At 35.0% G+C, this 57671-nt stretch carries 35 protein-coding genes (2 of these 35 only partly in view); 13 read left to right on the top strand and 22 right to left on the bottom strand.

The features are described from left to right. Both AC3E9W_RS01305 and AC3E9W_RS01310 read left to right on the top strand, forming a co-directional pair. On the top strand, positions 1-289 hold the final stretch of the coding sequence (locus AC3E9W_RS01305; RefSeq protein ID WP_488766400.1) for an alpha/beta fold hydrolase. It extends 704 nt beyond the left edge of the window; 289 of the gene's 993 nt are visible here — the last part of the coding sequence; its start codon lies off the left edge, out of view; its stop codon occupies positions 287-289. A gap of 5 nt (positions 290-294) precedes the next feature. Next, a complete protein-coding gene (locus AC3E9W_RS01310) occupies positions 295-969 on the top strand; it encodes a hypothetical protein (protein WP_488766402.1) in 675 nt (224 codons plus the stop codon). A gap of 497 nt (positions 970-1466) precedes the next feature. Here AC3E9W_RS01310 and AC3E9W_RS01315 read toward each other — a convergent pair whose 3' ends face one another. From AC3E9W_RS01315 to AC3E9W_RS01365, 11 genes are all read right to left on the bottom strand, one after another. Further along, positions 1467-3869 (bottom strand): glycoside hydrolase family 95 protein, encoded by a 2403-nt coding sequence (locus AC3E9W_RS01315; RefSeq protein WP_488766404.1) that lies wholly within the window; start codon positions 3867-3869, stop codon positions 1467-1469. Positions 3870-4195: 326 nt separating this feature from the next. After that, positions 4196-6142 (bottom strand): sialate O-acetylesterase, encoded by a 1947-nt coding sequence (locus AC3E9W_RS01320; RefSeq protein ID WP_488766406.1) that lies wholly within the window; start codon positions 6140-6142, stop codon positions 4196-4198. Between the two features lie 112 nt (positions 6143-6254). Then, positions 6255-7757, bottom strand: a complete 1503-nt coding sequence (locus AC3E9W_RS01325; RefSeq protein WP_488766408.1) for a cellulase family glycosylhydrolase — start codon at positions 7755-7757, stop codon at positions 6255-6257. Between the two features lie 103 nt (positions 7758-7860). Beyond that, complete coding sequence (locus AC3E9W_RS01330) at positions 7861-10095, bottom strand: glycoside hydrolase family 3 C-terminal domain-containing protein (RefSeq protein ID WP_488766410.1); 2235 nt, start codon at positions 10093-10095, stop codon at positions 7861-7863. Positions 10096-10370: 275 nt separating this feature from the next. After that, positions 10371-11927: a GH39 family glycosyl hydrolase gene (locus AC3E9W_RS01335; RefSeq protein ID WP_488766411.1), complete on the bottom strand. Its 1557-nt coding sequence runs from the start codon at positions 11925-11927 to the stop codon at positions 10371-10373. A 225-nt stretch (positions 11928-12152) separates the two neighbouring features. After that, positions 12153-14159: a glycoside hydrolase family 97 protein gene (locus AC3E9W_RS01340; protein ID WP_488766413.1), complete on the bottom strand. Its 2007-nt coding sequence runs from the start codon at positions 14157-14159 to the stop codon at positions 12153-12155. A 256-nt stretch (positions 14160-14415) separates the two neighbouring features. Next, a complete protein-coding gene (locus tag AC3E9W_RS01345; protein WP_488766414.1) occupies positions 14416-16815 on the bottom strand; it encodes a glycoside hydrolase family 31 protein in 2400 nt (799 codons plus the stop codon). A gap of 292 nt (positions 16816-17107) precedes the next feature. Continuing rightward, a complete protein-coding gene (locus AC3E9W_RS01350; RefSeq protein ID WP_488766415.1) occupies positions 17108-19594 on the bottom strand; it encodes a glycoside hydrolase family 2 TIM barrel-domain containing protein in 2487 nt (828 codons plus the stop codon). A 136-nt stretch (positions 19595-19730) separates the two neighbouring features. Further along, positions 19731-20585: a hypothetical protein gene (locus AC3E9W_RS01355; protein WP_488766416.1), complete on the bottom strand. Its 855-nt coding sequence runs from the start codon at positions 20583-20585 to the stop codon at positions 19731-19733. A 17-nt stretch (positions 20586-20602) separates the two neighbouring features. Further along, a complete protein-coding gene (locus tag AC3E9W_RS01360; RefSeq protein WP_488766417.1) occupies positions 20603-22183 on the bottom strand; it encodes a RagB/SusD family nutrient uptake outer membrane protein in 1581 nt (526 codons plus the stop codon). Positions 22184-22195: 12 nt separating this feature from the next. After that, positions 22196-25285 carry a SusC/RagA family TonB-linked outer membrane protein gene (locus AC3E9W_RS01365; RefSeq protein WP_488766419.1) on the bottom strand — a complete coding sequence of 1030 codons (3090 nt, stop codon included), beginning with the start codon at positions 25283-25285 and terminating at the stop codon, positions 22196-22198. Between the two features lie 639 nt (positions 25286-25924). Here AC3E9W_RS01365 and AC3E9W_RS01370 point away from each other — a divergent pair. The 6 genes from AC3E9W_RS01370 to AC3E9W_RS01395 all read left to right on the top strand — a co-directional run bounded on the left by AC3E9W_RS01370 (position 25925) and on the right by AC3E9W_RS01395 (position 32795). Continuing rightward, positions 25925-26641 (top strand): NUDIX hydrolase, encoded by a 717-nt coding sequence (locus AC3E9W_RS01370; RefSeq protein WP_306153638.1) that lies wholly within the window; start codon positions 25925-25927, stop codon positions 26639-26641. A gap of 24 nt (positions 26642-26665) precedes the next feature. Continuing rightward, positions 26666-27367 carry an NUDIX hydrolase gene (locus AC3E9W_RS01375; RefSeq protein ID WP_488766421.1) on the top strand — a complete coding sequence of 234 codons (702 nt, stop codon included), beginning with the start codon at positions 26666-26668 and terminating at the stop codon, positions 27365-27367. Positions 27368-27531: 164 nt separating this feature from the next. Further along, positions 27532-29328, top strand: a complete 1797-nt coding sequence (gene lepA / locus AC3E9W_RS01380) for a translation elongation factor 4 (protein WP_488766422.1) — start codon at positions 27532-27534, stop codon at positions 29326-29328. Positions 29329-29433: 105 nt separating this feature from the next. After that, a complete protein-coding gene (locus AC3E9W_RS01385) occupies positions 29434-30900 on the top strand; it encodes a hypothetical protein (protein ID WP_488766423.1) in 1467 nt (488 codons plus the stop codon). Positions 30901-31114: 214 nt separating this feature from the next. Then, positions 31115-31729 (top strand): outer membrane beta-barrel protein, encoded by a 615-nt coding sequence (locus AC3E9W_RS01390; protein ID WP_488766425.1) that lies wholly within the window; start codon positions 31115-31117, stop codon positions 31727-31729. 109 nt (positions 31730-31838) lie between these two features. Beyond that, the gene (locus AC3E9W_RS01395; RefSeq protein ID WP_488766426.1) at positions 31839-32795 is read left to right on the top strand and encodes a helix-turn-helix transcriptional regulator; all 957 of its coding nucleotides are present in this window, start codon (positions 31839-31841) and stop codon (positions 32793-32795) included. Between the two features lie 39 nt (positions 32796-32834). On the opposite strand, the gene AC3E9W_RS01400 is transcribed toward AC3E9W_RS01395, so the two are convergent. Both AC3E9W_RS01400 and AC3E9W_RS01405 read right to left on the bottom strand, forming a co-directional pair. Continuing rightward, complete coding sequence (locus AC3E9W_RS01400; RefSeq protein WP_488766428.1) at positions 32835-33332, bottom strand: DinB family protein; 498 nt, start codon at positions 33330-33332, stop codon at positions 32835-32837. Between the two features lie 27 nt (positions 33333-33359). Then, entirely contained in the window at positions 33360-33842 is a 483-nt protein-coding gene (locus AC3E9W_RS01405) for a DinB family protein (protein WP_488766429.1), read from the bottom strand. A gap of 309 nt (positions 33843-34151) precedes the next feature. Between AC3E9W_RS01405 and thiL the strand changes: the two genes are divergently transcribed. Then, positions 34152-35201: a thiamine-phosphate kinase gene (gene thiL / locus AC3E9W_RS01410; protein WP_488766430.1), complete on the top strand. Its 1050-nt coding sequence runs from the start codon at positions 34152-34154 to the stop codon at positions 35199-35201. An 81-nt stretch (positions 35202-35282) separates the two neighbouring features. On the opposite strand, the gene AC3E9W_RS01415 is transcribed toward thiL, so the two are convergent. The 5 genes from AC3E9W_RS01415 to AC3E9W_RS01435 all read right to left on the bottom strand — a co-directional run bounded on the left by AC3E9W_RS01415 (position 35283) and on the right by AC3E9W_RS01435 (position 41159). Continuing rightward, positions 35283-35981: a response regulator gene (locus AC3E9W_RS01415; RefSeq protein WP_488766431.1), complete on the bottom strand. Its 699-nt coding sequence runs from the start codon at positions 35979-35981 to the stop codon at positions 35283-35285. Further along, on the bottom strand, positions 35971-38025 hold the full coding sequence (locus tag AC3E9W_RS01420; protein WP_488766432.1) for a tetratricopeptide repeat-containing sensor histidine kinase: 2055 nt from the start codon (positions 38023-38025) through the stop codon (positions 35971-35973). The genes AC3E9W_RS01415 and AC3E9W_RS01420 overlap by 11 nt, the downstream gene beginning before the upstream one ends. A gap of 99 nt (positions 38026-38124) precedes the next feature. Then, positions 38125-38364 (bottom strand): hypothetical protein, encoded by a 240-nt coding sequence (locus tag AC3E9W_RS01425; RefSeq protein WP_306153660.1) that lies wholly within the window; start codon positions 38362-38364, stop codon positions 38125-38127. 177 nt (positions 38365-38541) lie between these two features. Continuing rightward, positions 38542-39351, bottom strand: coding sequence for a LytR/AlgR family response regulator transcription factor (locus tag AC3E9W_RS01430; RefSeq protein WP_488766434.1), 810 nt, complete (start codon positions 39349-39351; stop codon positions 38542-38544). 266 nt (positions 39352-39617) lie between these two features. Beyond that, positions 39618-41159 (bottom strand): glycine--tRNA ligase, encoded by a 1542-nt coding sequence (locus AC3E9W_RS01435; protein WP_306153664.1) that lies wholly within the window; start codon positions 41157-41159, stop codon positions 39618-39620. Positions 41160-41257: 98 nt separating this feature from the next. On the opposite strand from AC3E9W_RS01435, the gene AC3E9W_RS01440 reads away from it, so the two are divergent. Then, positions 41258-41938, top strand: coding sequence for a ComF family protein (locus tag AC3E9W_RS01440; protein ID WP_488766435.1), 681 nt, complete (start codon positions 41258-41260; stop codon positions 41936-41938). A 19-nt stretch (positions 41939-41957) separates the two neighbouring features. Here AC3E9W_RS01440 and AC3E9W_RS01445 read toward each other — a convergent pair whose 3' ends face one another. Next, positions 41958-44630, bottom strand: coding sequence for a zinc-dependent metalloprotease (locus AC3E9W_RS01445; RefSeq protein WP_488766437.1), 2673 nt, complete (start codon positions 44628-44630; stop codon positions 41958-41960). A 192-nt stretch (positions 44631-44822) separates the two neighbouring features. On the opposite strand from AC3E9W_RS01445, the gene AC3E9W_RS01450 reads away from it, so the two are divergent. From AC3E9W_RS01450 to AC3E9W_RS01460, 3 genes are all read left to right on the top strand, one after another. After that, positions 44823-45770 carry a bifunctional riboflavin kinase/FAD synthetase gene (locus AC3E9W_RS01450; RefSeq protein ID WP_456894547.1) on the top strand — a complete coding sequence of 316 codons (948 nt, stop codon included), beginning with the start codon at positions 44823-44825 and terminating at the stop codon, positions 45768-45770. Positions 45771-45868: 98 nt separating this feature from the next. After that, complete coding sequence (locus AC3E9W_RS01455) at positions 45869-46306, top strand: hypothetical protein (protein ID WP_306153671.1); 438 nt, start codon at positions 45869-45871, stop codon at positions 46304-46306. A 163-nt stretch (positions 46307-46469) separates the two neighbouring features. Then, positions 46470-47336, top strand: a complete 867-nt coding sequence (locus AC3E9W_RS01460; protein ID WP_488766439.1) for a cupin-like domain-containing protein — start codon at positions 46470-46472, stop codon at positions 47334-47336. Positions 47337-47381: 45 nt separating this feature from the next. Here AC3E9W_RS01460 and AC3E9W_RS01465 read toward each other — a convergent pair whose 3' ends face one another. From AC3E9W_RS01465 to AC3E9W_RS01475, 3 genes are all read right to left on the bottom strand, one after another. Next, entirely contained in the window at positions 47382-51317 is a 3936-nt protein-coding gene (locus tag AC3E9W_RS01465; RefSeq protein ID WP_488766440.1) for a DUF8693 domain-containing protein, read from the bottom strand. Positions 51318-51756: 439 nt separating this feature from the next. Beyond that, positions 51757-55611, bottom strand: a complete 3855-nt coding sequence (locus AC3E9W_RS01470) for a DUF8693 domain-containing protein (RefSeq protein ID WP_488766441.1) — start codon at positions 55609-55611, stop codon at positions 51757-51759. 151 nt (positions 55612-55762) lie between these two features. Then, on the bottom strand, positions 55763-57671 hold the end of the coding sequence (locus AC3E9W_RS01475; RefSeq protein ID WP_488766443.1) for a DUF8693 domain-containing protein. 2780 nt of this gene lie beyond the right edge of the window; the window shows 1909 of its 4689 coding nt (coding positions 2781-4689); its start codon lies beyond the right edge, outside the window; it ends in the stop codon at positions 55763-55765.

The raw sequence follows: 57671 nt of genomic DNA on the forward strand, positions 1-57671 counted from the left end.
ACCTTCTCCGCTCTGGAGAATCGGAACCACGGTTTTAGAAAGTTTTATAGATATTTCAGAAAATGAAGGTTTTGATTTTACTACAAATCTCGATCAATATCAGACTAAAGTTTTGTTTTTATATGGCGAATTGAACAAGTCTTACGGATTAAATTTTGCACAAAAAGAAGCAGCTTATTTTCCTGTTTCTGAAATTGAAGAAGTAAAAGGAACAGGCCACGAAATGATTTACTTCAAATGGGAAAATGTCGAGCCTTTAGTATTGAATTATTTAAACAATCTAAAATAACTGACATGAAAGCAATACTAGCAATAATCACATTTCTTTTTTCACTTCTGTATTCTAACATTTTACAATCGCAAACCATCAACTGGGAAAATTTAAAAAGCGAAGAAAGACATATTTTGAATGCCAATGCTGGTTGGGATTATAGTTTTGTTTACGGACTAAGTTACGGTTATCATCTAAAAACCAAAATGCCAATTATTCTCGAAAGTTCGATTTCTTTTGCATCAGGCGAAGTTATTTTTGATGATTTTAAAACCAAAATCGGTGGACAAATACATATTTATCGAATTGAAAATTTCCGTTTCAACGCAGCAATTCACGGAATTTACAGAAGATACGGAAATCCGATTGTGACTTTACAAAATTTTGGTGCCGATGCTTCGATTACAATGGGCTATTATAAACCGAAATGGTTTGTCGCAGGAGAATTTGGTTTTGATAAAGCGATTGTAACGCATTTTAAACATTCTGAAATTTATAAAGATGTTTATCCAGAAGTTAAAAATGGCTGGTACGAACCCACAACGGGAGGAAATTTTAATTTCGGAATTCAAGGCGGTTATTCTTTCGGCAAAAGCGATCTCACTTTAAGAGCTGGAAAAGTAATGACACAAGATTTTAAAACCACGCCTATGATTCCGTTTTATGTGCAATTAGGATATAATTATAAATTGGATTAATTAATTGATTCGATACAAAGTTTAAACCCAACAGGTTTTAAAAACCTGTCGGGTTTACTCGACTTACAGTTAATCCTGAAGGGATTATATGTTTATAGAAAAAATTTACGCACCTAATTATTCGCCCCCTTCGGGGTCGTACGTCTAGACAATGTCACTTCTATAAATATTTGACCTTTTCAAGGTCAGAAATAATAAGAAGAAAACTCCGGAGGAGTGAAATATTTATAGAAATTAAATCATGCCATTATAAAAGAGCTCCAGCGGAGCGACATATAAATTTATTCCTAATGAATAATATGTCGCTCCGCTGGAGCTCTTTACGTTTTTGATCATTTGTTTTCTATAAATATGACGCTTCTCCGAAGCATTTTTAACAACAAATTCCAACAGGTTTTAGAAACCTGTCGGGTTTATATCGTTTTTCAGGCTGAGCGGAGTCGAAGCCACGCCCCAATTGGCACGCCCTTCGACTTCGCTCAGGGTGACAAATGTATTTAAAAAACAATCTCTTTATTCTCTCCTTTTTTTAAAATAATATCCTGTTTTTTATCGCCAAAAATCAAAGTTGTTTTTCCTCCTTTTTTAGAAGAAATAACAGCTCTCTGAAGATTCTTATTACTCCAAGTCATTTCAATTTCGAATCCGCCTCGAGCGCAAAGGCCTTTTACAAAACCCTCTTCCCAAGCGTCTGGTAAAGCTGGCAATAATCTAATTTCGTTTTCGTCTGATTGCACCAACATTTCTGCAACGGCTGCAGCGCCTCCAAAATTACCATCAATTTGAAATGGCGGATGCGCGTCGAATAAATTTGGATATGTTCCTCCGCCTCTTCTTGGCTTTTCGGTTTTCTTTCCATCTGGATCTACGTAGCGCAATAATTCGCGGAACATTTTATAAGCGCGGTTTCCGTCCCAAAGCCTTGCCCAAAGATTGATTCGCCAACCTTTTGACCAGCCTGTGGTTTCGTCGCCTTTTATTTCTAAAGTTTTCTTTGAGGCTTCAGCCAAATCTGGAGTTTTAACTGGAGTGATATGATTCCCAGGAAAAAGTCCGAACAATTGCGATTGGTGACGGTGTTTCGGGTCATTATCTTCCCAATCGAAATACCATTCTTGCAGGTTTCCTTTCTTGCCAATTTGATACGGGTGCAATTTTGCCAATGCTTTTTCTAATTTATCTCTAAAAGCTGCATCGGTATTCAATACTTTTGATGCTTTTATGGTTTTGTCAAAACATTCTCGAATCATTGCTAAATCGGCAGTTCCTCCGTAGAATGTTGCTCCTACAAATCCATCAGCCAGTTTGTATTGGTTTTCTGGCGAAGTTGAAGGCGATGTAATTAAATTTCCATTTTTGTCGGTCACTAACCAGCCTAAACAAAACTCGGCTGCGCCTTTCATTAACGGATATCCTTCTTTTTTTAAGTAATTTTGATCTTGTGTAAAAATATAATGTTCCCAAATGTGAGTACTCAGCCATGCGCCAGCCATTGGCCAGCAAGCCCACATTGGATCTTCTTTTCCAAATTGTCCAACAGGATTGGTCATTGCCCAAATATCTGAATTGTGTGCTGCCGCCCAACCTTCGTTTACCCCATAAAATGTTTTGGCTGTTACTTTTCCTGTTACCGAAAGATTTTTGATAAAGCTCAAAAGCGATTCGTGCATTTCTGAAAGATTGGTGTTTTCTGCCAGCCAGTAATTTTCTTCCAGATTAATATTCATGGTATAATTGCTGCTCCACGGCGGACTTAAATAAGGATTCCATAATCCCTGTAAATTAGCAGGAACACCCAAAGTTCTAGATGAACTAATTAGTAAATATCTTCCATAATTGAAATACAGAATTTCGAGATTTTTATCTTCTTTTCCGTCAGCGTAGCGCAATAAACGTTCGTCTGTTGGTAAATCTGGAGCCCTAGTTTTTCCTAGATTTAAATTGACACGATTATAGAATTTCTCAAAATCGGCAATGTGGCTTTGTTTTAATTTATCGAAAGATTTTAAAGTTGCTTTGTTAAGATTTTGCATTGCTATTGTAACATCATCCAAACCTTCTGTTGCAGGATTTTTATCGAAACCATTAAAACTTGTAGCAACCGAAATGTAAATAATAACTTCCGATGCATTTTTTACCGTTATTGTAGAACTGTTATTACTAACCTTTCCTTCTGTGTTTTTGATTTGAAGCAAAGTCGTAAATCTTGTCCCTCTTTCTGGTATCTGAAGGTATTTTGATGGCACATTATAACCCGCATTTTCATGAATTGGCGCGGTACCTGTCATCATCATGGTATTGTTTCGAATTTCTAAATTTGATTTTAAAAGGCTTTTCAAATTAACATCAAAATTTAAAGCGCCTTTCTGACTGCTTGTAAATTTGACAGCCATAATCTGATCTGGCGCCGAAACAAAATATTCTCGTGTATATTTTACACCGTCTAATTCGTAACTTACTTTTGTTACTGCATTCGAAATATCCAATTCTCTGTAATAATTCGTCGCTTTTCCTTTTTCTGCATTGCTTATTTCTAAGGTTGCTAAAGGTGCATACGATTCAGAGTTCTTTCCTTGAACTTTTTTGTTCAGTTCTTCAGCAAGTTTATAGTTTTCGTTTTTTAATGCTTCGCGAATTGCCGGAATGTTTTTATACGCTTCTGGATTCATGTTTGCATTTACCGGCTCACCCGACCAAAGCGTAATATCGTTCAAATAAATTTTATCTGAATTCACGCCACCAAAAACCGTTGCACCCATTTTTCCGTTTCCTAAAACCAGACTTTCTTCAAAGAATTCTGCGGGTTGTTTGTACCACAATTTTTGAGAGGATTGGGCTTTTGCGCAGAAAGATGTTATAAGTAAAATGTAAAATGTTTTTTTTATGATTTTTGAATTCATAGGCTTTGTTGTTTTGGTTTTTATTTATCGTCTCCTATTTTGTCATTCCGAGGAACGAGGAATCACACTCGTAAATCTACAAAGATTGATAATTCTCTTTGCGAAATTCCTAGTGCGATTCCTCGTTCCTCGGAATGACAAACAAAACGTCCATTAATGCTTTGCTTGCGTGAGGGATAGGAGGAAGCTACCGAAGTAGCCCGGATAGCCCGACCCTACCGAGATAAGAAGGCGTATTTTCGTAAAGTATGTTTGCCTTCTTATCTCGGTAGGGTCACGCCCAAATATTATTCATTTCTAAGAACTAAGGACTAAAAACTAAGAACTTATTTACTCACTTTATAAACCTCATTTTCTGTAACCATTTCCCAATTATCGGTTCTGAATGGCGATGCTGGGAATTTTTCTTTGTTGAACAAATTAATACTTGTATCGTCGTCTGCCCAACCGTAATGCACTGCAACTGGCTTTTGAACTTTTTCGCTCGAAACTATGATTTTGTTGTCTTTAATTATCGCTTTCGCGGAATGAAAAACTTTGTCTGCACCTGCGATTTCGAAACCTTTTAATTCATCGTTATTTGGCGTTGAAAGTCCGCTGCCGATGTTATCGAAAGTTAGGATGATTTGATTTCCTTTTATTTCCTTAGATTTATAAGTTGGTCCGCTGTGAACTTGTTTTTTACCGTAAATATTATTCATTGCGATTGACGCCAAACGTAAACCAATGTCTTGTTTGTTGGTTGGATGAATGTCTTTTGCGTTTCCGATATCGGTTGTCACGGCCATTCCGGTATTGGGCAATTTTAAAGTTTCTGATTGTGCTTCGCGAAGTTCTGCCCAACGGCTTCCTTTTTGACTGTTGCCTCCGAATTCGTCGAAAGTGGATAACTGCACAAAATAGAATGGAAAATCGCCTTGTTTGAATTTGTTTCTCCAATCGTTAATCATTAACGGAAATGCTTTTTTGTATTGTTTGGCTCTCCAAACATTGGCTTCGCCCTGATACCATAAAGCGCCCTGAATCGCATACGGAACGAGCGGATTTACCATCGCATTGTACAATAACGATGGATAGCTGTTTGGCGAAACTTCGATTCTCACTTTTATGACATTGAATTTCCAAAGTCCTTCCAACGGTAAACTAGAATCTTTAAAATCAATTTTCAAATCTTCGGGATCACCGTAGATTCCGCCACCGCCACTGTAATCTGTAATTCTAACTGCTATTACGTTTGTTCCTTCTTTCAGCACATTTGCAGGAATTTTGTAAATTCTTAGTTTGTCCCAAAGATTATTGGTTCCAACTTCTACGCCGTTTACATAGGTTTTGTCTTCGTCGTCTATTTTTGCTAAATGTAAAACGGCTTCTTTTTTAGCTTGCTCTGCAGTTAAAACAATAGTTTTACGCATCCAGACAATTCCGTCAATGTTTCCGATTTGCTGGTTTTCCCAAATTGAAGGCGCTTTTATTTCAGGCCAGTTTTTATCTTGAAAATTTGCATTTTTAAACTGCTCTTCGTTTTCCATCGAAACTTCAAAACCCTGCACTTTTTTCAAATTGTCTAAAACCGATTTTTTATACGTTTCAAAAATAGCATTGATATCTACCGTTGGAACATTGGCAATCATCGATTTGAATTCTGAGCTGTTTTCGAAAGCTTCACGGCTTGTCCACGTTTCTACATTGGTTCCTCCCCAAGAAGTATTGATGATTCCGATTGGAATTTTTAATTCTGAATATAATTTTCTGGCGAAATAATAACCAACTGCCGTAAAATTACCAACATTTACTGGATTGGCTTCTTCCCATTTTCCTTGTTTTAAATCGTCTTTTGGAGTTCCGCTTAAATCTTGCGCCACGCCAAAATGACGAATCATTGGGTAATTAGCATCTGCAATTTCTTTTTCTGAATTCATCGTTTTGAAAACCTGAAATTCCATATTCGATTGTCCGCTGCAAATCCAAACTTCTCCAACCAAAACATTTTTGATCGTGATTTTATTTTTTCCGATAATGATTAATTCAAATGGTCCGCCCGCTTTTTCTGCACTTAAATTCAGCGTCCATTTTCCGTTTTTATCGGCTGTTGTTTTTTTAATTTGTTTGTTAAAATGCACTTCGATACTTTCATTAGCATCAGCAAAACCCCAAATCGGAATTTGTTTGTTTCGTTGCAATACCATTCCGTCAGAAAACAGTAAAGGCATTCTAACATTAGCATTAGCTATAACACTAACTATCAATAAAATAAAAACAATTATTTTTTTCATTTTTCTAATTTTATGTTTTTTAAACCATATAAGTGATATAAGCTTTTTTAAATTTCAATTAGCTATTGCAATTACATTTACTTATATCACTTATATGGTTTTAAAAGATTTTTTACTGTAAACCTTCTTTTAAAGCGGTTAAAACTTTTGTATCGAAGACAGAATTATCACTTCTGTTGAAAATTCCAAAACCATTATTTCCGATGCTTCCTTCATCCCAATAAAAAGGTAAAAGTCCGTTTGATTTTGCTGTTTTGACCACCGTTTTTAAATAATATGCTCTTGAATTTAAATGTAAAGTCAAAGCGTCTCCAGTCAAAGTTGTTCTGCGAATTGCTCCAAATTCTCCTAACAAAACTGGAATTCCTTTATCTACAAATTGCGTTTTCATTAGTTTGAAATTCTTTTCTAGATCGGCTTCTTCGCCCCAAGTTGCATTTCGTTCCGTATCGGTTGTGGAGTGAAAACCAGCTCCCCAATAGTAGAACATTTTACCCCAAGTTTCGTCTTTGGTTAAACCGGCAAAATTCCAAGGAGAATAATAATGCACTTCGACCATCATTCTTCCTGTAACTTTATCAGTAGGCAATGTAGTCATTAATTTGTTTGTTTTTTCGATATCTGTTGTTGGGCCTTGAACAACCAAAACACGAGTTGCATTTTTTCCTCCGGTTGAACGAACAGCATCAATAAAAGTTTGGTGATACGAATTTAAAACCGCCATTTGTGCGGCATCTTCAACAGCAGGTTCATTGGCACTTGCAAAAAGTAAATGCTCGTCGAATCCGCGTAAGTGCGTTGCGATTTGTTCCCAGAAAGCTTTTTGTTTGGCGTTATTTTCTACTTTTTTGGCTTCGGTAATATTGTTTTCCAGCCAGCCACCGTCCCAATGAATATTCACTACAACATACATATCATTATCAACACAATACTGAACGACCTCTTTTACACGATTTAACCAATCGGTTTTGATTTTTGCTGTTGCAGCGTTTTCTAAATTCTGATTCCAAGAACACGGAATTCGAATAGCATTAAATCCGTTTGCTTTTACGGCATCGATTAAAGCTTTTGTCACTTTCGGATTTCCCCAAGCGGTTTCTCCGCCTGTTGCTTCCAAAGTATTTCCGATATTCCAACCCAGTTTCATTTTGGCCGCCAATTCAACCGCCGAACTTCCCATGCCCGAAGCGTCTGCCGCAATCGGATTGGTATTGTAACTTGGATATAAGGCTGTTGCTTCAGCCGCTGCCTGTGAAATTGAAATTGACACGGATGGAACTTGACTTCCTGTTAATGTGACCACCGCATTTCTTATCGATGCAGCTGTATTTTCTAAAGCGGTAATTTTCACGATTGTAGTTCCAGAACTTCCAGCGCTTTGGCTTAATTTTATCCAACTTACAGGACTCGTCATAGTCCATGCAATTCCATTAGAATTAACTGTTACTTCAATAGTTTTTTCTTTGCTTTCAAAATCAATTTTTTCTGTACTAGCTCCTAACGATTTTATACTTACTGGAGGATTTTCTTCCTTGTCTGAACTGCAGGCTAAAACTCCCAAAAAAGCAAAACATAAAATAAAACTCAAGAGGTAATCTTTGATGGCTTTTTTCATTTTATTTGGTTTGGTTTAAGTTAAGTTAAGTTTTTAAAATCAACGCCAGCTTTAAATAGGCTGGCGTCAATTTCATTTATAATAAAGAAGAAGAATAACTGGGTTATTTAACTGTTACTGCGATTTCTTTTTTGATGTCTCTTGAAGACGTTCCTACTTTAATAGTATATTTTCCTGGTTCTACTACCCATTTTTTTGAAGTAACATCGTAATAAGCCAATTCTTTTACAGGAACTTTAATCGTTACTGTTTCTGAACTTCCTGCATTAACTGTTGCTTTTTTGAAACCTTTCAGTTCTTTTGAAGCACGTGTCACTTTAGAATCCGATTTAGAAGTATATACTTGAACCACTTCCTTTCCGTCCGCTTTTCCTGTGTTTTTAACATCAACCGAAACTTCAATAACATCGTTTTGTGCGTAATCGGTTTTGTTTGTTTTTGCATTTTCTAAAGCAAAAGTCGTGTACGATAATCCGTAACCGAAAGGATATAATGGCGCTACATTTTTAGTATCAAACCAACGGTATCCTACCAAAAGTCCTTCAGCATAATTTACGGTTTTGTCTCCAGGGAAACTTTTTGTTGCGTGCGCTGGAGAATCCATGATGTTTTTAGGCATTGTCCAAGGTAATTTTCCTGACGGATTTACTTTTCCTAAAATAACATCTGCTAAAGCATTTCCGCCTTCAGAACCATTAAACCAACTCCAAACCAAAGCTGATGATTTTGCGCTTACTTCATTAATATCAAATGGAGCACCGGCAATCATTACCACAATAGTTTTAGGATTAGCTGCTACTACTTGTTTGATTAATTCTTCTTGTCCGAATGGCAAGTGTAAATCTCTACGGTCAGAAGCCTCCGTCTCATAATCACGGTTTGAACCTGCAAAAATGATGGCAACATCAGAATTTTTAGCTGCTTCTACTGCTTCTTTAATTTTTGCTGGATCAACTTTATCAATTGTAACAGGTCCTGTAGAAGTGATATTTCCTAAATTTCCTTTATTTTTTTCGTCGTAACGCTCTAAATATCCTTCAGCATAATTGATTTTTACTGATGAAGGAAGTCTGTTTTTTAGACCTTCAAGTGGCGTAACTTCTCTTTTTGTTTTTACACCCGCTCCAAATCCGCCAAGGGCATTTTTCTTTGTAGCGTTGTTTCCGATTACGGCAATAGATTTTACTCCATCTAATTTTAGCGGAAGCGCATTATTTTCGTTTTTCAATAAAACAATAGCTTCAGCAGCAATTTCGTAAGCGTCTTTGTAATGTGCTTCTGTTGCGATGCTTCCTTTTGCACGTGTTCCGCCGCCCATTGCTTTGATATGGAATAAACCACGTAAAATACGTTTTACATGAAGATCAATTTCTTTTTCTGAAACTTCTCCCGATTTTACTGCAGCAATTAATTTATCTGCTAACCAAAATTCGTTGAATGGTTTTGGAGTTCCCATTTCGATATCTAAACCGCTTTTAAGAGATTTTGCTGTAGAATGAACCGCAGCCCAATCCGAAACTACGACTCCTTTGAATCCCCATTCATCACGAAGGATTTTGTTTAGCATATAATCGTTCTCACATAAATATTCTCCTCTAAATTTATTGTAAGCGCCCATTATGCTGTATGCTTTTCCTTCTTTCACAGTCGCTTCAAAAGCTGGAAGGTAAATTTCGCGAAGTGTACGCTCGTCAATCTGAACGTCAACAAAATCACGATTTGTTTCTTGATTGTTTGCCGCATAATGTTTTACGCAGGCCATAACATCTTTTTCTTGTAAACCAACTACCAACGGCACCGCAATTTTTTTGTTCAAGAATGGATCTTCTGACATATATTCATACGTTCTTCCTCCAAGTGGTGTTCTCACAATATTAATTGCTGGCGAAAGCAACATGTCTTTGTCTCTTGCGCGTAATTCTTCTCCTAAACTGCTTCCGAATTTGTGAGCCATTTCTGCATTAAAAGTCGCTGCTAATGCTCCGCCTGCTGGATAATACGTTGCAAAATCGTTTGTCCATCCTGCTGGCGCCCAGTTGTCACGAGAGATTTCCTCACGAACTCCTAGCGGTCCGTCTGCCATTTTTAATTCCGGAATTCCTAAACGTTTTACGCCTGCGTTAGCAAACATACTGTTTCCGTGAAGCATTCCGATTTTTTCTTCTAAAGTCATCTGCGAAATCAATTTGTCGATTTCTGCGTCATGCTCTGTTCCGATTTCTTTCCCTACATATTCTTCGGTTTGTGCCGAATTTGAAGCTGCTGTCTGTGCATCATTTTTACAAGAAGCAAATAAGGCAAAAACAACCGCTGACAACATTATCATTTTGTTTTTCATAGATAGTTAGATGTTTTTAGATTTAAAGATTTTGATTCCGCACGCATCATCTGCAAATCCAGTTAATAATTATATTTTATAATGTTTGTGGTTTTTTGTTTAATCCCGATTAATATTTTTTTTAACACATAGAATCATAGTTTTACCATTCGAAAAAGGCGTTACACTTGTTTAAATTCACATAGCTTTTCTATGTGTGAGAAACTAGTTTCTTTCCATTTTCTTTTATTCACAAAGAAAAAAATCTATGTTTCTATGTGTTTATTTTTTTTAATTTATTGTTTTATCAAATTTAGAAAAACAACATCATTTTCATTGATTTTTAATTCTTTAGAAAAAGTTCCTTTTGCGTCGATTGTAATTTTTTCTGTTGCAATTGGGTCTCCGTTATTTTTCTTTTTCATAGCATTGACCTGTTCACGCGTCAATTGACTTGGTTTATTTAAAGCCAGATAATCGGCATACACGTCATTTACTTTATAACCTACTTTATAAATTTCTAAAGTATATTTCCCTTTCTGCAATCCGTCAACTTCTACTTTTACCGTTCCTTTTTCTTTTGATGGAAGATCTTTAACATAATACGTCTGATTCCACATTTTCTCGCCTGGATGTGTATTAGTAAAATCCCAAAGCAAAATTTGCACATCACCTTTTGCATTTTTAGTCGTCCATGAAGTTTTATCTGAATTTTGAAGTTCTGTTTCTCCTAATTTATTTAAAAACTGATACGAGAAATACGCTGGTTTTTTGATTCCTTGTGTATTCAATAATCCGAAACCGCCGTGAAAAGGTGTAAATCTTGGTCCAGGTTCTTCAAAAATATCGGTAAAAACCCAGTAGGACATGGAGTTGGCTGCATTGCCAACTTGTTTTAATTTCTGCAAAATATAAGCTGCCGAATGATAACTGTCGTGAATTGGATCTGCTGGCGTATAAGACGAACTCCATTCTGTATAATGCAATTCTAAATTGGGTTTGGCCGAATTGGTGATTTGCTTACGCGAATTGATAACGTCTCCGCTAATGCTGTTTTCGTCTGGACTCAAAACGGTTCCCGAAGTTCCGAATTCGTCCAAATAACCTTGATTTACGCCATAGGTATGTGTCGATACAAAATCCATCGGAACATTGTTTTTTTCGCAAAACTCAATAGTTTCAGGAACCCATCCTGCACCCGCCGTTGCTGGTCCGCCAACTTTATAGTCTTTGTTTACGGCTTTTACGCCACGGGCTGCATAATCGTATAATTTGAAATATTCGGCCTGAGTTCCTGACCAGAAACCTGGAGACAAGTTTGGTTCGTTCCAAACTTCAAAATACCATGTTTTTACTTCTTCAACTCCGTATCTTTCTGTAAAATGCTGGGTTAGATTTTTAATTAGATCTTCCCATTTTTTATAATCTTTTGGAGGCGTAACATTTCCTTTCCACCAAAAAATAGTTTCTTTTCCGCTTGCCAGTGCATTCGGCATAAAGCCTAATTCGACAAATGGTTTCATTTTTAAACTCAAAATATAATCGAACAAAACGTCAACGTATTGGTAATTGTATTCTGGATTTCCTTTTGAATCTTCACGGTAAACTGCCATATCATCAGACAATAAACCATGAAAACGAATGTATTTAAAATCACATTCTTTTTTTGCCAATGCCAATTGCTGCTGCCAGTCGGCGCGAAGTCCTTCGTTGGCTCTTCCCGCTCCGATGCATTCTTTAAACATGGTGTTTAATTTTCCAGCCGATTTGCTGTAATCAACTTTTATCGTTCGGTTTTGTGCCATCAAATGGACTGAACTAATTAAAACTGCTGCTATTAAAAGTTTTTTCATTTGGAAATGGTTTTTTTAACCACAAATTGCACAAATTATCACAAATTTAATTAGCGAAAATTTGTGAAATTTGCGGTTATATTTCTTACACAGAATTCAATATTAAAAAATCTGTTTGATCTGCTAAATCTGCGAGAGCATAAATCTTTTAATGATTTTTAATCTGTGGCTAAATATTTTATTGTCTAATTATATGTTAGACGCACTGCTGTGCGTCTCTACGAATTATAACTTTTTAAATCTTACTGCTCCACCGCCGGCACCGCCTAAATTCAATTGTAATTTATCTGATGCTTTTACTGTTTTCTTCGAAATGGCAACTGCTTCCGGATTATTTTTTTGATCTGTTCCTTCGGCATCTACATAAATCTGCGCCTCGTAAGTGGCGTTCGGATCTAAAAATGATAATGAAACCTCAACTTTTCTTGGTTTTTCATTAGTCAAAGTGCCTAAATACCAATCAGCACTTTTTCTGTCTTTTCTTGCTGTTGTAATGTATTCACCGATTTTTCCTTCTACAATTTTAGTGTCTTCCCAATCTGTTGGAACATCTTTTAAGAATTGTAAAGCTGGTTTTCCTTCGTAGTTTTCTGGAAGATCGGCCAACATCTGAATTGGAGAATAAAGCACTACGTACAATGCCAATTGCTGCCCAACGGTTCCTTGAATTCTTTTTCCTGGATAACCTTGTTTTACCTCAACATCAAAAATTCCAGGCGTGAAATCCATTGGTCCAGAAAGCAATCTTGTAAAAGGAATAATGCTCAAATGGTTTGGCGGATTCCCTTCGCTCCAAGCGTTATATTCTTGTCCGCGCGCTGCTTCTCTCGAAACCATGTTTGGATACGTTCTTCTTTCTCCGGTATCTTTAATAGATTCGTGGTATAAAACGGCTAAATCATATTGCGCTGCTTTCTCTAAAATGTATCTGAAATAATTCACTCCAAATTGTCCGAAGTGCATTTGTTTCATATTCAACTTCGAGCCAACGTGACCGATTTTTACGGTATGAATTCCTAGTTTTTTGTATAAAGCAAAACCTTCGTCAACTTCTTTTAAATAGTTGATTAAGTTTGAACCTGTTTCGTGGTATCCTATTAATTCTACGTTTTTGCTTTTTCCGTAAGCTACTACTTTTTCTAAGTCAAAATTATCCGCACTTTTCGTGAAGCTGAACATGTGCATGCGATTTTCGTACCAAGCTGGTGTCCAGCCTTTGTTCCAACCTTCGATTAATAAGTGATTGAAACCTTCTTTTGCTGTAAAGTCAATGTAAGTTTCGGCATTTTTAGTTGTTGCACCTTGCTTGTCACTTTCCCAGAAAGTATATTTCCCAATGTGCATTCCCCACCAAATTCCTAAATATTTGTATGGTTTGAAATAAGATGCTGTGTTTTTTAATTTGTCTGGTTCGTTCAGATTTAATATCAAATAAGACGTGATTAATTCACCTGGATTTTCTCCAATCTGAATGGTTCTCCAAGATGATGTGAACGTCTCTTTTACGCGAACTTTTACGCCATCAGCCCAAGGCACTAAATCTGATTTTAATTCTGTTCCTTTTGTATTTACCAAAGTCATACTTGCAAAATCGTACAAGTTGGCTTCGTGAAAACTTAACGCCAATCCGCTTTTGCTTTCAATTGTCAGGGGAGTCAAAACGGTATCTAAAGTACTTACCGGAGCATCTTTAAACAGATATTCGTCACGGTCTGGGCGGTTTGCTGGAATCCACCATGCTTTTCCGTCTTCTTTTAGGTTGAAAGTAGTTTTTTCATCCATAATGAAAATACTGTCTTTCACATTTTGTTTTGGATAAACATATCTAAAAGCAACTCCGTCGTCAAACGCACGGAACTGGATTTGCAATTTTCTTTTGTTTCCTGTTTTTTGCTGTAAATCGACTACTAATTGGTTGTAGTGATTTCTAATGTTTTTCTTTTCTCCCCAAGCTTGTTCCCAAGTTTCGTCAAAAGTGGAAGTTTTGGCTCCTTTGATTTCGAAGTTGGTACTTAAATCTTCATTTCCTTTTAGTAAAAATCCCATATCTGATGGCGAAATCACTTCGGTTTTTCCGTGTGAAACGCCATATTTTGGAGCATTTTTTACTAACTCAAATTTGATTTTATTCTGACCGTTTGGTGAAGCCAGTTCATAAGCATTTTTTGTTTTCTGACTGTATCCGATTGTGATCGAAAGCAGTACGGCTGGGAGAATTAGATAGTTTTTCATAATATTTTTTTAATTTTTTGCCATAGATTAAAAGGATTCGAAAGGATTTTTTTCTTTTCTCTCGCTCCCGATAGCTATCGGGATAGCAGATTGAGCAGATTTTTTTTAATCTTTTTAATCCTTTTAATCTGTGGCTATATTTTTTTTAACCACAAATTGCACAAATTATCACAAATTTTAATTAGCGGAAATTTGTGTAATTTGCGGTTATCAATTTAAATTAGTGCAATTCGTGTAATTCGTGGCGAACTAACTTTTATTTTACCCACTCCGTTTTGAAAGTGGTTTTTCCGTTTAATGGATTTGCGTTTACTTCGAAATTATTTCCGTTTTTAGTTACTTTGATTTCTTGTAACGCATCTCCGTTTGGCAGGTAAACTTTCGCGGAAGCGGCATTTGTTTTATCACTTGCAAAAACTTTCAACGTCAATTTGCTCCAATCCATATCTTTTGTAGACTGCGCTAAACCGATGTGCGGAATTGCTGTTCCGTCTTTCACCAAAACAATAATAGGAATTTCGCCCGCTTTGATTTTATGCCATCCTGACTGATACACTTTTTTAGTTTGATAATCGATCCAAGTTCCTTCTGGAAGGTAAACATCTCTTTCTTCAACCTCTTCAAAAAGCGGTGCAACTAACATGCTTGAACCGAATAAATATTGATTGTCAACTAGCCAAGCGCCCGGGTCATTTGGATATTCTACAAATAAAGCACGCATCATTGGCAATCCTTTTTCTGAACTTTCTTTAGCTTGAGCGTAGATATATGGCATTAATTCGTAACGCATATTATCTGCTTTTCTAAATCCTTCCAAGAAATCTTTGCTGTATAACCAAGGTTCGCGAGGTGGCTCTCCGTGGCTTCTTACGTGCGACGTTAACATTCCGAATGGTGTCCATCTTCTGTAAATATTCTCAGGAGATTTTGTTGCGAAACCTCCAACATCGTGACTCCAGAAACTGAATCCTGAAAGCCCTAATGAAAGTCCGCCGCGTAATTCTGCCGACATTGCACCATTTGTTGTTTCAGAATCTCCTCCCCAATGTAATGGGTAACGTTGAGAACCTGCCCAAGTGCTTCTCGCCCAGATTAAAGTATATCCTTTTTCTTTCTGAGTGATTTCGGCAACGGCTTTGTTGTAACGCAACGGATATAAATTATGCTCGTAGAAACCTGTTCTTCCAGAATGATAAATTCCGTCTGGCGGTGCAGCTTCACCAAAATCTACTTTGAAAACCGCTACGCCTTCATCAAATAATTTTTTCAATTTTCCTTGGTACCAAGAAATCGTTTCAGGGTTTGAGAAATCTAAAACAGCATCTTCGTAAGGAAGATTTCCTTTTCTGTCTCTAACTGCCAAATTCTTGTCCATGATTTCTGGAAACAATGTATTCTTTGGAGTGAAATATGGCAATTGCCAAAGACAAACTTGGAAACCGTCTTTCTTTAAATCAGACATCATTTTTGTCGCGTCTGGGAAACGAGATTTTGCAAACTCGTAATTGTTTCTCCAATCTACATCAAACCAACCTGTATCAAAGTGAATTACATCTGTTGGGATTTTGTATTTTCTTAAATCTCTGGCAACGTCACGTCCTTCTTTTTCTGAGAAATACGTAATACGGCTCATCCAGAAACCGAATGACCAAAGTGGTGGCATTGCAGCTTTTCCTGTCAAGTTTGTATATTGATCTAAAACGTCTTTTGGTTCTCCGATAAAGAAAAACAAATCGGCTTCGTCATCACCAATGTACATTTCGTTTGCACTTGAAAAGTATTTTCCAAAGTCCACTGTAATTGGGGTTGAATGATGCATGAAAACTCCATAACCACGGCTGCTCATGTAAAACGGAATCGGTTTGTACATCGTTTCATTTTGGATTCCGTTGGCATCATCCGTCCATAAAACTACTTTTTGACCGCGTTTGTTGAATTGTGTGAAGGATTCTCCACAACCAAATATTTTTTCATCTGGTTCTAAACTGAACGCTGCACCCATACTTCTGGAATAATCGCTGTTTCTGCGAACATAAGAAAACGGAAGTGTCGGCGTGTACGTATTTTTAAAATCCGTATCGTGAAGCGTACTTGTCAGCAGTTTTCCTTTTTCATCGTAGATTTTTACGTGCCAAGGTTTTGTCAAAATTTCGACTTTTCCATGTTTGCTTGTATAACTGTGACCGTCTTCGATTTTAGCATATTTCCATAATTCTGGATGATTTGGCGCTACGCCGTCAACCAGCATTAATGACTCTTTTTGTGGATGAAATTGCGGTCCAGAAGTGGTTTTGATTCTAATTGTTCTATCAGAAACAAACTGAATTTCAAAAGGCAAAACTGGAGATTCTGCGTATTCTGTTGTTGGGAATTCGTTGGCTTTTTCCACATCTGGTTTCATCATCATGTTGTTGAAAGCCTGACGCGTTTTGTAATTGTATCTCAAATATTTAATAGTTCCTTTTCCTGTTGCCGGGTCAAAAGAAGCTAGTTCATCTGCAAAATAAAAGGTGTTCAAATAGTTCTGAAAATCTTTGCTGATATCGATCGGTGCGTTTAATACGTCTGCATTCTGAATTTGTGCTGAAGCATTTGGAACGGTTAGAAGTCCAAAAGCACAAATCGAGAACAGGGTTTTTAAATGTGATTTTTTCATTTGGTTATTTTTTATTTTTTCATCCTGCAAGGTTTTCAAAACCTTGTAGGTTTAAACTTTTACTAATTTTAACACATAGAATCATAGCTTTTCTTTGCGTTAAAAAGGCATTTCATTTGTTTAAAAGCACATAGCTGTATGTGTTTTTTACCACAAATTGCGCAAATTTTCACAAATTATAATTCGCGGTAATTTGTGTAATTTGTCGTCATATATTTTTTAAAATCTATGCCTTAAATTCATACCTACAAGGTTTTTCCCGACGCTTCGGGATTGCAGGAGCGCAAACTTATTATTCTGCCGTAATTACAATCGCGGCTTGTTTTAATCCGTTTGCTTTAGCAGTTAATTCTAATCTTCCTGTTTTATTTGAAGATTGAATGATCACTAAACATTTTCCAGCCAACGCCGTGTGTTTTATTCCTTTGTACGGTTCGTGACTTACTGGATCACCGCTACAAACACCAACGATTTTTCCGTCTCCTTTTAAAGAGAAATTAATTTCGTTATTCGCATTTGGCGCTAAAGTTTCGTTAGCATCTAAAATATCAACCGTTACAAAAGACAAATCATTTCCATCAGCTTTTATTGTAGCTCTGTCTGCAGTTAATTTTAATTGTGAAGGATTTCCAGCGGTTTTGATTTCTTTTTCTAAAACTACTTTTCCGCCTTTACGAGAAATCGCTTTAAGCGTTCCTGCTTCGAAAGGTATTCTCCACATTACGTGTAAATCGTCTCCTTTTTTAGCTCTTTTTCCAACTGATTTTCCGTTTACAAAAAGTTCTACCTCATCGGCATTATTGTAATATGACCAAACATCAACCGTTTGTCCCGCTTTCCAATTCCAATGTGGAAAAATGTGAAGGACATCTTTTTTCGTCCATTCACTTTGGTACATATAATATACGTCTTTCGGGAAACCGGCTAAATCGACAATTCCGAAATACGAACTTACCGATGGCCATTCGTATGGAGTTGGTTCTCCGATATAATCGAAACCTGTCCAAACGTACATTCCTGCTAAGAAATCGTGTTTTTTAATGATTTTCCAAGTTGCTTCGTGCGTTGAACCCCAAGGTGTCTGCACTTGATCGTAAGCTGAAACGGTATTTCCAGGATTTCCTTCTGTAAATTTAAGATCCCATCTTACTGGCCATTTTTTGATGGTGTCTGAAACCGCATCATAATATCCTCTCGTCTGTAAACCCGAAGTCGTTTCAGTTGCAATGAAAGGCGTTTTTGGGAAATTTTTCAAATGATGTTCAAATGTCTGATGCGCATAATTGTAGCCAATCAAATCTAAAACTCCTGATCCTGCAAGCGGATTAATAGAAACATCTTTTTTCTCAAATTGCAAAGTCACCGCATCAATATTCATGTTTACCGGTGGATTCATTCCTGCAGTCAACGGACGTGTTTTATCGTACTCACGTGTAATGGCTGCTAATTCTTTTGCAATTTCAACACCTGTTTGGCTCCATTGTTCTGGAATTTCATTTCCAATACTCCACATAAAAATACTGGCGTGATTTCGGTCGCGCAGTAATTGATCAATTAGATCTTGTTTGTGCCATTTGTCCCAATCGTTTCCGTAATCGTATTTGGTTTTCGTTTGTTTCCACATGTCAAAAGCTTCGTCCATCACGATGAAACCCATTTTATCACAAAGTTCTAAAAGTTCTGGAGCGGGAGGATTATGAGAAGTTCTGATTCCGTTTACACCCATTTCTTTTAGGATTTCCAACTGACGTTCGATAGCGCGTGTGTTGATTGCTGAACCCAACGGACCTAAATCGTGGTGCATACAAACTCCCTTTATTTTGACTTGCTTTCCATTCAAAATAAAACCTTTGTTGATATCAAATTTAAAATCTCTGATTCCGAAAGTGGTTTTGTATTGATCGATTATTTTATCGTCAAGCGAAATTTCGGTAACTGCCGTATACAATTCCGGGTTTTCATCTGACCACAATGCAGGATTTTCAACCTCAGCCGATTGGTTTAAAGTTTGGTTTTCGCCAGCATTGATTGTTATATCTTGAGTAACCGATGTTACTTCTTTGTCTTCTTTAAAAATAGTTGTGATTACAGTTGCCTTTTTAGCTTCTTTGTATTGATTTTTAATCGTTGTTTCAATATTTACCGAAGCTTTTTCAGCTGTAATTTTTGGAGTTGTAATGTAAGTTCCCCATAATCCAACGTGCAATTTATCTGTGGTTTCGATCCAGACATTTCTAAAAATTCCTGAACCCGAATACCAGCGTGAATTAGGCTGTTTTGAATTGTCAACCTTAACAATTATTTCGTTGTTTTTTTCTCCATAATTTAAAAACTTAGAGATTTGATATTGAAAGCCAATATAGCCATTTGGACGTTTTCCTAAATAATGACCGTTTACCCAAACTTCACTGTTTCTGTAAACGCCATCAAAAGTAATTGAAGTTACTTTTGTGCTGTCTTGTGCAGCAACTTTAAATGTTTTTTTGTACCAGCCTAAACCTCCGTTAAGCGATCCTCCACCGTAACCGCCAGGACTTTTTTCATCAAATTTTCCTTCGATGCTCCAATCGTGAGGTACGTTTAAAGCTCTCCATTTGGTTGAAGTTCCGATAGTGTCTTTATCAATTATACTATCATTAAGATGAAAACTCCAATCTGCATTAAAAGAAACTTTTCTGTTTACAAATGCATCTTCTTTTTTAGCGCAAGAATTCAAGAAAAGAACTCCAGCTGCGATTGCCCATAAACGTATATTTTTTATGTTTTTTCTAATATGCATAGGTACTTTTTATTTTTTGGAATTTGAAGATAGAAATAAAAAACGATTTCATTTATTTCTTCATAAAATAATTTAAGTCTCAGTCTTAAAGCATATTAGAAACATGTTTAAAACTGAGACTTCAAAACTAACTAACTTATGATTTTGGCTTGTAGTGGAATACAATTAAGCAAACTCCTTCACCAGTTCTACTTTTGTCTCGTATAACAGCAAGTCTCATAGAAGTTGCTGTAAGCTCAACTACTTTTACACTGATCCAGTTGCTGCAGTCTCCATAATAGTCTCCACCATAAAGCATTTCTACTCCACCATTAAAAACTAATTTATTATTTGCAATATCAAATGAATAGGTTCCTTTTTTTGTTGTTTGAGTGTTGTTTGCAATCGCTGTTTGCGTAACCGATGTATTATAATTTCCATTCAAATCAAAATACATTTGTCCCCAATCTTTATTTGCCATTACCCAAGAATTGCTTGCATAGTCTGGTAGCCAGCTCCAGTTATCTCCAGATGCAGCTGGGTAATCTAAACCTGCCCATCCTACTGGATCAACGAAATCTAAAACCCAAGTTTTACCAGCAACACCATTTGTCAGCATTTCCCATTTTGGATCTCTAAAATAAGATTCATCATTTTCTGGAACATTTACTTCAACCGGGGCTGCTTCTACAGAACCTCCTCTTGTGTAAGCTGTGTAATAGATCTTATATTTTCCAGCAAAAGGTAAGATTACTTGGTCTGTGCTTTTGTTCGAATGTCCTAATTCATTTCCTGATGCATCTACATATTTCCAAAATGCAATAACAGTTGGGTCATCACTTTTAAAATTTACAAGATTTTTGTTTGTAGCATCTTGAGTGATAGAAAACTTAAGGGTTTCTGGTGTCAAAGTAACTGCTGGAAGGCTTTCGCGATCGTCAATTGCTTCACATGAAAATAACAGCGAACCAATCGTAACAGCTGCTATTAAAATATATAATATACGTTTCATAGTCATTTTGTTTTAAATTAATTCCAACCTGGATTTTGCTGAATAGTATTGTTCGAAAGTACAATCTGAGACTGTGGCAATGCAAACCATCCTAAAGTTTCTGGTCTAAAGGTTACTGCAAACTGAGAGTCTCCAGTATTGTTATCAATCGCAGCTTTCATCGCTGGCATTCCTTGTCTGATTAAGTCAAAATAACGTAATCCTTCCAATGCCAATTCTAAACGACGCTCTTCCATAATAACCGCTTTAGTTACCGGAATTCTATGTGTTGTGTTTTTGAAAGCACGATCACGAACTCTGTCTAAATCTGTTTGCGCTAATGCATCGTTTGTACCCAAATTCAATTCAGCCGCCATTAATAAAACATCTGCAAAACGAATAATTGCATAATCTTGATAGTTATCAATTTGGAAATTTCCTCCGTTTGCCTCAACAACTGCTGTTCCTGCTGCGTTGGTAATTGGACAATATTTTTTCCAAGAATATCCTGTATACTGACGCTGTTCTCTCGCTTGAGCATCAAAATTTAAATTTTCGCCTGCGTAATCAATAAACGAAGCTGCTTTTCTAGAATCTCCTGTTTCGTAAGCATTTACCAATTTAGGGTTAACCGTTGCTCCTCCCCATCCTGTTGCATATCTTCCGATTGCTCCACCACGTGGCGCAATGTTTACTTGGAAACGGTTTCCTTCATGAAGATCCCAGTTTCCTTTTCCTGATCCGTTAAAACGAACCGCCCAAACCATTTCCGTATTGTCTTCTCCAGCAAAATTTTCGAAAGAAGCCGCTAACCAAAGATTAGCAAAATCAGCAACTAAACCATGACCACTATTATTTACAGCATCATTAATATAAGTTACCACTTCTGTTTTTGAAACTACTCCAGCCAAATCTGTTTTGCTGTAAGCTCCGGTGTAGAATAAAAATGTTCTAGCCAAATAAGCTTCAGCTGCCCATTTTGTAATACGTCCGTAGTTTGCATTGCCTGCTTGCGAGTAATTTTCTGGCCCTAAATTGTCTGCAGCAAATTTTAAATCGTTTGCAATTAAAGCATAAGTAACTTCTGGTGCTTGTCTTGGCAATTCGAACTCACTTGTAGTTACAGTATGATCTAACGGAACAATATCTCCGAACATTTTTGCAGCTTGGAAATGAAAGTGTGCTCTTAAGAAACGCGCTTCAGCTTCGTAACGAGTTTTTAAAGCAGTGTCTGCTCCCCAGTTTACTTTATCCAGATTTTCTAACAAAATGTTAGCTCTGTAAATTCCAAGATAAGAGTTTGTCCACGTTAAGGCATTCATATCTTTATCTGTATTGTATTGAAAGCGATCCCATTGCAAATCTACTGTTGGATCTGCAATTCCAAATCCGCCGAAACAGTTGTCAGAAGCTTGCTCACTTACGATCAATTGCGTACCGTAAGCCTCTCTTTGCAAAATATCGTAAACCGCTACTAAGCCTTCAAAAGCGTCAGATGGAGTTTTATAAAAATTCTCCGTTACTTTATCTGTATATGGTTCATTTTCTAAAAAATCTTCCGAACAAGAACCCAAAACAAGTAAGCTTGAAAGGGCGAATAATTTTATATATGTTTTCATGATTTTCAAAATTTAAAAGTTAACATTTACACCCATCATATAGGTTCTTGGCTGCGGATAATATCCAACATCAATTCCTTTAGCCCAAGATTGGTTTACGTTTCCGAAACCAATTTCTGGATCCATTCCTTTGTACTTCGTGAAAGTATAAATGTTGTTTCCTGCCACATACAATCTGAATTTAGAGAAGAAACTTAATTTGTTTGTTAACTTCGTCAAATCGCATCCGATTGTAGCATTTTTAATTCTGAAGAAATCAGAATCCTGAATATACAAATCAGAGAATTTAGTATAGTTCCCATTATCGTCTGTTCCGTAAGTTACTCTTGGAATTCTGTTAGAAGTTCCTTCAGTTGTCCATCTGCCTAATACTTCTGTAGTATTGTTTGTGTAAGCACGAGTATAATCGTGAACTCCAAAAACGTTTTGTCCTCCAGCGATACCGTAAGTATTAATAGAGAAATCAAAAGCTTTGTATGATAATTCTAAATTAACACCGTAGTTAATATCTGGGTTCGGATCACCAATTTGTGTTTTATCGTTAGCATCGATTTTTCCGTCATTATTTAAATCTACGAAACGAACGTCTCCTGGCTGTGCATTTGGCTGAACGCCCGCTGCAACTTCAGCTGCATTTTGGAAAAGTCCATCTGTTTTTAATCCATAGAAATAACCCATTGGTTTTCCAACTTCAACACGGTTCATTTCGTCTAAACCTTGGAATAATACGTTAGATTCTCCATGAATAATTCCTTCGTTGTTTGCAATTCTCAAAACTTCATTTTGGTTACGAGAAAGGTTTGCATTTACTGCAAAATTCCAATCTTTTCCAAAACGTGTACGGTAAGACAATCCAATTTCAAAACCTTTATTGCTTACGTCACCACCATTAATGTAAGGTGCAGTTGCTCCAGCATAAGTTGGGATAGATGCCAATACTAACCAATCTTTAGTTTTCTTGTCATAGTAATCGAACGTTAAAGTAAAGTTTGTGAACAATGTAGCATCAAAACCTAAGTCTAACTGTTCAGAAGTTTCCCATCTAAGGTTACGGTTTGCTAACTGATCTGGGCTTGAACCTACTAATAAAGTTTCGTCGCCAGTTCCGAAGTGATACGTTTTGTCTGTTGAATTTACAGTAGACAAATAAGCAAATCTTCTACCAAATTGGTCGTTACCATTTTGTCCCCAGCTTGCTCTTAATTTGAAAGTATTCAACACTTTATTTTCTTTGAAGAAAGCTTCTTTATCTAAATTCCATCCCGCAGAGAACGATGGGAAAATAGCATATTTGTTGTCTGGACCAAATTCTGATGAACCGTCACGACGAACTGTTGCAGAGAATAAGTATTTATTGTTGTAATCGTACAATAAACGTCCGAAGTAAGACTGAATTGCATAATCTTTACGATTTCCTTTTACCACATTTGATGTTGGGTCTTTTGCGTTATCTAAATAAGCATGCTCAAAATCATCAAAAATCAAGTTCCTTCCTTGACCTTCCATATAATCTGAAGTGTTCTTTTTAGCAGAAGTACCAACTAAAACATCAAAATTATGAGCATCAGCAATGTTGAATTTGTATTGAAGTGTGTTTTCAAAAATCCATCCTAAAGATTTTGTAGCACTTTGCGTTACGCTAGAAACTGTATTATTATCATTTGATGAAAGAGAATAAACAGGTCTGAAAGAACGGTAGTTGCTATCTGTCATATCAACACCATAACTTGTTCTGAAAGTAAAGTTTTTTGCAAATTTCAATTCAGCAAAAATGTTACCTACATAACGATTTGTTTTAGTCTGGTTGAAGTTGTTGTAATATAAAGATCCAACAGGGTTGCTGATATCTTGAGAAATGATAGAACGAGCAAAATCTCCATTTGCGTCATACGCCTGATCAATTGGCGCAGCGTTTAAGAAGCTTCTAATTGCATTGCTGTAGATTCCGTCATCTGCAACACCGCTTGATTTGATGTTTGATAATGTAAAGTTTTCACCAATTTTCAAATAACCTTTAATTACTTCTGAAGTAGAATTTACAGAAAAAGTAACACGATCGTATTGAGATTGATTGGTAGAACCACCAATCATACCTTCCTGTCCGTAGTAAGACAAACCAGTTGCAATGGTAGATTTTTCGTCACCTCCAGTAATCAAAAGAGAGTGATTTTGTTTCATTGCACCTTCGTTAAAAAGATCTTTCTGCCAATCATGATTTGGAAATCCAGCAATTTGCTCTTTCGAATATAATGGAGCATATCCAGAATTTACACGAGCTTCGTTCATGATTGTTGTATACTCTTGTGTATTCATCAAATCCAGTTTTTTAGCAATTTGCTGAAAACCTGTGTAAGAGCTGAAAGACACATTCATTTTACCATCTTTTCCTTTTTTAGTTGTAACTAAGATAACTCCGTTTGCCGCTCTTGCTCCGTAGATAGAAGCTGCAGAAGCATCTTTCAAAACGTCAATCCTTTCAATAACAGACGGATCAAGATATCCAATTCCGTTATCTACCACTACACCATCAACCACATAAAGAGGATCGCTGTTTCCTGCTGTACCTGCTCCACGAATATTTACCACCATATTCGCTCCCGGCTGGCCAGAAGATGAAGTTACAGAAACTCCAGAAGCCTGACCTTGTAAAGCATTTACAACATCAAGACTGGCAACTTGCTGGATATCTTTTCCAGATACCAATGAAGTTGCAGCAGTATTTACTTTCTTCTTTTGAGTACCGTAACCAATTACTACGATTTCTTTAAGTTCTGCAGTTTCTGGATTCAAAACTACATTGACAACTTTTTGAGTTCCAACCGTAATATTCTGTGTTTTGAAACCCACAAAAGTGATTACCAAAACATCTCCTGTTTTAGCCTCCACTTTATATTTTCCATCAAAATCGGTAACAGTACTCGATTTTGTTCCCTGTACTTGTACAGTTGCACCTGGAACTCCAAATCCGTCTTCGGAAGAGGTGATTGTCCCACTTACAGTTTTGGATTCTTGAGCAAATCCAAACTGCATCATAAATACGCTAAGCAGCACCGCCATAAAATATGGAAGCTTTGTTGTTTTAATACAATTTTTGCTTTTCATAATAAGAATTGATTAAGTTTAAGTTATAGTTAGTAATCTTTACCCTAAGAGAAATCTGAAAAACTTCCCAAGCAGGTCATGCCAAAAAATGAGGGCCTGAATCTCATTTCTAACATTTAGTACTTGCAACGACTATAAGCAGATATTTTGAAAACTAAATCTTCATCCTATCAAAGCCGATTTTAATTTTACTTTTTGCTGTTGTTCTCAACATCCAAAAACCAATCGAAACCAACTTTTAAAAAAACAATTGTGGTAAGTTTAAGTTAAGTTTTATCTTTGCCTTTTAAACTTATAGTCAATTTGAATTTATCTTATGGTAAATTTGACTACAAGTGTAAAACAAATTTTCTATATTAACAAAATATTAGGGTTATTTTTTTTCGATTCTGATTAATCCTGATTCATTTTTATTAATGTTGTAAAATCTAAACAAGAATTGAAATAATTATTAAAGAAAAAACAACGTTTTATAAAATTGACAATCAGCCGTTTAAGAATACTCACAAACAAAGCAGTTTTTTAGCACATTTTTAAATGCTTGATTTTCAAAATTTTGTTTCGTTAAAAAAAATATAAGGCTTTCAAAAAGGTTAATAATGATTTTATTTATTTAATTTGTCAAAATTTATCTCATATATGGTTGAAAATGTAGACGACAAAACTGCTCAGAAAAATGAAAACAGCGCGATGAATGCCATCACGATTGACTGTGTAATTTTCGGTTTTGACAAAGGCAGTCTTGAAGTACTTTTGGTGCAGCATGCCGAAGGTATCAGTAAAGGAAAGTGGGGACTTCCAGGTGGATGGATTTATAAAAAAGAAAGCACAGACAATGCTGCTCATCGTTTATTGAATGAGCTTACGGGTCTTGATAATATTTATCTGGAACAGCTGAAAGCATTTGGAGATCCAGATCGTTTTCCGCTTCGACGCGTTATCACAATCGGATATTATGCTCTTGTAAAAAGAGAAGATTATAACATCAAAGCAGGTTTTACCGCTTCGGATGCGAAATGGTATAAAATCAACGAAATTCCAGATCTGATTTACGATCACAATGAAATTTTAGATTACAGCATAAAACATTTGAGAAATAAAGTTCGCCAAACTCCTATTGGTTTTAATTTATTGCCAGAGAAATTTACCTTATTGCAATTGATGCATTTGTATGGAGAAATTTTAGGAATCGAAATGGACAAACCAAACTTTAGAAGAAAAATTCTTCACATGAAACTTCTGGTGGCATTAGACGAAAAACAGCAGGATGTATCGCACAGAGCGGCACAATTGTACAAGTTTGATCCAGAAATCTATGAAAAACTAACTGAAAAAGGATTCAATTTTGAATTCTGATTTTAATAACACGACAACAACAAATTGACTGAAACAACTACTAATCATCATAAACCAGCCGTTGACGGAATCACAATTGACTGTGTTTTCTTCGGATTTAACAAAGAGAGTCTCGAGGTTCTCTTGGTTCAGCACGCTCAAGGCGAAAGTATGGGTAAATGGGGTTTGCTTGGCGGATGGCTTCAAATAGATGAAAGTGCCGACAATGCCGCACAACGTATTTTGCAGGAACTTACAGGACTTGAAGATATTTATTTGGAACAGCTGAAAGCATTTACAAATCCGCAGCGTGTTTTGGAAAGACGTGTTGTTACCATTGGTTATTATACGCTGGTAAATCGCGAAGATTATAATATCAAAGCGAGTTTAAAAGTTATCGAAGCAAAATGGTACAAAATCAATGAAATTCCGGAACTGATTTTTGACCATAACGAAATTCTAGATTTTAGTTTATTGCAATTGAGAAACCGTGTGCGCCAAGCACCAATTGGATTTAATCTTCTGCCCGAAAAATTCACTTTATTGCAGTTAATGCATTTGTACGAAGAGATTTTAGGAATCGAATTGGACAAATCTAATTTCAGAAGAAAAGTGCTTCACATGAAACTGCTTACCGCATTGGATGAAAAGCAAAAAGATGTTTCGCACAGAGCGGCCAAACTTTATAAATTTGACCCCGAAATGTACAAGAAATTAACAGAAAAAGGATTCAATTTTGAATTTTAATGCCATTTTTAATTCTTTACGCTCAACTATCCTTCAACTAGATTCCAGAATCCAAAACTTTGCGCTATCTTTGCGCCTTAATAACATGCTTAAAGCAATTGCTTTAGTCTGTTTTTGAACCCAAAAAATACTTAAAACTCGTTTTAGAGAACTGATATATACAAATGAAGAAGATACGTAATTTTTGCATTATTGCACACATTGACCACGGTAAAAGTACATTAGCAGACAGGCTTTTGGGCGCTACACAAACCGTTACAGCTCGTGAAGAAAAAGCACAATTGCTTGACAACATGGACTTGGAGCGCGAGCGTGGAATTACCATTAAGAGTCATGCCATTCAGATGGAATACAAATACAAGGGCGAAGAATATATCTTAAACTTAATTGACACTCCTGGACACGTTGACTTTTCATACGAAGTTTCAAGATCTATCGCGGCTTGCGAAGGAGCGTTATTAATTGTTGATGCTGCACAAAGTATTCAGGCACAAACGATTTCAAACTTATATTTAGCGCTTGAAAACGACTTGGAAATTATTCCAGTTTTAAATAAAGTAGACTTGCCAAGTGCTAATCCAGAAGAAGTTAGTGATGATATTATCGATTTATTAGGATGTAAATTAGAAGATATTATTCATGCTTCTGGAAAAACTGGTTTTGGTGTTGAGAACATTCTTGCTGCTATTATCGAAAAAATTCCAGCTCCAAAAGGAGATCCAGAAGAGCCGTTGCAAGCTTTGATTTTCGATTCTGTTTACAATCCATTCCGTGGAATTGAGGTTATCTTTAGAGTTGTAAACGGAGAAATCAAAAAAGGCCAGAAAATTAAATTCATGGCTACTGACAACGAATATTTTGCTGACGAAATCGGAACTTTAAAACTAAATCAAGTTCCTAAAAATGTGGTTTCTGCAGGAGACGTTGGTTACTTAATTTCTGGAATTAAAGAAGCGCGTGAAGTAAAAGTTGGTGATACAATTACCGATGCAAAAGTACCAACAACGAATATGATTACTGGTTTTGAGGATGTAAAACCAATGGTATTTGCCGGAATTTATCCTGTTGATACTGAAGATTACGAAGATTTACGTTCTTCTATGGAGAAATTACAATTGAACGATGCTTCTTTGGTTTTTGCTCCAGAAAGTTCTGCCGCTTTAGGTTTCGGTTTCCGTTGCGGATTCTTAGGAATGCTTCACATGGAAATTATCCAAGAACGTTTAGAGCGTGAGTTCGATATGACAGTTATTACTACAGTTCCTAACGTTTCTTATTTAGCTTATACTAAGAAAAATCCAGAAACACCTTTAGTAGTAAATAACCCATCAGATTTACCAGAGCCTTCAAAACTAGACAGAGTTGAAGAGCCTTTTATTAAAGCTACCATCATTACAAAAGCCGATTTCGTTGGAAACGTAATGAGTTTATGTATAGAAAAACGTGGTTTAATTACCAACCAAACCTATTTAACAACAGAACGTGTTGAGTTAAACTTCGACATGCCTTTAGCCGAAATTGTATTTGATTTTTACGATCGTCTAAAAACAGTTTCTAAAGGTTATGCTTCTTTCGATTATTCACCAATCGGAATGCGTACTTCTAAATTGGTTAAATTGGACGTTCTTTTGAATGCTCAAACAGTAGATGCACTTTCTGCTTTGATTCACGAAGACAATGCATACAACATCGGTAAAAAAATGACCGAGAAATTACGCGAATTAATTCCAAGACAGCAATTTGATATTCCGATTCAGGCTGCAATTGGAGCTAAGATTATCGCTCGTGAAACAATCAAAGCACTTCGTAAAGACGTTACCGCAAAATGTTACGGTGGAGATATTTCGCGTAAGCGTAAACTTTTGGAAAAACAGAAAAAAGGTAAAAAACGTATGCGTCAAGTAGGAAATGTTGAGATTCCTCAAGAAGCATTTATGGCTGTTTTGAAATTGAATGACTAGTTCCTTTTTTAGAAAATAGAGGAAAGAATATAGAATATAGAGGAACCCAATGACGAAAGTTGTTGGGTTTTTTGTTTAGATTTGAAAATAAAATATGACAACAAAATGGAAGAAATAAGCGGTGAAGAATTCGAAAGAATGATTAAAACTGGCAACAAATATTTTAATGATCTAGTCATTAATATTCACAAAGAAATTCTGTATAGCAAAATGTTCTTAAATGCAAATTTAGCATTTAAGAATATTGTTTTTAAAGGAAAAAAAATTGTTTTCGAAGGTATTGAAGGTGAAAAAATTAACAATGAGAGTTCGTTTGCTTTTGAAGATTGCAGTTTTTTTTGTGACATTGTATTTTCTTACTGTAATGTTAGTTCATTTACATTTGTTTCTTGTGTAATAAATAATAAGTTATTTCAAATAAGAAATTGCAACACAAACTTTATTTCGTTCCAAGAAAACAATCGCGACAGTAATAATATAAAACCAAATATCATTGAATCTGGAATAGTAAGAATTAATAGAGGAAAAATAAACTATCTTGAATTTGAAAATATTCTATTTAAAAATGGTTCCTTAAAAATTTCAGGATTAAAATCTATAGAAAGTTTTACAATGGAGAGATCTACATTAAACTCCGTTTTAATTTCAGATTGCATCTTTAGTGATTACTTTGATTATTTAGGAAATACTATCTTATCTGAATCGAGTAGTTTTTTTACTAATTGTGATTTTCCAATTTCTACTTTTTTTGAAACTAAATTCAATAATAAAACTCATTTTAACAAATGCACATTTGTTGGTAGCGCCTCTTTTCAATCTATTAATAATGAGACTGACAGCGATATTAAGTTCACAAATTGCGATTTTAAGAAATTCACTGATTTTGATAAATCAAAAATTCAAAAAATAAGATTTGAAAAAACTAAATTCGAAGACTTTGTTTCATTTCAAGAGACAAATTTTGATATTATTGAAATAGATAAAACAAACTTTGAAAAAGGAGCTTTTTTCGACGACATTCAAATTAAAAAAATTAATAATTGTGATAGAAGAACAATTCGAACAATAAAACAACAACTTCAAAAAGCAGAAAATAGAATTGATTATAATCGTTTCAGAGTTTATGAGTTCAATGCCTACAGAGATGATATTAAGAGAAAACTAAAAGAATTTGAAAAAGATAAAAATCATTTACTTCATAGAGCAAGAGAACCAATTCAATTAAGAAGAGATGGTTTCATTTTATTGATAAGCGATATAGTTTCTGAATATGGTACAGATTGGAAAAGAGCTTTGAAATTTACTCTGCTTTCTGGATTAATTCTCTATTCATTGTTTTTCATTTGCGAAAATTACGAATATAAAATAGACTTATTTAACTGGATGAATTTAAGTCGATTTATCTCAGGTTTATTTAGATTTTTTCTTGTCACAGATTTTTATAACCCTTTAGATAATGGTAGAACTTACCTAACTAGTCCATTTAGCTGGCTGATTTTTATTTTTGGAAAAATTGTAATTGCTTTCGGCATTTATGAAATGATTCAATCCTTTAGAAAATTTAAGGCTTAACAGTTACCAAATTGAGAATATATACTAACCCAATGACGAAAGTTGTTGGTTTTTTTGTTTGTTTTCCAAATTAAATTAAAAAGACAAAACCTACAAATTTATCCAAATTTTACCTTGAAAGATTCAATATTAACGCGTTCGACTAAACTTCGAGGCTTTTCGAAGCATGTATTGTATTTTTAATCTTACAAACAATTTAAAAATATGTAAGATTATGAAAACCAAATTATCAGTTATTTTAGCACTTTTTACCTTTTGTTTCGCAAATGCACAGCAAGACCAAGTTGATTCTGAAATGAACTCTGCAAAAGGTATCACTTTTAGTAACGGAGATATGTTCATTGAAGGTTCTGTGCAAATTAGTACAGGAGGAGATCGCGATTTTTATGCACTTAATCCAAAATTTGGATATTTCTTAAATGACAAATTCGCTGTCGGAGGGCAAGTTAGCTTTTCGAGTGACAAATATGAATCTACCGAAACTAAAACGGATATTTTTGGTATAGGCGCTTTTGCAAGATATTATGTATTGGAGCTAGATAAAAAACGTTTTAAAGCATATGGAGAGCTTGGTTTAGGTTATGGAAGAAATAAAACAGAAATTGAAGGAATTGAAGACACGGACAATAGTGTAACTGCTAACATTAATATTGGGTTAAACTATTTTGTAACCAAAAACATTGCTGTTACCTTTACTTTGGCAGATATTTTATCTTATAATAGTGTATCTCCTGAAAATGGTCCATCATCAAATACTTTCGAGTTAAACATCAATTTATTTGAAAATATCTTCGATCAGCCGAAATTTGGCTTATTGTATAGATTTTAATTTTTTTACAATTTAAAATCGAAAGCTGTCTCAATTTGGGACAGCTTTTTTTGTTCTATAAATACCAAACCTTAGTAACTTAGCAACTCAGAATCTTAGAACCTTAAAAATGGACGAAACCCCAAAACGATTTGACCGAATTGTTGCTATTCTCATTCAGTTGCAATCTAAAAAGATTGTGAAAGCACAGGAATTAGCCGATCGTTTTGAGTGCAGTTTAAGAACCATTTACAGAGATATTAGAACGCTTGAGGCTTCGGGAGTTCCTATTTATAGTGAAGCCGGAGTTGGTTATGCTTTGATGGAAGGTTACCGACTTCCGCCTGTTATGTTTACGCGCGAAGAAGTAAGCAGTTTTATCGCAGCAGAAAAACTGATGCAGAAATTTACTGATCCTTCTTTAGGGACACATTACGCATCGGCGATGTACAAGCTAAAATCGGTTTTGAGAAGTAACGATAAAGATTATCTTTCGAACATCGAATCGAGAATTGTAATGCAGGATGGAGAACCGATGTTTAATGATAATTCGCCGAATACTTTGGCGGTTTTGTTTGAAAGTATTGCCGAGAAAAAGCAAATTCTTTTAACGTATAAAACTTTTGATAAAGACGAAACTACTCAGCGAAATATAGAACCTGTCGGCGTTTTTCACGATCATAATAGCTGGTATTTTTTAGGATATTGCCACCTCAGAAAAGATTACCGTCAGTTTCGAACGGATAGAATTTTGGAACTTAAAAAAACAGAACTTGATTTCACGATCGAACATGATTCTCTGGAAACTTATTTAACCAAAAACGAAACGATTCCGACCACAAAGGTTCGAATTTTAGTTCAAAAAAAAATCGCACGATATCTGGTTACCGAAAGGAAATACCACGGATTTATTTCTCAAAAAGAAATAGGCGACGAAATCGAAATGACGTTTATGTCTCATAGTTTGCAAGACGGTTTTCCGCGCTGGTTTTTGATGTTTGGCGATTATGCCAAAATTCTAGAACCAGAATCTCTCAAAACGAGGGTTTTAGAATTATTAGAAATTAACAAAAAACGACTTTTATAAAAAAACTCCTGAGAAAATCTCAGGAGTTTTTTTATAGATTTATTGATGTTTTACAACATTATAAAAATTATAATCGGTGTTTGTAGCATCTGTAATTCCGATATTTCGTCCCATTGTTACAATCTGGCCTCGATGGTAAGTCCCGTGATTTATAACTTGGAGTAAATATTCAGAAATGGGCAGTTCGCACTCAAACCACGGATTTACAATTTTTACTTCTTTTTCTAAATCTTCATCCGACAATGAATTGATAAGATGTTTCAATTTTGTAGACGAATTTAATAATCCAGCAAATATTTCTTCTTTTGACAATTCGCTCTCTTCTTTCTTTTCTAATAATGAAGATTCGGAAATGACAGAAAACCAATATTCTTCAGTAGACCAGATATGATCGAGTGTTTTTATAATAGTCGAAAAACTTGACGGCATTTCGGTATAAAGCAGTTCATCTGATTTAGGCGAAAGCCAATTCACAAATTGCTGATTTACCCATAAATTATAATCTGCATAATTGGACATTATTCTTTTTAAACTCATAGTCGAAAATTTTAATTTAATTAAAAATTATGGTCTTTCCCAGAAAAATGGAGGCTCAATGTTTAAAGCTCTTAAATATAGGTAAGCTTGACCGCGATGATGCACTTCATTATCAACAAAATACAAAATATTATGGATAATAGGAAATTCATACTGACCAAATAAATTAAAAGTTTCGCTAAAATCTTCAATAGACAATTGTTCCCAGTATTTGTTGATTTCTTCTGTAGCTTGATCCCATTTTTCAAGATATTGCGCCTTAAAAATTAACTTTTCCTCCCCTTCTGTATACGGTTTGCTATCGCGGTTTACAATTCCTTTCAATGCAGGAGCCGCAATTGCTAAAAGTTCGTCAACTAGTTTTGCAAAAGGTCGCATTCCTCCAATCGAAAATTCGAAGAAATCTTTTTCTGGAAAAGCTTCAATTACACGACGTGTTAAAGCTCTATGACCTTGCCAATGTTTCAATAAATCTTCTGGTGTAATAACTTGTGCAGCTAATGTTTTCATGGTTTTAAAGTTTTAAAATTTCTATATGTCAAAATTAAAATGGGTCGGTGACAACAGTTTGTCAGCAGCAAAAAAATATTTTAAAATTATTTTTCCTCCCAATAAAACGACATGGAAATCCTGTGCGCAGACGTTATACAGACTGTGTATAAACGGCACGGACATACGGGGCGTAGACGCACTGCAGTGCGTCTCTACAGATATACAGGACGTTTATAAAATCTCAGGAGCTTAGAAACTTAAAAACTTAGAAGCTTTAAAAAAATCCTTTGTACCTTTGCAACTTAATAACTTTGGAACTTAACAGAAATGATTGAAGATAAAAATCAGCAGAGAACTAGCATAGCACAATTGGGCGAATTCGGTTTAATTGAGCATTTAACCAAAAACTTTGATGTTACTCAAGAGTCTACTTTAAAAAGTATTGGTGACGATGCAGCCGTTCTTGATTTTAAAGACAAAAAAGTAGTTGTTTCGACAGATTTACTTATTGAAGGAGTTCACTTCGATTTGGCTTATATGCCTTTAAAGCATTTAGGCTACAAAGCGGTCGTGGTAAATGTTTCTGACATTTGTGCTATGAATGCAAAACCGACTCAAATTACGGTTTCGGTTGCCGTTTCAAATCGTTTTCCGCTTGAGGCTTTAGAAGAATTGTTTGCCGGAATTACGCTTGCTGCGAAAGAATACAAAGTTGACGTTATTGGCGGTGATACAACCTCATCTCAAAAAGGATTAATCATTAGCATTACGGCAATTGGTGAAGCTGACGAAAATGAAATCGTTTACAGAAACGGAGCACAAAAAACAGATTTGTTGGTTGTAACTGGAGATCTTGGCGCTGCTTATATGGGATTACAAGTTTTGGAACGCGAGAAACAAGTTTTCCAAGTTAACCCAAACAATCAGCCAGATTTAGATCCTTATACGTATTTGGTAGAACGCCAATTGAAGCCTGAAGCGAGAAAAGACGTACGCACTTTGCTTCATGCTTTAGAAATAAAACCTACCGCGATGATTGATATTTCAGACGGATTATCTTCTGAAATTATGCATATCTGCAAACAATCTAAAGTAGGCTGTAATTTATATGAAGATAAATTGCCACTAGATCCGCAGTTTATTTCTACTTGCGAAGAATTTAATATTGACAGTACCACAGTTGCTATTAATGGCGGCGAAGATTACGAACTTCTATTTACGATTGACATTAATGATTTTGACAAAATAAAAGGAAATCCGAATTTCTCTGTTATCGGACACATGGCAGAAGAAAATGAAGGAATACATCTTGTAACCCGCGCGAATACAAAAATTGCTTTAAAAGCACGCGGATGGGATGCTTTGAGTGAAATTTAAAGAAACTCCAATAAAAAAATTCCAAATTCCAATTGGCTCAACCAACATTGGAATTTGGAATTTTTTATTTGAAATTTATATTTAAAAAAGTCCCTTACTTTTTGCTTCTTTAATCAAATCCAGATCAGAATCGTTTTTGATTTTTAATAATTCTTTCAAATGTTTTTTTCGTTTTTCGATGGCATTCAAAGAAATCGGAATGTTTTGCAACATTTCCTCAATTGAAGCTCCTTTTCCTAAATGAATCAAAATCTGCTTATCATATTGATCAATTTCGATTGCATTATGAGTGGTTTGATTGAGCATTTTTACAACCGACTGGCTGTAATATTTTTCATTTTTCATTACTTTATCAAAAGCCAAAAGCAATTCGTCAAAAGTAAGATCGTTTTTTATGATCAAACCGTTGGGCTGAATTGTCCTGATGATGGTTTTAATTTTGAGTAATTCGGTATACATCGTCAAGAGAATAATCTTGCACGAAGGCATTTTTTTCAAAAGCAATTTTGCCAGATCTTCGCCCGAAAAAATCTCTTTTTCTTCATAAGGAGGCATGCTGATATCTAAAAAAGCAATATCAAAATGAGGAGTGTTGACATCTTCAATTATATCATAACCTGACTTGCAATCATGCGCCTGAGAAATTAAAAACTCATATTGTTTTGGATTATAACGGGTTATAGCATTTTTATATCCTTCAATAATAAACGGATGATCGTCTACTATTAGAATATTCTTTTTTATAAGTGGCGGAACTGAGGCGGTTAAATCAAATGTCATTATGCAGGTTATTATTTGGGTCTATTGGGATTTTTATAATTAGGATTGTTCCTTCTCCTGGAGCAGATTTTATCGTAACTATACCCTTACATTCTTTCGCTCTATATTCAATATTATGCAAACCAATTCCGTTTTTGGTTTTACTGGTATTGAATCCAATTCCGTCATCTTCGATAGTTAAAACCAGATTATCATCTTCTTTTTGAAATTGCACCTTAATAATATCTGCCTTCGCATATTTATTACAGTTTTGAAGCCCTTCCTGAACAATTCTATACAGATTGATTTTGTTAATATTACTTATCAAATCCCATTTAATTTCAGGATGAAAAACGGTAATTAATTTCGAACTATACGTATTTCGCTGATCTTCAAACAGTTTATTTAAAATCGAAACAAAATTATTAATTAATTCTGATTTTTCTCTATTTAAATCATGCGAAATTTCTCGAATATCCTGCTCCACATTTTTGAGTTCGTTCAGGTATTTTTTTCTTTTCAAACTCGCTTCGGCTTCATCTAATTTATCCAAACTATCCAAACTTATCCTAATACCGAACATTCGTCCCAAAACTCCATCATGCAATTCTTGCGCAACATTTTTCTTTTCCTTTATTCGCGTAAGCTCAATTTCATTTTGTTGTGAAATCATCAAATTGTAGATATCTTCATTTGCAATCTGCTGCTGCTGTTTAAAAAGTAGCTCACGGTTTTTGGCTTGCTGGGTTTTATAAACATAAAAAAACAGCCCGAGCAATGTACAAATACTAAATACATAAACCAAAGTTTTATTTTTTTCCTGAAGATTGGAGTTTTGGTCTTTTATTTCGTTGGTTTCGTACTCGATACGGGAGAATTTCTCTCCCATTTTGCGTTCTGCTTTTAGCATTTTATCATTAATCTTGATATACTCTTTTGAATAAATTAAAGCGTTTTTGGGATCAACAGCAGCAGTTTGCTTAAGAGCATCTAATGTATTTGCTAATTTATCTGTACGCCTAGATAGGCTTAAAGCTTCTTTTGAAAATTGAATTGCTCTTGAAGTATCTTTTTTAAAAGCATAATATTCTGATAGATGTATTTTATTCAATACAACACCCGATTTTAATCCTAAACTATCTCTAATCTTTAAGGCGTCATAAAACAATTTTGGCAACCCTTTAGATTCTTTTAGTTTAAATTTTGAGTAAGCCAAATTATCTAATACAATAGCATACAAAGTCGTATTTTCTTCATACAAATTTTTTTGCTCTATACTTTTCTGAAAATACAGTTTAGCTTTATTATAATTATGCATCCTCAAGTAGACAAATCCAATATTATTTAATGATGTTGACTTTAGCTGATAATCTGCAGGAATCGAATTATCCGATAAAATATTCAATGCTAATTCATGAAAATCAAGAGCTTTATCAAACTCTTCTTGTTCATTATAAAGTATTCCTAATAAGTTGTAACAATCATAAAGTTGATTATTTACATTTTTTTCTTTCTTTAGAATCCGTAGAGCTTTAAAAACGCTTATTTCACTTTCAAAGTAATCTCCTTCATTATATTGCAGGTTTCCTTTGCTTACAAAAGTTTTAGCTAGATTTAGTTTATCATTAATTTGTAGATAAATTTTTTCTGCTTTAAAATAATTTAGGAAAGCACTGTCTGAGATTGATTTACTTTCATAATAATCCCCCAAATAACTATAGGCTTTTGCCATGTGCAAAGAATCTTTCGATTTTTTTGCTCTCTCTAAAATTAATTTTGTTGTTTCTTTATAAGACTTCCAGTCATTCATATTATAATATCGATTGGCAATTTTAAAAAGGTTCACTTTATTAAGTGAATCGTCTTTTTGCCTTATTATAATAAGAAATGCTTTTTGATTATATCGCTGCTTATATTTAAATGGAAGACTAATATCATTTGCTAATGATAGATAAGAAGACAGGCTATCTTTTGATAAATGCAAATCCTTATTTCCTTCGATTTTCTTGGTACAGCCAAAAAAAACAATAGATAAAAAGAATAATATTAAGTGCTTACTTTTCAATAGCTTTTTGGAGTTTCACCAAAAATACTAAAACTATTGACGAAAAAAAAAGGCTGCCAATAAATTGAACAGCCTTTCCTTAATATTTTGATTTTCTAATTAGTCTACTTTTACAGTAACTCTTGTAAATTGACGATCTGCGTTAAAACTGTTTGCGACGTTTTTTGATTGAGCAAACTCATCACCTTTACGTCTACCACTTGTACCGTGGCCAGTTCCATCTGTATCAAAAATATCTATACCTTTATCTGTTGAAGAATTAGTTGCTGTAGGATTTGCAAAAGAAGTTGCTACTGCTACTAAAGAAAATAATCCGAATGTTAAAGCTGTCTTTTTCATGATCTGAGGGTTTTAATGTTTTGTTTTAATTTTTGGAGATGACTCGCTGTTTGCTTGCGAATCAGAGTGTAAAACTAACACCAGGATCAAAAAAAATTTATACGAAAAATTGAGTTTGTGGTAGATCGTACCCAATTGATAGTCAATGGATAGCAAATTAATGTAACCGTCTAATTTTTAGACTTCTAGGTAATTTCCTGCAGAAAAATCGGCAATAATTTGCTCGACATTTGATCTGTAAGTTTTAGAAAAAGGAATCTTTTTCGTGGAGTTTTTTATGTAACAGGTTGAGTTTCCGCTATGAATTCTTGAAATGTAATTTCTATTGATTACATAACTGTTGTGAATACGGATAAAAGGATACGTTAAAACACTCTCAAAATGCTTTAACGTTTTAAATGCCGTAATCATTTCACCGGTATTTAAATAAATATCTGTCGAGTTATTATCGGCTTGAAAATAACAAATATCTTCAGCATTTAAATACCGATAATCTCCATACGATTTTATACAGATCGTTAATGGTTTCTGGATGTTTTGAGGAATTGTTCCCCTCTCAATTGTAATAGTTGCAGGTTCTTCTCTAAACGGAGCTATTTGAGTCTCTAAATTGGCTCTGTTAAGTTTTAAAACTGATTTTAAGAAATCATTTTGCGCAACTGGCTTTAAAAGGTAATCGAAAACGCCATATTGAATAGCATCAAAAGCTTTTTCTTTTTCTTTTGTGGTTACAATAATTTTAGGAATCTGATGCAAAAATCGATGAAGTTCGCTAATAAAAGTCAAAGACAAATGACTTGATAAATTATTAGGCTCGATTTCGAGAAAAATTAGATCGGGTTTATGTTCTAAAACCAAGTCTAAACCGTCCTGAAAATTTGATGCCGATCCTGCAAAAGATAATTCTGAAAAACCTGAAGCAGCTGTTTGGGTTTTCAAAATACTCTCAGCGTCATCATCAATTATAATATACGAATGCTTTTTCAATTTCGGTTCTATTGGTTTTCTCACTACGCAATCATAATCAAAAAATAGTTTTTAATTGATGTTAATGAAGAAAAAATTTGATCTTGGTGTAACACAAATTTAAAATTACGGATTTAAACTTTTTAAACACTTCATTGTTAACACATTAAAGCTGAATGTTGATACATAAAGATGAAATGCAAAAAAAGCCGATAAAATGCCTTTTTTAAAATAAAAATCCCAAACTCCTTAACGGAATTTGGGATCTATAGAATAAACGGTAAAGCTTACATTTTCATGAGCCAGTTTTTCATCGAAACTTCGTTTTCGATAATAGCTCTTAATTCCGTAATTTTTACACGATCTTGTTTCATTGTATCTCTATGACGAATGGTTACGGTTTCATCTTCAAGTGTTTGATGATCTACTGTAATACAGAATGGCGTTCCTAAAGCATCTGCTCTTCTGTAACGACGTCCTACAGCATCTTTTTCATCATAAGCAACATTGAAGTCCCATTTCAAGTCTTCGATGATTTTTTTAGCTACCTCTGGCAAACCGTCTTTTTTAACCAATGGTAAAACAGTCGCTTTAGTTGGCGCTAAAACTGCTGGCAATTTTAAAACCGTTCTTGTAGAACCATCTTCTAATGTTTCTTCTTGTAATGAAGTGGCAAAAACAGCCAAGAACATACGATCTAAACCAACAGAAGTTTCAACTACATAAGGAACATAGTTTTCGTTAAGTTCTGGATCAAAATATTGTAATTTTCTTCCAGAATATTCTTCGTGTGCTTTTAAGTCAAAATCGGTACGAGAGTGAATTCCTTCCAATTCTTTAAATCCGAATGGGAAATTAAATTCGATATCTGCTGCAGCATTTGCGTAGTGCGCTAATTTTTCGTGATCATGAAAACGGTAATTTTCTTTTCCTAATCCTAAAGATAAATGCCAGTTTAAACGAGTTGTTTTCCAGTGCTCGTACCATTGCATTTCTTCTCCCGGACGCACAAAAAACTGCATTTCCATTTGTTCAAACTCACGCATACGGAAAATAAATTGTCTTGCTACAATTTCATTTCTAAACGCTTTACCTGTTTGAGCAATTCCGAAAGGAACTTTCATACGGCCCGATTTCTGAACATTCAAAAAGTTAACAAAAATACCTTGAGCAGTCTCTGGACGCAAATATAAATCCATTGCATTTTCTGCAGATGCACCTAATTTTGTTCCGAACATCAAGTTAAATTGTTTTACCTCTGTCCAGTTTTTAGAACCCGTTTCAGGATCAGCAATTTCCAGTTCTTCGATCAAAGCTTTCACATCGGCTAAATCTCCAGCTCCTAAAGAACGTCCTAAACGCTCTCTGATTTCTTTTTCTTTAGCCAAATACTCAACTACACGAGCATTTGTCGTAACAAATTCCTGTTCGTTGAATGCATCGCCAAAACGAGCTTTTGCTTTTTCGATTTCTTTTTGAGCTTTCTGATGAATTTTTTCCGCATGGTCTTCAACCAAAACGTCAGCTCTATATCTCTTTTTAGAATCTTTATTATCAATTAATGGATCATTGAAAGCATCAACGTGACCAGAAGCTTTCCAAGTTGTTGGATGCATCAATATTGCAGCATCAAGGCCGACAATATTTTCGTTCATTTGAACCATTGATTTCCACCAATATTCACGGATATTCTTTTTTAATTCGACACCATTTTGTGCATAATCATATACAGCACTTAACCCGTCGTAAACTTCGCTTGACGGAAAAATAAATCCGTACTCTTTTGCGTGCGAAACCACATTCTTAAATAAATCTTCTTGTTTTGCCATAGTGATGCAAAAATATAAAAACTCCCTATATAAAAAAGAAAAATTATAAAGATTGAAGGATCGATTTTGTTATTTTTGTAAATAAAAACTTTCTTTTTGTGATTAATTACCTAATAAATTTGTTTTTCCCGAAAGTCTGCAGCGGATGCCGTGCTCTTTTACTTCAAAATGAAAATGTTTTCTGTACATCGTGCCGTCATGAAATGCCTCTGACTCAATATCATTTAGATTCAAAAAATGAAGCTGTAAAAAAGTTTTATGGCAAAGTTGATATTCAATTTGCATCGGCTTTTTTGTATTTTAATAAAAAGGGAATGGTTCAGGAATTAATCCATAATTTAAAATACAAAGGCCATCAGGAAATCGGCGTTGTACTGGGAAGCTGGTATGCCGAAGATTTAAAGGAAATTCAACTTGAAATTCCTTTTGATGCCGTAATTCCTGTTCCGCTTCATAAAAGAAAATTTAAAGAACGCGGTTATAATCAGGTTACGACTTTTGGAAAAGCAATCGCATCTGGTTTTAATATTCCTTTTGAGGAAAATATTTTAATTCGAAAGATCTATTCTAAAACACAATCTAAAAAGAATCTTTTAGGAAGATCTGAAAATATCGAAAATATTTTTGATGTAGAATTTACAGAAGCCAATCACAATAAACATTTCCTAATTGTTGACGACGTACTTACAACGGGTGCAACAATTGAGGCTTGTTCGCTAGCTTTATTAAAAATCCCTGGCGTAAAAATCAGTGTAATTTGTATGGCTATGGCGCATTAAGCTTTTAACGATTCTAGGTTTAATTTACCAATATCTTTTTTATTACTTTCTTTTGTCCATCAGTAACCGTTACAAAATAAAGACCTGAAGGTACATCTGGCAATTGAATATCTTGAATAAAATATCCTGAACCTTGGAAAGCTCTGTCATAAACATATTTTCCATTAATATCATTGACATAAACTTTAATTTCGCTTATTGAATCTCTTTCGAATTGTACCGTAAAACTTCCTTTGTTTGGATTTGGATAGGCAATAAATTCAGCATTTTCAAAATCATCGTTTCCTAAAGTATAGGTTTTGTTACAGATATTTACTGAAGCAGAATTTATGGTCCCTAATGCTCCCACCTTATCATCGTAAACTCTAAAAGTCCAAGTTCCTTGAGAATTTTCTCCATTAAAAGCACTTAAGGCTGTTGACGGAATCACAATTTGACTTGTAGTCGTATTGCAGTTTAAAGCAGATCCGCTATCGTCAAATTGTAAAGCAAAAGTCGAACTTGTATTATCACAATTTTTATTAAATAAAGTTACAACTGTCCCGAGCGGACTAATAATCTGCATTGTCAAATCTGAAAATCTCGCATGCGTCACATTTACCGAAACATTAACATCTGAAATAGATCCGGTAGAAGCTGGCACAGCAACTGTTTTGTTAACGTTTGCGCCATCACCCGTCGAATACCCGCCGCCAAAACTATAGGAAGAACAAGATGTAGAAACCGTATATCCCACAGCAAATGGAATACTATTTAGAGCATAATAAATATTTCCAACTGGTTCTATTAAAAGTCTGCAATTTGTAGAAACCTCAACATCCGACGGAACTAATATTGTTTCTGTTCCATCATTTGGAGTATTAGCTGCCAAAACAATTGGAAATGTCGTTCCTCCGTCAATAGATAATTTTATATTCACATTTGATGATCCTGGAAGTGTGTTTGTATTGTTGACACTCCAAGTTATTGTTTGTGCAGATCCTTGTGCCCATCCAATATTATCTTCTTTTTGCGAAGTTACTGCAAATGGTCCCGCAGAAGCACTTACTGTGACAACCATTGCATCTGTACTAGTTTGTGCTTTTCCTGAAGCTGCATTATCACGTCCTGTAAGGGTAAAATTCATTGTTTTTGCAATAGAAGAAACAGATTCCCAACTTGTAGTCAGCTGGTTATTGAGTACAGAACTTAAAGCCGGCATGTAGCGAACTGGAGAAACTGTAGGCGGAAAAGATCTAAACATTGGACCATCTGGTTTTGTTGGAGAAGCAAAACTATTTCCTGCAAAAGCCGTGGTGGCACTATCGTATTGTTCCCAAGTATAAGTTATTGAATTTCCTTCAGGATCAGAACCTGTTCCTGTTAATACAAATGGCGTACTAATTGGAATTGTATAATCTGAACCCGCATCAATAACTGGCGGATTATTATCAGCAATTGGGGTTGACACCGGACAAGTTTTTCCCGCTAAATTATTCTGTATCTGACTAATACTCGCATAAGAAAAATAGTCATCAGAATGATCTTGAACATTATAGCCTTTTGTTACTCCGGCATATCCCATAATGGTTGAGCCGCTTCCTGGTTCGTAACATGTTCCCATTCCTTCATTTGCATACGAAAAAGTATGCGATCCGCCGAGCTGATGCCCCATTTCGTGAGCAACAAAATCAATATCAAAATTATCGCCTTCTGGTTTTGCATCTGCTGGAGAAGTAAACGCACTACCTTTTCCGACAGGATCATTGGCAGTTGGGCTCACACATACGCAACCAATACAGCTTGCATTTCCTCCGCCTCCAGAACCTCCAAACAAATGACCAATATCATAATTGGCCTCACCAATAACATTGGTTAATGTAGTTTGAACTTGTTTTGGCCAAGTTCCTCCATCGACAGCTCCTTGTGAAGGAACAGAATAAGGATCTGCAGCCGCATCAGTATAAATAACATCGGTGTTATTAGCGATTAAAACTACTCTTACAGCAAGGTCTCTTTCAAAAATACCGTTTACACGAGTCAAAGTCGCGTTCATTCCTGCTAAAGCCCCCGATTTTGTTCCACCAAAATAAGCTGTATATTCTCCTGTACAGGATAATGCCAGTCGAAGCGTTTTGAATTGTTTGGCATTAGAAGTCGTTTTTGCTGTTGTTGACAATTTACTTTCAGCCAATAAATCAATAGTTTTACAATCTAAAAATTTTCTTGTCTCTGCGTTGTCTTGTGCTTTAAACAAAACGTATTCCGATTTATTATCAGGATTTTGTTCAATATATTCTGTTGGTTTTGCTGTTCTAAAAACCATTGTCTGCATTCCGATCGGCGCAACGCTAAAATGGATTATAGCATTTTTATCATCTATTCCACGGCCTTCATAAGCTTTGATTTCTGGATATTTTGCCTGTAATTCCGGATCAAAATTCGAAGATTCCCAAACTGAAAAACGTTCTAAATTTCCATCAGTATTTGGAATCGTAATTTCTGAAACTGCATTTTTTGCTGTTTTATTGGACGCTGAAACCAGCTTAGAATTAAGAAGATTGGTGTTTAATTTAAAATATAATTTGCCCGAGCTTACCCCATCTGCTTTTCGCGAAAGCGATGAAGAAGTTACTTTTTGCCACAAAACATCCTGTGCATTCACATTGGCAAAACAAAAAATTAAAAATATACAAAGTAGTTGTTTTTTCATCTTCTTAAAATATAATATCAAAATTACTTCAATTAATTTGAAATCATATTATCTATACGACAATTATTGCTTTTTAATCGACGAGTTGGCTTATTTACACAAAAAAATCTGTTATACGTTAAAATTCGATTTGGCATAGTATTAAATTTAAAAGAGAATAGTATAAATTTGCAGCATCTTAAATAATTTGTTTTGAAGCTCTTTCATTCTATAAACGATTTTCAGTCAACCAAGAAAACAATCTTAACTCTTGGTACCTTTGATGGTGTGCATATTGGTCATAAAAAAATTCTAGATCGAATTACGCAACATACTGAAAATGGGAAATACGAAAGTTTGGTTCTGACCTTTTTTCCGCATCCGCGAATGGTTCTTCAAGAAAAGTCGGAGATACGATTGCTGAATACCATTAGTGAAAAAATAAAACTTTTGGAAGCTACTGGAATTGAGAATTTAATTGTTCATCCTTTCAATGAAAGTTTCTCAAGATTAACCGCAGAAGAATTTGTTCGTACTATTTTGGTGGAAAAATTCCAGATTCAAAAAATTATTATAGGACACGATCATCGTTTTGGCCGCAATAGAACTGCAAATATTGATGATCTGATTGCTTTTGGACTCGAATACGGATTTGAAGTAGAGCAGATTTCTGCTGAAGAAATCCAAGATGTTTCGGTTAGTTCAACCAAAATTAGAAAAGCTTTAAATGAAGGCAACATGGCACTTGCCAACGAATATTTAGGTTACAACTATTTCTTGAACGGAACTATCGTAAAAGGAAAACAGCTCGGAAGAACAATTGGTTTTCCTACCGCAAATATTCACATTGAAGAAGATTATAAACTAATCCCAAAAATTGGCGTTTATGTTGTTAAAGCAACTGTAAACGGTGAAACTGTTTTTGGCATGATGAATATTGGTTTCAATCCGACTGTTAATGGCGAAAAACAAACCATTGAAGTGCATTTGTTTAATTTTGACAAAGACATTTACGATCAAAATATTGAGGTTTCGTTACTGCATTACATTCGCGAAGAGCAAAAATTCAGTTCAGTAGACGCATTAAAAGAACAGCTTAATCAAGATAAAATTGAATCTTTGGCTTTTATAAATTCGTCCTTAAAAAACCAAACCGCATAGTTTTTACCGTTTTTAAATCATCGTAGTTATTTTTTTAGTAAATTTGATAGACCACTGTTTTTCAATTATTTACTATTAACTTCTAAAAAATAACCACTATGAAATTACCTAAAGAAATTACCAACGGTTTTTTGATTTTCCTCGGAATTGGCATTTATTTTTTATTAATGAATGTACTAGGTTTAGCAGATTTGTTTTATTTGAGAACACTCAACGTTTTCATTATATTCTACGGTGTTAATAGGACCATGCAGATGAATTTTCATGAGGGAGAAACCGATTTTCTATCAAACGCTATTTCTGCAATGACAACTTCTGTGGTTGGTGTATGTATGAGTGTTTTTGGTTTATTGGTTTACAGTTACGCCCGAGGCGGAGATGCGTATGTAAGAGGTCTCTCTGAAACTTTTATGTTCGGCGGAAATCCATCAGTTCCAACTTACTGTATTTGCCTATTATTTGAAGGTCTTGCCTCTTCTGTAATTGTTACTTTGATGATGATGCTGTATTGGAACAACAAATATGCAGCCGATTAACTTTAAAAATTCTTATAATAAATTTTAAAGAAATACTTTTCTAAATAATGCTTTTTGAGCATCGATCCGATCAATTTTTTAGTCGAAAGAGAACTAAAATCTCGAGAAATATTTTTAAATTGCTTATAGCAGAGAGTTATAAGCAATTTTTTTATTTATAAAAATGAAGTTAAAACAAATTGAAAGGGTAAAAAAAATCTCAAGAGAAGATTTTGTTTCCCAATATGTAAAAAAACAAATTCCTGTTGTTATTGAAGAATTGACCGAAGACTGGCCAGCTTATAGCAAATGGAAATTATCTTATATGAAAGAAATAGCAGGAGACTCGGTCGTTCCCTTGTACGATGATAGACCTGTAAATCATGAAGACGGGTTTAACGAGGCGCACACTACAATGAAAATGAGTGATTATATCGACTTATTGGAAGAAAAGCCTACCAATTACCGTATATTTCTTTACAATTTAATGAAAGAAGTTCCTTCATTAAAGAATGACTTCTTATGGCCCGATATTGGCTTAAAACTAGTCAAGCAAATGCCGATGTTATTTTTTGGAGGAGAAAATTCGAAAGTTTTTATGCATTATGATATTGACTATTCTAATATTCTTCATTTTCATTTTCATGGAGAAAAACAATGTATGATTTTCCCGCCAAGTCAGTCAAAATTTATGTACAAGGTACCTCATGCCTTAATTTCAAGAGAAGACATTGATTTTGATAATCCGGATTATGAAAAATTCCCAGCACTCAAAAATGTTGAAGGGTATATTACCAATCTAAAACACGGCGAAATGCTTTATATGCCTGAGGGATATTGGCATTATATGAAATATCTAACGCCTGGATTTTCGATGAGCTTAAGATCGTTTCCAAAAAACATTGTCAATTTATCTAAAGCAGCATACAATGTTTTTATCATGCGCCATTTTGATATTATGATGCGAAAAATTCAAGGCCAGAAATGGATCGATTATAAAAACGAAAAGGCAATTACCAATACGCACCAAAATTTACAGCGTAGTGCTTAAATGATAAAAGCGGTTGAATTTTAAATTCTCAACCGCTTTTTTATTTTATTGAAATACTATTTTTTTCGTTATCGTTCTCCCGCTATCCAGAGTTACTTTAACTAACAAAACTTGCGGCCCCGATTGGAAATTTGTCACAATCCATTCCCGATTTCCAATTTCCTTTTTACGATATAGCAATTTTCCTCCCGTATCATAAATTGCCGCTTCTTCAAGATTTTCCTGCTCCGAAATAGATTGCAGTTTAATGTTTTTGTCTTTCACAGAAACAAAGATTTTCTGATCTTGATTTTCAAAATCCTCATTCCCTAATGTTTTATCGTCATCTGAACTTGTATATCGCAATACAAACCGATTAAGAAATGTTCCTGGCGCCGTAGTAAAAGTATAACCTCCTGTTTTTAAGTTATGAATGGTATTTGTCAGATTGTCTTGCAGATAAATATTCTGATTACTTAAATCTCCGTCGGCATGGTCTATTGCAATGGTAAAATTACCTTCTGGAATCGTAGACTTATATCCTAACGGAATGGTGTCTGTTACAACAAAAGGCACTGCACGTCCTTGAATAACCAACTTTTCTCCATCATTAATACTATAAAAATCAACATAGGGGTTTGCATCCATTGTCACTGCATCATAATTATTATCCCAAGAGTTAGTTGCTCCAGTTACATAACCAATAAGCAATTGTTTAAAAGCTTTCTCAGTATTTGTAAAATTTAACCACACACGATGTTTTTCTATGGCTGTAGTGGTCGAAGATTTATAAAACTGGCTATTTAGATTAGGCACACGCATTGAATTGGTAAAAACAACACTCTCTCCAGTTATTGATGTAGCGAAAAAGGCCTGCCCAGCGGCAATATATCCTGCAGGTATGGATTGATTCCCAGGATTTGTTGCTGGAGTACCTTCCATTTCACCTACTTCTATATTCCCCGATAAGTTATAATAAGCAAAATCTCCACTGCTATAAGTAAAAGTATTAGTCCCTGGAATTAGAGTAGGAGCACTATTGTGTGTCCAAAACTGAAGGGTTCCATAAATGCGACCTGAATTATCAGAAATGAATTTATCTGCATAAATTGCAGAAGGATATGGGTTTCCTAAAAAGGTGAGTTTTTCGGGAGCTCCTAGTGGTCCTAAAATAGTTCCATTATTTGGAACACCTTTAAATTCTCCCCCGAATATCTGAGTTGAGTTTAAATCGTAGAATTGAGGTGCTCTAATACTATATCCATTCCCTTTTACCATTTCTTCTGCTCCATTACTAATGAGCATCCATTCCTCCGTTACCGAATTGAATTTATGAAATTTGTCCCAAAGTGTATTAGGCGATAAATCATATAATGTAAATGCTGGCTGACGGGTAACAGGCGAAGACCAATACGTGACATCATAACGTCTTACTGGAGTTGTATTTCTTTTATAAATAATATTTCCTGAGTTTACCACATCTTCAATTTGAACTAAGCTTGAATTATTTTCAAAAATCAGAACTCCATTACCAAGTACATTTACTTCATTTGTTACGGTTATAGTATTAGTTCCATTTACAATTAAAGATCCATTGTTTTGAATCGTTAACCTACTGGCAAAAAAACTTGCGTTTGTACCAGAAATAACTGGATCAACACCAACGTCTGGAATGTCTATACAATCTGTAGCAATTGGAACTCCTGTAGGTGTCCAATTGGCAGGATTTCCCCAATTGGCGTTAGCACTACCATTCCATACTTTTGTAACAGAAGCATTTATTGTAATTTGTGTTCCTAGCGATTCACAGCCTGTTGCACTATTTTTCACTTGCACATTGTAAAGTCCAGAAGATAAACCAATAAATATTCCTGTAGAGTTACTAAAATCTACTCCATCTATACTGTAAGTATATCCAGTACCAGAAGCTGGTGAAGTAACCGTAATAATTCCTGTATTGTTTACACAAGTTGGCTGTTGAGTCGCTGAAGCTGTTGGTGCAACTGGAAGCGGGTTAACTGTTATTGCAAAATTATTACTTGCCGAAATACAGCCATTTGTATTTTTCACCGTTAGGATTCCTGCATAAGTTCCTGCAGCTGTTCCAAGCGGAATTGGAATATTGATTGAACCTACTGGTAGAGGAGCATCTGCAACCGCAGTAAAATTATTCGCAGGCGATGCATTCCAAATTATGCTGTAGGTTGTTGGCGAATTTGTCGCTCCACTATATGGCAATGTCACACTTTGAGGATTTGCGCTTGTACAAACTGCTGTAGCCGATCCTAATGTTATTGATGGTAATGAATTGACTGTTACTGTAAAATTAGTGGCAGTAGAAACACAGCTATTTGCATTGCTTACAGTTAACGTTCCCGTATAAGTTCCAGCTGCCGTTCCCCCTGGAACTGAAATACTAATTGAACCTGCCTGCAAAGGAGTATTTGCAACTGGAGCCAAACTATTAGAAGGCGATGCATTCCATGTTATGCTGTAGGTTGTGGGTGAATTTGTTGCTCCGCTATATGGCAATGTTACACTTTGAACATTTGCACTTGTGCAAACCGATGTAGCCGTCCCCAAAGTTATAGTCGGCAAAGGATTAACCGTTACAAAAAAATTACTTGAAGCCGAAACACAGCCTATCGCATTTCTTACTGTTAATGTTCCCGTATATGTTCCCGCTGCTGTTCCCCCTGGAACTGCAATACTGATTGAACCTGCCTGCAAAGGAGCATTTGCAACTGGAGCCAAACTATTAGAAGGCGATGCATTCCATGTTATGCTGTAATTCGTCGGTGAATTTGTTACTCCACTATATGGCAATGTTACGCTTTGAACATTTGGACTTGTACAGACCGATGTCGCTGTCCCCAAACTAATTGTTGGCTGTCCACTGACTGTAATATCTACAAAATTATTTGAAGAAATTGTAGAAGGACAATCCAAAGATTTTAGAGACGTTACCGTTATTCTACTTGTTCCTGCTGTATTAAGTCCCGTTGCAGTAAAACTTCCTGTTCCTGCTGAAGAAACGGTCATTATTGCTGTTAAACCAGTCGCTAATGGAATACTTGTATTATAAGTTACTGTGTAAGTACCCGCCGGCAGAGTTGTTGTTGTCCCTGTCAATTGTACTTGTGACGTTGTTCCAATCGACGTGCAGACATTTGCGGCCGATATTCCAGTCAAACTATACGCTTTACAAGTATAAGTAATATTAACATGCCCTCTTGCACCACTTCCTCCATTTTGAACACTTCCGGTACTTATAGCTCCAGCTCCTCCCCCTCCATACTCTCTTCCCGGATTCCCTGGTTCATTTGCACCAAGCAGACTGATAAAACCAGCTCCTCCTGCTCCTCCCATATTTGTTCCTAAATTTCCTGCATCGCCACCTTTTCCCGATGAGAGAAGTAAACCTAATAAAGCAGTATATCCTTGTCCAGAAGCTCCGCCATTTGATGTGGTGACGCTTCCAATTGCTCCTGTAGTTACAGTCACTGCAGGTGGAGTAGGTCCAGTTGCAGGGTTAGCATTACCACCTCTACCTCCAGGTGCATAAAAAACACTGTTAAACCCAGCTACATAAGATGCTTCTCCTGTTGCTCCGTTTCCAGATCCTCCTGCTGTAGCCTTTCCAACAAAAACATTTAAGGTTTGTGTATTTATACCTGTAATTATTCCTCTTGCATATGCGCCTCCAGCTCCTCCAGCTCCACTTCTTCCATATCCACCCCCAACTAAAGCACCACCTCCTGCTCCTCCCGCTCCCCAAGCTTCAACGGTAATTTCAGTAATACCTGCAGGAAGAGGAAAGGCAGGATTATTAGCCGCAACTGGATGTGTAAAGGTCTGTGCTTTTGAAGAAGTATAGAAAAATGATACGATTAAAATTAAAATGATTTTAAAACTCGAGCCCAATTTTGGCTGTTTTTCAATATAAGTTGGTGAAGTGGAAAGGCTGAAAAAATTCAGCATAGTAAGTAAATCTTTTTTCATCTTGTGGCATTTTAGTAATTGAAAATAAAATTCAAACTCAAAACAAGATTAATTGCAAAATTGCAAGACCAATAGTCATATAACAAGAACAAGTATCAGTAGAACTAAAGGAAGCAGTTTAATTTTGACAATTAACTTAAGGCAGATAAAAGATGTAATTTTTTGAATAAAACTTTTAATTGAAAAGGCTCATAGAAGAGTATTTAATCGATATAAAACGTCTTTAATCGACTAAATACAGCTACAAGGTACGATTTTGTTTACATTAAAATTCACAATGTAGTATTAAACATATAATTTTAACACCCAAAACTCATAAATTACAAAAAATAAGAAAAAACTGTTAATTTATACAAAAACACAAGTTAAAACATTAAATATCAAATAATTAAATCAAAACTTCGATGTGATATAATGGACAGTTAACATTCAATTTTTTCTAAAAAATAATCTTTCTAGTAGTAGCTTTTCCATCTTCAAAAACGACTTTTACAACTAAAACCTGATGTGAAGAGTAAAAGTTTTCGATAGCTACTTTTTTAGTTTCGAGCTTATTTTTTCTATACAGCTGATTTGCAGAAACATCAAAAATCATGACCTCTTTTATATTCTTTTTAAAAGATTCAATATTTATTATGCGATTTTTAGTAGATATCAGAATGTATTTAGAATTATCCTCAAAAGTTTTATTACCTAAAGCTTTATTAGCATAAATAATTGAAAAACGATTATTAAAAGTTCCAGCTTCAGAATCAAATCTGTATGATCCTTCTGAAAGATTATGATATTTATCCAGCAATTTATCCACTAAAAAAATATTAAATTGATTAAACAAAGTATCTTGATGATCGATTTCTATATTCAAAGTCGTTTTTAAATCTGTTTTATATCCCAAATTAATAGAGTCAGTCTCTTCTAAAGGCATCGCTCTTCCTTGGATGGCCAGTTGTTTATTTTCTACAGTACTATAAAAATCAATTTCTTGATTGGAACCGAATGACAATGCATCATAATAATCTAATGAATTGGAAGCTTCTTTGGCATAGCCCAGTAAAATCTGCTTTAGCGCACCTGTGCCATTATGGAGATTAAGCCAGAATCGTAGTTTTTCAGTATCTATTTCAGCCGATGAATCTTTACTTGGCTTAAAAAAAGCACTATTACTAGCTTTAATTCTCATACTGTTATTAAATTCTATAAAACCTTCAGAACTGCTTTCTATAAAAAATCCTTGCCCCGAAGCTATTGTTCCGTCTGGTATTGTAGTAGCGTAATCTGAATTTAAGGAAGAAGTTATTCCTATCCCGCCTAAAAGATTATATACTACGCAATCATTTGCCGAATATTTACCATTGGAAGGCGGTGTTGCATGTGTCCAAAAATATAGAGCTCCTTTTATTTTAGAAGAATTGGCTTTGATAAAAAGATCTGCATTTATTGCAGATGGGTATGGATTCCCTATCAAATAATAACCATCTTTCACTTTCAGTTCAGCTTCAATTTTTCCATTATTTGGAATTCCTTTAAAAATCCCTTCAAATACTTGACGCTCTGTAATGGAATAATTTTGCGGAGCCCTAATACAATAACCTTGTCCAGGAATCATGGTCATCGTTCCATTATAATTGGTATTCCAGCCAGTAATTGGATCTTGCCAATAATATTTATCTCCAAGAGTAAATGGAGAAAAATCAAACATTTTTTGCCCATCAACAGGCGAAGACCAATACGTCATATCATAACGAATTACTGGTTTTGTTTTTCTTATTAAATGAACAGTTCCGGTATTTATCATATCATCATCTGATTGATACAAACTTGCCGAATCTTCTAAGATTAAAGTTCCAGAACCAGTGTATGCAAATTCTATTGCTAGAGTATTGTTCTCCAATAAAGTGACAGTTTTGCCTAGATCAATGTTACATCCACAAACAGCAGTGCTAGTTAATTTCGGAAAATCTTCTTTAAAGTATACATCTTTTCCTGCTGAAGGTGGGCCATTTGTCCAAGAAACTCCATTCCATAAGGTTGTATTTACACAAAGTTTTAAACGGGCAATTCTATGTTTGGAAATACCTGCAACCGAATTAAAATTACCTCCAATGAGTAATTTATAATCCTCTGTAAATTTCATATCAAAAAGTGTATTATTTAATGGTGCAGTAAATGAATCATCAAAAGTTCCTGACGACATCAATCTAATAAGCCTTAAAGATCCTTTATTTTTATAGGTTCCTGAAAAAGTACCTGCCACCAAAATCCTATCATCGGGCTGCACCAAAACAGAACGAACATCGCCTTTGCTAAAACCTGTTCCAGAATCAAATGACGTATCAAGACTGCCGTCATTATTCAAGCGTAGAATTCTTTTTTCAGAGGTACCATCAAAACTTAAAAAAGAACCGCCTACAATAATCTTCTGATCGGATTGAAGTGCAATCGCATAGACATTTTTATCAAACCCGTTTCGAATATCAAAACTTGAATCAATACTTCCATCAGTATTTAAACGAACTAAACCTGAGAAAGGCTGTCCATTAAAATTTTTAAAATGTCCTCCCAAAAGAATTTTCCCATCCAGCTGTATTATTGCTGTATCCACAATTCCATCAGCTCCAGAACCAGTATTGAAATCATTGTCTTTGGTTCCATCTGGGAAAAGCCTAACAATTCTATTGCTATTTAAATTTGATCCGTTGTATTTTGTAAATGCTCCTGTGACAATTATTTTTTGATCGCGTTGAATCGCAAATGCATAAACCTGTAAATTAAATCCATCACCACTGTTAAAAGAATTATCTATTTCTCCATTTGGCAAAACCCTAACAATTCTGTAGCTATTTACATCATTGTATTTTGTAAAATTACCGCCAATAATGACTTTTCCATCTCCTTGTAGTACTGTTGTTTTTACTACATTATTTGCTCCAGAATTTCCAGTATTAAAAGATGTATCCATAGAACCATCTTCTAGAAGACAAATTACTTTTGAAACCAACGTTCCGTTAAATCTATTAAAATTTCCACCAACAATTGTTTTTTGATTGGGCAAAGGCAATAAGCTAAAAACGGAATTATCAAAACCAATTCCTGAAGACAAATAAGCAATATCATGTTCTCCTTCATTGCTTATTTTAGCTAATCTACCTTGATTTTGTTCGTCAAAAACAGTAAAAGTACCTCCGATAAACCAAGATCCTTCTTCATCAAATTCTAAACTTAAAACAGAAGCCGAGCCAGGTCCTGAACCAATATCAAAATCTGATTTTAGTGTCCCGTCATTATTTAGATAAACTACTCTATTAACCTCAATATTGTTATAAAAACCTGTAAAAGATCCGCCGACCATTACATCTCCTTTGGAATCCACTTTAATTATTTGTACACCTTCTTTACTAAATCCTGTTCCTGTTAAAAAACTCTCATCTTTTGTTCCATCTGCATTCAAGCGAATAAGCCGATTTGCAGAGATATTATCAAATGTTGTAAAATTACCTCCTACAACCATTTTCCTGTCTGGTTGCAATGCGATCGCATTCACATCATCATTGAAACCATTTCCAATTTTAAAAGTTGAATCTACACTTCCGTTACTATTTAAACGAGTAATCCTATTTGCTGGAATTCCGTTAAATGTGATAAAATTTCCACTAAGAATTATTTTTTCATCTGTAGTAATCTTCACATGGCTGATATTTAAAGTCGAACCAGAGCCAGTTAAAAATGAAGAATCAAGCGTCCCGTTTGGAAGCAAACGTGCCACTCGATTAACTGTAGTATTTCCATATTTGGTAAAACTTCCGACAATTATTATTTTCCCATCTGATTGCATTGCAATATCGTATACAATTCCAGTTGTTGCTCCTATTGTAGTGTTGAAAGTAGAATCATAGGACCCGTCAGGATTTAAACGGATAATTCTTCCAACATTAACCCCGTTGTAAATTGTAAAACTTCCTCCCAAGATAATTTTACCATCTGCTTGTAAATAGGATGCATAGATTTTTCCATTAAAACCACTACCTGTGTTAAAGCTTTCATCAATTATGCCATCGGGATTAAGGCACGTAATATAAGAAACTGGAAATTTATTTAACCTGAGAAAATCGCCTCCCACAATTAAATTTCCATTTTGCTGTAAAAGAAGCGTTCGTACCGCACCATTAAATCCATCTCCATTTTGTCCATCATCCAATGTGTTAAAAGTGGGATCCAATTTTCCTTGTTGTGCTAAAAGATTTGAACAAGGAACGAAAAGAAGTAAAATCAGACAATAAAGTAAATTTCTAATCAAAATAATATAATTAAAGTTAATCTTGTAAGAGTTAATTTAAAATTATAAAGTTGCACCGAAGTCTACAATACCAAGATTTAGGGATTTTTAGTCCATAAAAAAAGTCCATTCTTTAAGGAATGGACTTTTTTTCATCTTGGATTTAATTTTATTATAGATTAGAAAAGATAACTTTCTTAGTAAAAGTATGTCCGTTTTCTAAAGTTATTTTTACCAATATAACCTGATCAGAAGAATGTAAATTTGTGATTTGCAACTCTGAAGCATTCACTTTGTTATTACTGTATAACTGCTGTGCTCCAACATTAAAAATATTTACTTCTTTTATCGTTTCTTTAGACGAAGTAATTTTTACAGCTTTGTCTTTAACCGAAACTAAAACTGCATTTTCAAGATTTTCAAAATCACCTGTTCCTAACGTTTTATTGGTATAACGAAGAGTAAAACGATTTATATTTGTCGTTGCCTCACTAAAGAAAGTATAATTTTCTTTTCTTAGATCTACTATTTTGCCTGTTAATTTATCTTCTAAATACACTTCCTGAGTGTCAAAGAATCCGTCTGCATGGTCAATAGAAATTGTAAAATTACGATCGCCTTTATCATCAACGTTACTTCTATATCCTAAAGGAATTACTTCTGCATTATCAAAAGGAAGTGCACGGCCTTGAATAGTTAATTTTTTAGATTCATTAATAGTATAAAAATCAATAAAAGAGTTTCCTTCCATTGTTTCAGCATCATAAATCACATCATTCTGATTTGTTGCTCCTTCAACATAACCGATCAACAACTGTTTGAAAACTTTTGAGTTTGCAATATTCAGCCATAGACGATTTTTTTCGCTTTTAGCTACTTCAGAAGTTTTATAAAATTGTGTATTATCTGAACTTCCTTTACGAAGACCGTTATTAAATTTAATTTCAGTTGCATTTTTTGGCGCTATTGTAAAAAAGGCTTGCCCTGCACCAATAAAACCGTCAAATTCATCTGTACCGGAAACTGGTTCACCAGTTACTCTTGTTGAGCCTACTCCATTAAAGACAACAAAATCGGCACTAAGATATTGGAAGGTGTTAGTTCCTGGAATGATTTCTGGAGGAAGACCATGTGCCCAAAAGTACAATGCTCCTATGTGATCTTTGTTCTCTAGCAACAACTTACCTGCGTCTACCGAAGAAGGATAAGGATTACCAATCAAATTTAATTTTTCTTCTACTACCGGAACTGTTACATTACCATTGTTTGGCACTCCAACAAATGTACCTTCAAATGTACTAGGAGATACTAAATCAAAATACTGTGGTGCTCTAATACAATAACCTTTTCCTTTTGTCATAATTTCTACACCATTGCTACTAAGAATCCATGATTCTGTAACAGGATCCCAGTGATGGAATTTATCCCACAAAGTACTAGAAGAAAACTTGTACATGCTCATAGTTGCATCAGTTACCGGACTTGCCCAGTAAACTACATCATAACGGGTCAAATTAACCGACCTTTTGTAAGAAATATTACCAGAGTTTACAGCATTATCACCCTGTAATAAACTTGAACCATTTTCAAAAACCAAATTACCATTACTTGTTATACTGTTTGTAACGGTGAAAGTCATGTTAGAAGGAATTATAACTGGATTTGGACTAATAATTTCTAAAGAACATATTGTTAAACTTACAGTACTTGCTGAAAAAGGCTGGCTTGGCGTAACAGACAAAATCCTAGCAGTTTTGTTTCCAGTTAGATCATCTTTTGGATTACCGTTTGACCACCCTGAACCGTTCCATTCTGTAATAGATCTGAGGTCTGATATGGTCACATCTACTGTACTTGAAATACAAGATGAGCTATTATTTGTAACCGTGAAATGATATGTTCCTGCTTCTAAACTTTCAATAGTCAGTGTCGTTTCATTAGTTACACGATTATGAGTCTTTGTCCCCATTTGACCTGTTTGATTAACTGTCCAGTCTGCCGATGGCAAATTACTCAGTGTAATTGTTCCTAAATTGCCACAATATATATTTGTAAATGAAGTTGATGGCGTTGTAGGTTTT

It is taken from the genome of Flavobacterium sp. 38, assembly GCF_057799715.1.

Excerpts from the sequence above, each read along its gene's own strand:
- AC3E9W_RS01310 (WP_488766402.1), top strand. The coding sequence starts at position 295 with ATGAAAGCAATACTAGCAATAATCACATTTCTTTTTTCACTTCTGTAT.
- AC3E9W_RS01315 (WP_488766404.1), bottom strand. The coding sequence starts at position 3,869 with ATGAATTCAAAAATCATAAAAAAAACATTTTACATTTTACTTATAACA.
- AC3E9W_RS01320 (WP_488766406.1), bottom strand. The coding sequence starts at position 6,142 with ATGAAAAAAATAATTGTTTTTATTTTATTGATAGTTAGTGTTATAGCT.
- AC3E9W_RS01325 (WP_488766408.1), bottom strand. The coding sequence starts at position 7,757 with ATGAAAAAAGCCATCAAAGATTACCTCTTGAGTTTTATTTTATGTTTT.
- AC3E9W_RS01330 (WP_488766410.1), bottom strand. The coding sequence starts at position 10,095 with ATGAAAAACAAAATGATAATGTTGTCAGCGGTTGTTTTTGCCTTATTT.
- AC3E9W_RS01335 (WP_488766411.1), bottom strand. The coding sequence starts at position 11,927 with ATGAAAAAACTTTTAATAGCAGCAGTTTTAATTAGTTCAGTCCATTTG.
- AC3E9W_RS01340 (WP_488766413.1), bottom strand. The coding sequence starts at position 14,159 with ATGAAAAACTATCTAATTCTCCCAGCCGTACTGCTTTCGATCACAATC.
- AC3E9W_RS01345 (WP_488766414.1), bottom strand. The coding sequence starts at position 16,815 with ATGAAAAAATCACATTTAAAAACCCTGTTCTCGATTTGTGCTTTTGGA.
- AC3E9W_RS01350 (WP_488766415.1), bottom strand. The coding sequence starts at position 19,594 with ATGCATATTAGAAAAAACATAAAAAATATACGTTTATGGGCAATCGCA.
- AC3E9W_RS01355 (WP_488766416.1), bottom strand. The coding sequence starts at position 20,585 with ATGAAACGTATATTATATATTTTAATAGCAGCTGTTACGATTGGTTCG.
- AC3E9W_RS01360 (WP_488766417.1), bottom strand. The coding sequence starts at position 22,183 with ATGAAAACATATATAAAATTATTCGCCCTTTCAAGCTTACTTGTTTTG.
- AC3E9W_RS01365 (WP_488766419.1), bottom strand. The coding sequence starts at position 25,285 with ATGAAAAGCAAAAATTGTATTAAAACAACAAAGCTTCCATATTTTATG.
- AC3E9W_RS01370 (WP_306153638.1), top strand. The coding sequence starts at position 25,925 with ATGGTTGAAAATGTAGACGACAAAACTGCTCAGAAAAATGAAAACAGC.
- lepA (WP_488766422.1), top strand. The coding sequence starts at position 27,532 with ATGAAGAAGATACGTAATTTTTGCATTATTGCACACATTGACCACGGT.
- AC3E9W_RS01385 (WP_488766423.1), top strand. The coding sequence starts at position 29,434 with ATGGAAGAAATAAGCGGTGAAGAATTCGAAAGAATGATTAAAACTGGC.
- AC3E9W_RS01390 (WP_488766425.1), top strand. The coding sequence starts at position 31,115 with ATGAAAACCAAATTATCAGTTATTTTAGCACTTTTTACCTTTTGTTTC.
- AC3E9W_RS01395 (WP_488766426.1), top strand. The coding sequence starts at position 31,839 with ATGGACGAAACCCCAAAACGATTTGACCGAATTGTTGCTATTCTCATT.
- AC3E9W_RS01400 (WP_488766428.1), bottom strand. The coding sequence starts at position 33,332 with ATGAGTTTAAAAAGAATAATGTCCAATTATGCAGATTATAATTTATGG.
- AC3E9W_RS01405 (WP_488766429.1), bottom strand. The coding sequence starts at position 33,842 with ATGAAAACATTAGCTGCACAAGTTATTACACCAGAAGATTTATTGAAA.
- thiL (WP_488766430.1), top strand. The coding sequence starts at position 34,152 with ATGATTGAAGATAAAAATCAGCAGAGAACTAGCATAGCACAATTGGGC.
- AC3E9W_RS01415 (WP_488766431.1), bottom strand. The coding sequence starts at position 35,981 with ATGACATTTGATTTAACCGCCTCAGTTCCGCCACTTATAAAAAAGAAT.
- AC3E9W_RS01425 (WP_306153660.1), bottom strand. The coding sequence starts at position 38,364 with ATGAAAAAGACAGCTTTAACATTCGGATTATTTTCTTTAGTAGCAGTA.
- AC3E9W_RS01435 (WP_306153664.1), bottom strand. The coding sequence starts at position 41,159 with ATGGCAAAACAAGAAGATTTATTTAAGAATGTGGTTTCGCACGCAAAA.
- AC3E9W_RS01445 (WP_488766437.1), bottom strand. The coding sequence starts at position 44,630 with ATGAAAAAACAACTACTTTGTATATTTTTAATTTTTTGTTTTGCCAAT.
- AC3E9W_RS01455 (WP_306153671.1), top strand. The coding sequence starts at position 45,869 with ATGAAATTACCTAAAGAAATTACCAACGGTTTTTTGATTTTCCTCGGA.
- AC3E9W_RS01460 (WP_488766439.1), top strand. The coding sequence starts at position 46,470 with ATGAAGTTAAAACAAATTGAAAGGGTAAAAAAAATCTCAAGAGAAGAT.
- AC3E9W_RS01465 (WP_488766440.1), bottom strand. The coding sequence starts at position 51,317 with ATGAAAAAAGATTTACTTACTATGCTGAATTTTTTCAGCCTTTCCACT.